General features: G+C 65.0%; 51 protein-coding genes and 1 pseudogene (1 of these 52 cut by a window edge). 10 read left to right on the top strand and 42 right to left on the bottom strand.

What is annotated here, in order from left to right:
* From MKK51_RS17570 to MKK51_RS17435, 28 genes are all read right to left on the bottom strand, one after another.
* A protein-coding gene (locus MKK51_RS17570) for a replication initiator protein A (RefSeq protein WP_243979106.1) crosses the window boundary here: on the bottom strand, positions 1–784 show its 5' portion. 104 nt of this gene lie to the left of the window's left edge; the window shows 784 of its 888 coding nt (coding positions 1–784); the start codon lies at positions 782–784; the stop codon falls past the left edge of the window.
* An 11-nt stretch (positions 785–795) separates the two neighbouring features.
* Positions 796–1,077 carry a helix-turn-helix transcriptional regulator gene (locus tag MKK51_RS17565; RefSeq protein ID WP_243979105.1) on the bottom strand — a complete coding sequence of 94 codons (282 nt, stop codon included), beginning with the start codon at positions 1,075–1,077 and terminating at the stop codon, positions 796–798.
* Positions 1,078–1,202: 125 nt separating this feature from the next.
* Positions 1,203–1,589, bottom strand: a complete 387-nt coding sequence (locus tag MKK51_RS17560; protein ID WP_243979104.1) for a DUF2285 domain-containing protein — start codon at positions 1,587–1,589, stop codon at positions 1,203–1,205.
* A 64-nt stretch (positions 1,590–1,653) separates the two neighbouring features.
* Positions 1,654–1,968: a transcriptional regulator domain-containing protein gene (locus MKK51_RS17555; RefSeq protein ID WP_243979103.1), complete on the bottom strand. Its 315-nt coding sequence runs from the start codon at positions 1,966–1,968 to the stop codon at positions 1,654–1,656.
* A gap of 119 nt (positions 1,969–2,087) precedes the next feature.
* Positions 2,088–2,366, bottom strand: a complete 279-nt coding sequence (locus MKK51_RS17550; protein ID WP_243979102.1) for a DNA -binding domain-containing protein — start codon at positions 2,364–2,366, stop codon at positions 2,088–2,090.
* A gap of 105 nt (positions 2,367–2,471) precedes the next feature.
* Positions 2,472–2,714 carry a helix-turn-helix transcriptional regulator gene (locus tag MKK51_RS17545; RefSeq protein ID WP_151040953.1) on the bottom strand — a complete coding sequence of 81 codons (243 nt, stop codon included), beginning with the start codon at positions 2,712–2,714 and terminating at the stop codon, positions 2,472–2,474.
* Between the two features lie 184 nt (positions 2,715–2,898).
* Positions 2,899–3,222, bottom strand: a complete 324-nt coding sequence (locus tag MKK51_RS17540) for a DUF736 domain-containing protein (RefSeq protein WP_091740156.1) — start codon at positions 3,220–3,222, stop codon at positions 2,899–2,901.
* A gap of 565 nt (positions 3,223–3,787) precedes the next feature.
* Positions 3,788–4,231: a hypothetical protein gene (locus tag MKK51_RS17535; protein ID WP_243979101.1), complete on the bottom strand. Its 444-nt coding sequence runs from the start codon at positions 4,229–4,231 to the stop codon at positions 3,788–3,790.
* 140 nt (positions 4,232–4,371) lie between these two features.
* A complete protein-coding gene (locus MKK51_RS17530; RefSeq protein ID WP_243979100.1) occupies positions 4,372–4,539 on the bottom strand; it encodes a hypothetical protein in 168 nt (55 codons plus the stop codon).
* A 224-nt stretch (positions 4,540–4,763) separates the two neighbouring features.
* A complete protein-coding gene (locus tag MKK51_RS17525; RefSeq protein WP_243979099.1) occupies positions 4,764–5,342 on the bottom strand; it encodes a hypothetical protein in 579 nt (192 codons plus the stop codon).
* An 86-nt stretch (positions 5,343–5,428) separates the two neighbouring features.
* Positions 5,429–6,352, bottom strand: a complete 924-nt coding sequence (locus MKK51_RS17520) for a DUF2493 domain-containing protein (RefSeq protein ID WP_243979098.1) — start codon at positions 6,350–6,352, stop codon at positions 5,429–5,431.
* Between the two features lie 314 nt (positions 6,353–6,666).
* Positions 6,667–7,704: a toprim domain-containing protein gene (locus MKK51_RS17515; RefSeq protein ID WP_243979097.1), complete on the bottom strand. Its 1,038-nt coding sequence runs from the start codon at positions 7,702–7,704 to the stop codon at positions 6,667–6,669.
* Complete coding sequence (locus MKK51_RS17510; protein WP_243979096.1) at positions 7,704–12,029, bottom strand: strawberry notch family protein; 4,326 nt, start codon at positions 12,027–12,029, stop codon at positions 7,704–7,706. Before MKK51_RS17510 ends, MKK51_RS17515 begins: the two co-directional genes overlap by 1 nt.
* Before the next feature lie 178 nt (positions 12,030–12,207).
* Positions 12,208–12,765: a hypothetical protein gene (locus MKK51_RS17505; protein WP_243979095.1), complete on the bottom strand. Its 558-nt coding sequence runs from the start codon at positions 12,763–12,765 to the stop codon at positions 12,208–12,210.
* Between the two features lie 138 nt (positions 12,766–12,903).
* On the bottom strand, positions 12,904–15,033 hold the full coding sequence (locus MKK51_RS17500) for a ParB/RepB/Spo0J family partition protein (protein ID WP_243979094.1): 2,130 nt from the start codon (positions 15,031–15,033) through the stop codon (positions 12,904–12,906).
* Positions 15,034–15,549: 516 nt separating this feature from the next.
* On the bottom strand, positions 15,550–16,236 hold the full coding sequence (locus tag MKK51_RS17495; protein WP_243979093.1) for a hypothetical protein: 687 nt from the start codon (positions 16,234–16,236) through the stop codon (positions 15,550–15,552).
* Positions 16,237–16,343: 107 nt separating this feature from the next.
* Positions 16,344–17,300 (bottom strand): ArdC family protein, encoded by a 957-nt coding sequence (locus MKK51_RS17490; RefSeq protein ID WP_243979092.1) that lies wholly within the window; start codon positions 17,298–17,300, stop codon positions 16,344–16,346.
* Between the two features lie 269 nt (positions 17,301–17,569).
* A complete protein-coding gene (locus MKK51_RS17485) occupies positions 17,570–18,073 on the bottom strand; it encodes a GIY-YIG nuclease family protein (protein ID WP_243979091.1) in 504 nt (167 codons plus the stop codon).
* Positions 18,074–18,091: 18 nt separating this feature from the next.
* The gene (locus tag MKK51_RS17480; protein ID WP_243979090.1) at positions 18,092–20,485 is read right to left on the bottom strand and encodes a phage exclusion protein Lit family protein; all 2,394 of its coding nucleotides are present in this window, start codon (positions 20,483–20,485) and stop codon (positions 18,092–18,094) included.
* A gap of 51 nt (positions 20,486–20,536) precedes the next feature.
* Entirely contained in the window at positions 20,537–21,460 is a 924-nt protein-coding gene (locus MKK51_RS17475; protein ID WP_243979089.1) for a hypothetical protein, read from the bottom strand.
* Complete coding sequence (locus MKK51_RS17470) at positions 21,457–21,609, bottom strand: hypothetical protein (RefSeq protein ID WP_243979088.1); 153 nt, start codon at positions 21,607–21,609, stop codon at positions 21,457–21,459. Before MKK51_RS17470 ends, MKK51_RS17475 begins: the two co-directional genes overlap by 4 nt.
* Positions 21,610–21,614: 5 nt before the next feature.
* Positions 21,615–23,744 carry a helix-turn-helix domain-containing protein gene (locus MKK51_RS17465; RefSeq protein WP_243979087.1) on the bottom strand — a complete coding sequence of 710 codons (2,130 nt, stop codon included), beginning with the start codon at positions 23,742–23,744 and terminating at the stop codon, positions 21,615–21,617.
* Positions 23,745–24,088: 344 nt separating this feature from the next.
* Positions 24,089–25,519 (bottom strand): argonaute/piwi family protein, encoded by a 1,431-nt coding sequence (locus MKK51_RS17460; RefSeq protein ID WP_243979086.1) that lies wholly within the window; start codon positions 25,517–25,519, stop codon positions 24,089–24,091.
* Positions 25,516–27,354 (bottom strand): SIR2 family protein, encoded by a 1,839-nt coding sequence (locus tag MKK51_RS17455; protein WP_243979085.1) that lies wholly within the window; start codon positions 27,352–27,354, stop codon positions 25,516–25,518. The genes MKK51_RS17460 and MKK51_RS17455 overlap by 4 nt, the downstream gene beginning before the upstream one ends.
* Positions 27,351–28,187 carry a hypothetical protein gene (locus MKK51_RS17450; RefSeq protein ID WP_243979084.1) on the bottom strand — a complete coding sequence of 279 codons (837 nt, stop codon included), beginning with the start codon at positions 28,185–28,187 and terminating at the stop codon, positions 27,351–27,353. The genes MKK51_RS17455 and MKK51_RS17450 overlap by 4 nt, the downstream gene beginning before the upstream one ends.
* Positions 28,188–28,199: 12 nt before the next feature.
* Complete coding sequence (locus MKK51_RS17445; RefSeq protein ID WP_243979083.1) at positions 28,200–29,471, bottom strand: DUF4417 domain-containing protein; 1,272 nt, start codon at positions 29,469–29,471, stop codon at positions 28,200–28,202.
* Positions 29,468–29,818 (bottom strand): hypothetical protein, encoded by a 351-nt coding sequence (locus MKK51_RS17440; RefSeq protein WP_243979082.1) that lies wholly within the window; start codon positions 29,816–29,818, stop codon positions 29,468–29,470. The genes MKK51_RS17445 and MKK51_RS17440 overlap by 4 nt, the downstream gene beginning before the upstream one ends.
* Complete coding sequence (locus tag MKK51_RS17435) at positions 29,818–30,342, bottom strand: hypothetical protein (protein ID WP_243979081.1); 525 nt, start codon at positions 30,340–30,342, stop codon at positions 29,818–29,820. The genes MKK51_RS17440 and MKK51_RS17435 overlap by 1 nt, the downstream gene beginning before the upstream one ends.
* A 271-nt stretch (positions 30,343–30,613) precedes the next feature.
* Between MKK51_RS17435 and MKK51_RS17430 the strand changes: the two genes are divergently transcribed.
* From MKK51_RS17430 to MKK51_RS17405, 6 genes are all read left to right on the top strand, one after another.
* On the top strand, positions 30,614–31,207 hold the full coding sequence (locus MKK51_RS17430; RefSeq protein WP_243979080.1) for a DUF6088 family protein: 594 nt from the start codon (positions 30,614–30,616) through the stop codon (positions 31,205–31,207).
* A complete protein-coding gene (locus MKK51_RS17425; protein ID WP_243979079.1) occupies positions 31,200–32,216 on the top strand; it encodes a nucleotidyl transferase AbiEii/AbiGii toxin family protein in 1,017 nt (338 codons plus the stop codon). The genes MKK51_RS17430 and MKK51_RS17425 overlap by 8 nt, the downstream gene beginning before the upstream one ends.
* A gap of 105 nt (positions 32,217–32,321) precedes the next feature.
* Entirely contained in the window at positions 32,322–34,694 is a 2,373-nt protein-coding gene (locus MKK51_RS17420) for an ABC-three component system protein (RefSeq protein ID WP_243979078.1), read from the top strand.
* Positions 34,691–35,338: an ABC-three component system middle component 1 gene (locus MKK51_RS17415; RefSeq protein WP_243979077.1), complete on the top strand. Its 648-nt coding sequence runs from the start codon at positions 34,691–34,693 to the stop codon at positions 35,336–35,338. The genes MKK51_RS17420 and MKK51_RS17415 overlap by 4 nt, the downstream gene beginning before the upstream one ends.
* The gene (locus MKK51_RS17410; protein WP_243979076.1) at positions 35,335–38,457 is read left to right on the top strand and encodes an AAA family ATPase; all 3,123 of its coding nucleotides are present in this window, start codon (positions 35,335–35,337) and stop codon (positions 38,455–38,457) included. Before MKK51_RS17415 ends, MKK51_RS17410 begins: the two co-directional genes overlap by 4 nt.
* 442 nt (positions 38,458–38,899) lie before the next feature.
* Positions 38,900–39,868, top strand: coding sequence for an OmpA family protein (locus tag MKK51_RS17405; protein ID WP_243979075.1), 969 nt, complete (start codon positions 38,900–38,902; stop codon positions 39,866–39,868).
* A gap of 40 nt (positions 39,869–39,908) precedes the next feature.
* Here MKK51_RS17405 and MKK51_RS17400 read toward each other — a convergent pair whose 3' ends face one another.
* The gene (locus MKK51_RS17400; RefSeq protein WP_243979074.1) at positions 39,909–40,220 is read right to left on the bottom strand and encodes a cupin domain-containing protein; all 312 of its coding nucleotides are present in this window, start codon (positions 40,218–40,220) and stop codon (positions 39,909–39,911) included.
* 163 nt (positions 40,221–40,383) lie between these two features.
* The gene (locus MKK51_RS17395; protein ID WP_243979073.1) at positions 40,384–41,553 is read right to left on the bottom strand and encodes a hypothetical protein; all 1,170 of its coding nucleotides are present in this window, start codon (positions 41,551–41,553) and stop codon (positions 40,384–40,386) included.
* A gap of 108 nt (positions 41,554–41,661) precedes the next feature.
* Here MKK51_RS17395 and MKK51_RS17390 point away from each other — a divergent pair, with 108 nt between their 5' ends.
* From MKK51_RS17390 to der, 3 genes are all read left to right on the top strand, one after another.
* Positions 41,662–42,267 carry an NnrU family protein gene (locus tag MKK51_RS17390; protein WP_243979072.1) on the top strand — a complete coding sequence of 202 codons (606 nt, stop codon included), beginning with the start codon at positions 41,662–41,664 and terminating at the stop codon, positions 42,265–42,267.
* Positions 42,268–42,418: 151 nt separating this feature from the next.
* Positions 42,419–43,132 (top strand): tetratricopeptide repeat protein, encoded by a 714-nt coding sequence (locus tag MKK51_RS17385; RefSeq protein WP_243979071.1) that lies wholly within the window; start codon positions 42,419–42,421, stop codon positions 43,130–43,132.
* 64 nt (positions 43,133–43,196) lie between these two features.
* Positions 43,197–44,555, top strand: a complete 1,359-nt coding sequence (gene der / locus MKK51_RS17380; RefSeq protein ID WP_243979070.1) for a ribosome biogenesis GTPase Der — start codon at positions 43,197–43,199, stop codon at positions 44,553–44,555.
* 3 nt (positions 44,556–44,558) lie between these two features.
* Here der and MKK51_RS17375 read toward each other — a convergent pair whose 3' ends face one another.
* The 12 genes from MKK51_RS17375 to rpsF all read right to left on the bottom strand — a co-directional run bounded on the left by MKK51_RS17375 (position 44,559) and on the right by rpsF (position 56,772).
* Positions 44,559–45,683: a carboxylate-amine ligase gene (locus MKK51_RS17375; protein WP_243979069.1), complete on the bottom strand. Its 1,125-nt coding sequence runs from the start codon at positions 45,681–45,683 to the stop codon at positions 44,559–44,561.
* A 54-nt stretch (positions 45,684–45,737) separates the two neighbouring features.
* A complete protein-coding gene (locus MKK51_RS17370; RefSeq protein WP_243979068.1) occupies positions 45,738–46,145 on the bottom strand; it encodes a dihydrofolate reductase in 408 nt (135 codons plus the stop codon).
* Positions 46,146–46,329: 184 nt separating this feature from the next.
* Positions 46,330–47,070 carry an SDR family NAD(P)-dependent oxidoreductase gene (locus tag MKK51_RS17365; RefSeq protein WP_243979067.1) on the bottom strand — a complete coding sequence of 247 codons (741 nt, stop codon included), beginning with the start codon at positions 47,068–47,070 and terminating at the stop codon, positions 46,330–46,332.
* A gap of 7 nt (positions 47,071–47,077) precedes the next feature.
* A complete protein-coding gene (gene purF, locus MKK51_RS17360) occupies positions 47,078–48,568 on the bottom strand; it encodes an amidophosphoribosyltransferase (RefSeq protein ID WP_243979066.1) in 1,491 nt (496 codons plus the stop codon).
* Between the two features lie 180 nt (positions 48,569–48,748).
* Positions 48,749–49,345, bottom strand: coding sequence for a CvpA family protein (locus MKK51_RS17355; RefSeq protein ID WP_243979065.1), 597 nt, complete (start codon positions 49,343–49,345; stop codon positions 48,749–48,751).
* Between the two features lie 128 nt (positions 49,346–49,473).
* Positions 49,474–50,910, bottom strand: a complete 1,437-nt coding sequence (radA, locus tag MKK51_RS17350; protein WP_243979064.1) for a DNA repair protein RadA — start codon at positions 50,908–50,910, stop codon at positions 49,474–49,476.
* A 132-nt stretch (positions 50,911–51,042) separates the two neighbouring features.
* A complete protein-coding gene (gene alr / locus MKK51_RS17345) occupies positions 51,043–52,146 on the bottom strand; it encodes an alanine racemase (protein WP_243979063.1) in 1,104 nt (367 codons plus the stop codon).
* Between the two features lie 209 nt (positions 52,147–52,355).
* On the bottom strand, positions 52,356–53,843 hold the full coding sequence (locus MKK51_RS17340; protein ID WP_027172146.1) for a replicative DNA helicase: 1,488 nt from the start codon (positions 53,841–53,843) through the stop codon (positions 52,356–52,358).
* Between the two features lie 283 nt (positions 53,844–54,126).
* Positions 54,127–54,690 carry a 50S ribosomal protein L9 gene (gene rplI, locus MKK51_RS17335; RefSeq protein WP_018045051.1) on the bottom strand — a complete coding sequence of 188 codons (564 nt, stop codon included), beginning with the start codon at positions 54,688–54,690 and terminating at the stop codon, positions 54,127–54,129.
* Between the two features lie 70 nt (positions 54,691–54,760).
* Positions 54,761–55,789, bottom strand: a complete 1,029-nt coding sequence (locus MKK51_RS17330) for a DUF2232 domain-containing protein (protein ID WP_243979062.1) — start codon at positions 55,787–55,789, stop codon at positions 54,761–54,763.
* A gap of 227 nt (positions 55,790–56,016) precedes the next feature.
* Entirely contained in the window at positions 56,017–56,298 is a 282-nt protein-coding gene (gene rpsR / locus MKK51_RS17325) for a 30S ribosomal protein S18 (protein ID WP_243979061.1), read from the bottom strand.
* A gap of 3 nt (positions 56,299–56,301) precedes the next feature.
* The gene (rpsF, locus tag MKK51_RS17320) at positions 56,302–56,772 is read right to left on the bottom strand and encodes a 30S ribosomal protein S6 (RefSeq protein WP_243979060.1); all 471 of its coding nucleotides are present in this window, start codon (positions 56,770–56,772) and stop codon (positions 56,302–56,304) included.
* 353 nt (positions 56,773–57,125) lie between these two features.
* On the opposite strand from rpsF, the pseudogene MKK51_RS17315 reads away from it, so the two are divergent.
* Positions 57,126–57,490: pseudogene (locus MKK51_RS17315) on the top strand (PQQ-dependent dehydrogenase, methanol/ethanol family); the annotation flags it as partial.

The following is a 57,490-nucleotide window of genomic DNA, read 5'->3' as shown; positions in this document are numbered from 1 at the left end:
GGCACTGCTCGATGGTCAGGCGGTAGCCGGGCAACGGCTGGCGACGGACAATGTCGCGCAGGTCGTAGGCGAAATGCTTGAGCGGTGAGAGGCTGCCGGACTTGGCGTGGAGATGCGGGAAGTCGAAGCTCCAGCCGAACTCCTGTTTGCCGCCATGCTTGCGCACGAGGCGGTAGAGCCAGCGCTCCAACCCGCCCGTTAGGCCGAAATAGTTGCGGTCGATCGTCAGCACGAGCGCATCGTCGAGGACCGCGCCGTAGAACCAGTCAGGGACGATCAGCTCGAGGCCGAGCGGGCGGCCGCGATGGTCGGCGCGCTCCTTCCATTCGTTGATCCAGGAGAAGCGGTGCATCCGCCGGTCGGTCGGCTGGCGGATCGAGGTCGCGATGGTGGTCGACTGCAAGCGGTCCAGGGCTGCCTTCAGGCGGTCGTAGTCGCGCAGCGACACGCCGCGGCCGATGAAGTTGAGGATTTCGTAGGGGGTCGTCGCCATCAGTCGCGATGGACGCAGGCCGAGGTCGCGAGCTTCGACGATTTGCGAAGCAGCCCAGATCAGGACGTCGGCGTCCCAGATCGTGGCCATGCCATGTTCGGGCACGGCTTCGACACGGATCTTCACCGAGCCCGCCTTGAAGTCGATCGGCGCCAGGCGCTTCGACTTGGCCAGCGAGAAGAACGGATAGGCCATGAGGTCCTGGGCATCGCGCGGCGCGAGATCGCCGGGCAGCGCCCGGAACAGATCGAGCTGCGCGCGCTCCTCGCGATGGTGGGGTTGGAACGACATGGCCGGTCGTCTCAGCGCGGCTGGCGGCCGGCGAAGCGACGATCCGAAGGCTCCTGCCTCTTGGCGGGAAGTACCGTGCCGCGCGGATCGGAGGTCGAGCTGACGAGGCCGCGATCGGCCCAGGTCTGGAGATCGTCGATGGCATAGACGACTCGGCCGCCAAGCTTCCGATAGGCCGGGCCGGTGCCGTAGGTGCGGTGCTTCTCAAGCGTGCGCTCGGACAGTCCGAGGAAGCGGGCGGCTTCCTGCGTGCGTAGGTAGCGTGGCGGGATGCCGGCGGTAGTTTCGGCCATTGTCGAGCCTCCGTGGTCTCGTTGGGGGCCGCTGCCGTCAGGCGGCGGTTCGAGAGCACGGTGGCGCGAAGACGGCGGCCCGGACGATGTCGAAGTAAGCTGCTAAGATCGACACCCTAGCGGTGTCAGCGATCCCGGCGTGGGCGTCGAAGCAATGTGCGATAGCCGCCGCGAACGAGCTTCATGCCGTCGCGAGCGAGACGGATGGTGATTTCCCGGATCGGGTCGCCGACCCAGGATGCTGCGTCGATTTTGTGTTGGGGGAAGAGGTGCTCGGCAACGACGCGGTAGATGGCGCCGGCGTGTCGTGCGTCGATGGCGCGCAGCATCTGCCGCGCCCGCTGGTGTCGTTGCGGCGTCATGCGCGGATCGGCGGGCGCTGACCGACCTGTTGAAGCCGCCCAGAACCGTCCCAGCGCGGTCAGGCGGTCCGGTGTGAGTTCGTCGAGAGGGATGACAGCGGCGAGCGCCTTGTCCTCGATCGGACCTGCAAGCGTGATATCGAAGCGCACGCCCTTCATATCCAGCCGAAGCTGTGCGGCCGCTCGCTGAAGGACAGCGTGAATCCGAAGATCGTCAACGGTGAGATGCGATCCTTCGGACGGAGCCGGGCCGGTTTGGAGGATGATCGCCGCCGGATCGGTTTGCGGTGTCCAGAAGATCGGCTGGGCGAGAGCCGTGATGCGTGGGTCGGCTGCGAAAAGACAACCCCCATTGCTGGGCGAACGACGTCGCCGTTTTATCACTCAATCGCCCGGAGGACAGTAGTTCCTGAAAGGCGATCTTGTAATCCGGGTTGCGCCGCAGGAATTCCCAGGCGAGATCGCTTGTCGTGAGTTGATCGATATAGTCATAGGCGGCCTCGGACCGCCAACTTTCTTCCTCGGACATCCTCTGCTGCCTCCGCGCAATTGTTACGCAACGCGAGTTATGCGGTCGACACGATTCCAAGTTGAGTCGGTGCGGGGAAGAACGAAGTGGGCTCAACGTGATGCAGGTTCTGCATCACCTCAGTGCAGACGAGGGCCGAGAAGCTCGCCGTAGCCGCTTGTCGTCATCCATTTTGCGCGGGCGAGATGGGCGGTGTGGATGCGCGCGGCCCGCTCTGGTTCGGCTTCGGGACAGATTCCGAACAGCGCTTCCACGACTGCTTTCCAGTCCGCACCTTCGGCGTCTGCATCGAGAAGGCGCAGGTATAGCTTCAGATGAGCACGGTCATAGGCCGTGAGTGCTGCGCCGCCAGGCGGCTGGTCCAGAAAGTCTTCTATGGTCACTGCATCCCCCGACAACAGATGTATCCATTTTGAAGGGGATTGTTAACGATGTTTTGAATGCATTGCATCCCGGCGGCGCCGTCGCGTAAAGACCGGGTGGTGTGGGCATGCGCCCCTATGTCACGCTTCTCTCTTTGCATCGACCAGCATCAACCCCACGCCTTGGTCGGAGTTGAGGAAGACAATCCCGCCACGTTCGAAGGCGCGCCGAACCTCATCCCGCGTCGACTCGTACACCTCGAGGCCGCTTGCGGATTCGAGGCGCTTGAGCGCGGTCAGTGATACTCGGGCCTTGTCAGCGAGCGTCTCCTGCGTCCAACCCAGCAACGCGCGTGCGGCCCGCGATTGTCGGGCGGTGATCATGCATGATCACCTCCCACTCAGACCTACGCGCACGCCAGAACTACGACTATTATAGTCGTCCATGTGTCGCCTGACTACCCAAAAGCTGCTGCTGGGGTACCGTCGGGGCATCTGCGGCGTGAACTGATCCGGTTATCTCCGTGGCGAAGGCCCCGGCCTGTTCGGCCGGGGCCTTGCGCGGGCCTCAGTCGCCGCGCCGCCCGTTGGGCCGGGACCAGATCAGCGAGAAGCTCTCGTCCTCGTCGTCGAAGAGGTTGGCGTAGATGGGGGCGTTGAAGCTCGGATCGTCCAGCTTGAGGCCCAGATAGTCGCGGCCTTCGTTGGAGCGCTTGGACCAGGCGGCGCCGATCTCGGCGCGGCCAACCAGAACCCTGTGGCTGGGAGCGTTCTCGCCGGTGGCGCGCTGGTCGGGGACGATGCGCACGCCCTTGGCCTGGACGCTGAGGGTAACGATTTCGCCGGTGAACTCGTTCGAGCCGGTCTTCTTGAAGGTGCCGATGGTCGCCATTGTAAGTCTCCGTTTTCCGTTCCCGAGCCCGCACCATTGCGGCCTCGATGCCGATCGGCAGGCCGGAGGCGATCGACGGCGCACCCCGAAGGGGCCTGACAGCTAAGGAGGGCTTTCTTGTCTCGCGAGGAATGGCGGCGCAGCCGGCAGGGGAAGAAAATTTGACACGGCTGTTGCGTCATAGGCGATCGAGGCGAAGCCGGCCTTCGGCCAGATCAGGCCATTGAAGAGGCCGTTTGGAGCGGTTGAGGCACGGTCAGAGAACGGAGAAAATGGTGGCCGACCCGCACCGGCAGCCGGCGTCGTGGTAACACTCACAGGCTTCGTCTCCTCCCGGACGGGCATCGGCGCTGCATCCTGACCCGCCACCGTCAAACGGGAGATTGCCGCCCCGGATATTCGGTGTGCCGCCGAGACGTGGTCCTGCCAGGGTAACTGCTCCGACGAGGGCCGCTTCCCGGGGCCAGCGTCTTATCCGGGCTCCACCTTCCGATCCCAACAGCCTCAGACGAGGTGCGGTTGCCGCCTATCGCTGGTCTTGCCCTCGCAACGGCGACAATAACGATCAGGCTCGCGCGAGGTCCCGCCCGGACGGGCCCGGGGCCGCCGCCATTCCTGCGACCCGTATGAAGGCGGTGATGCCGACCGCGATCGCGCCAATGACGGAGAAGGTGATCTGCCATCCCTCGGAAGGCATGAGGTGCTTCACAATGCCATGCGTGGCGTGGAATCCAGCAATCGCCGACGGCGCGACAAAGGCGATGGCCACGATGAGCTTCAGCCACATCGGGCGGACGAAGGTGATAAGCAGGTGACCGGCCGCCAGCGTGAGGGCGGCGGCGACGGCTCCGACCAGGACGGCCCCGAGGATGCCGGCGCCGGTGTCGTGCGCCCAGGCGCCCGCGGTCACGCCGACGAACGCCGGCAGCGCGAAGACGGCCAGAGTGAACAGCAGCCAGCAAAGCAGGCCGATGGCTGCGAAGGATGCGAGTATTGCGAGGATGATCATGGTGGTGGCCTCCGCGAGAAATAGTCTGACGGTCGCGCCTCCACCACCACCATGGCGCGCTCAAACTATAGCTGAAAACCGGCTGCGCCGGGAGCGGAAATCGCGTGCGACTTCCGCGCGGCGGCGCCGGTTCGCCCCGGTTATGGGACGAAGGGATCGATCTCATGGACGATCGCGGCCATGTCGCCGTCGTATTCGCTGGCGGGCGTCACCGAGAGAGTGCCGTCGCCGGCCTGGAAGATGATGATGGCGGCCATCAGGGTGGTGGCGAGGCTGAAGGCGAAGGCGTGCGCGTCGTTGAGGGACATCGATCCGGCTCCTGTTTGAGCGGAGGACCATCCCCCGCTGACAGGCGCCCGAAGTGTCGGACTGAACGCTGCAATCACCGCGCAGGCGCAGCCGAAGCGGCGGCATGCTCGCATAGCCGACCCTTTACGGGTTGATGGCGTCAGGCGAACAGTCTGACCAAGGATCAGCGCAGATAAGCGGGGGTGGTTTTCGCGTCAGGAGCCGCGGTGATACCGGGAAAACGTCAGTCGAGTTCAATGGTCTTGCCACGGTCCTTTTCGAGCCGGTTCAAGTATTTGTTCAGGCTGATCGTGACGAAGTGCTCGGTGTGAGCGACAGCTTCCAGGAAGTCGGCGATCTCGTTGACGGGGACCGCCATCGTCCACAGGTGCCGGATGACGAGACGTTCGGGCTCGTCTTTCACTGCGAGGGTGAGGCGAACGATGTCCGACGCGTCCGTGTGCGCGGCGATCGAGTTACGCAGGCCAATGAGACGTTCATGGACCTGTTTTCCGTCGTCTGATCCTTCGTAGACCTTCTTTGCATCGAGCATCGGAATTCCCGATCCCGACGATGCATAGCAGCGACAGTAGGCCATGATCCCGGCGACGAAGAACGCCTGCTGGCGCAGCGAGTTTTCCAGCTCGCCGAGTTCGACCGGGTGGTCACGCACCCACTCGAAGTTGGTGCGCGCGTTGACGAGGTGCATCAGCATATGCGTCCACGACGAAAGACGCTCAAATCCGGGCGGATCGAGCGTGAAGCCCTCGGCGACGACAGGTGCCATATGGATTTTGTAGTCGTCATCCGTGATTGTGCTCATCGCATCCCGCGCTCCGTTCAGTGACTTAAGTAGAAACATTGCGCGCTGCGATCCAGCGATTCAGTCGTCTTGCCGGCAGGCGGCGCTCAAGCGCCGCCGAACTTCCAGACCGGGATGCCGAGCTTCTTCGCCTTGTCGGCGAGGTTGTCGTTGATGCCGGTGCCGGGGAAGTGCATCACGCCCTTGGGCAGGATTTCCAGCATCTCGTCGTTACGTTTGAAGGGCGCTGCGCGGCCGTGCTTCGTCCAGTCGGGAGCGAAACCGATCTGCGGCACGTTCCGGTTCGTCGCCCAAAGGGATGCGATCTTCTCGGCGCCCTTCGGCGACTTGCCGTGCATCAGCACCATGTCCGGGTGCTTTTCATGCACCTGGTCGAGCTTGGCCCAGATCAGGCGGTGATCGTTGAAGTCGAGCCCGCCGGTGACGAGGATTTTCGGACCAGGGGGAAGAAGGATCGTCTGCTCGGCGCGCCGCTTCGCTGCCAGGAAGTCGCGGCTGTCAATCATCGCCGAGGTGAGATTGCGGTGGTTGACCCTTGACCCGCTGCGCGGAAGCCAGGTCTTGCCGACGTGGCGTTCGTAGTGTTCGGCCGCCTGGTCGCGCATCAGTTCGAAGGCGTTCTGGCGTTCGATTAGAGTCTGACCCTCGGCGATGTGGCGCTCGAGTTCGACCCCCTTCACTTCGCTGCCGTCCTGTTCACGCTGTCCGCGGCGTTGCGCCTGCTCGTTGTCGTCGAGTTCGCGCGCGATCCGGTCGGTGGCGCGGTGAAAGACGTTGACCGTCGACCAGAGGAGATCATCGAGGTCGGGTTCGAGGCGAGTGTCTTCCAGCGTCCCGATCAGGGCGTCGAAGATGTCCGAGATAGCGCCCGCGACCGCATTGCCATCGGGCAAGAGCCGCTGGTCGGGTTCATCCTCGAAGGGACGATAGCCGTGGAGCTGAAGCTCATAGAGGACATGGTCGGTCGGTGATGAGGCGTGATGCGGTTCGAAGTCGTCGTGCTCGCTCATGGGATGCTCCGTCGGTTGGACCGCGACCGTCGCGGCCTTCATGGCGACGAAAGCCGGCGGGCGGGCCGGCCCGGCACCCGGAGCGCAGCGCAGGGCCGGAGCGTTAGCAGAGGATGGCGAAGGCCGGCGATTTTGCCTCGCGATGGAAAGGCGCGGCACGCGCCGCCGGAAAATCGTCGGCCGCAGCCATTGTCGGGCGGGACCGTTTGCTGGCCGATCGCCCTCTCGAAGGCCGAGGCGCGGTCCCCCTCCGATGGTTGGTGCATCCGCGCGAGCATGACGATGCACCGCCATTGCCGCTCTCGCGTGCCGGGTTATGCCGCCAGCGCCATGAACCTTGCGACGTCCTGAGGTGCGATCTGCATCCGCGATTTCTGCCGGAAATGCTCGATGCCCAAGGCGCAGAGATCCTCGTTGAAGTCGCCGAGCGCCGGCGAGATGACGATCGCATCGATCCCGACGGCGTTGGCCCGTTCGATCAGACTGTCACGCGCACCATCACCGGCCGGATCATTGTCGCGCACGATATAGAGCCGTCGCAGCGTATCGGGGAACAGGATGGCAGCGAGATGGGCCGCTGAGAGCGCCGCCAGCATCGGCATGTCGGGAAGCACCTGTCGGAGCGACAGCACGGTCTCGATGCCTTCGCCGGCCGCCATGACCTCGCCACCGAGGCCGAAGCGCACCGCGTTGCCGAGCAGATCACCCATCGCTCGCCTCGGCGTGTCGATCGGCGCCTTGTTCCGCGATCGGGGATCGAGCCAGGTCCGATGCGCACCTGTGATTTTGCCGTCGAGATCGGTGACGGCGGCGATCATCGCGGGCCAGGTCTCGGTCGGCGCGTGTTCGTCGGGCCGATAGTAGCAGCGTGGATGGAAGCGAAGGCTTCCGGTTCCGCGTAAATCTGTAATCCCGCGTTCCCGTAAATACGCTTGCACGATTGTGCCCGAAATCGGCTGCGACATGCCGATGAGACGCCGTGCTGCTTCCGGCGAGCCGCTCGGTGCAGGACGTAGTGGCTCCTGGCATCGTGGCTCGGGCTCGGGTGGCGGCATGCTGAGGAAGGTGCGCGCCTCGTCGGCCACGTCCTTGAAGTCGATCAGGCCGCAGCTTTCACGGATGACATCGAGGAGATCGCCATGTTCGCCGGTGGCGGCGTCGGTCCATTTGCCCGCGACACCTTTCGGCGAATCCTTGAGCCGGACATACATCGAGCGGCCGGGCGTGTTGCGAACATCGCCGACGAGCCAGTAACGGCCCTCGCGATGCCCGCTCGACAGGTAGTGGCGGCATACCACCTCGGCCAGCCGGCCGAGACTGTGCGCGAGATCGGAAGCGTCGTGCCGGGCCATCACGCAGCCTCCCGCTCGGAGATGCGCGCAACGGGAAAGGTGTCGAGCAGCTTGGCGAGGGTGGCGGGACCGGAAGCTTCGACGGGCACGAAGAAGCGCAGCTTCCACGAGATGATCTCGCTGAACAGGCCATAGGCGCGCAGTCGATCGCGCATCGCATCGGTGAAGCCTGACAGCTCGATACGGTTGATCCCCATCACCCGGGCGCGGCGCAACTGCATGCCCCCAGTGAGATCGAGGACGGTCGTGCCGTCGATCAGCGCTGTGAAGGCGGCATCTGGCGTGAGCGTGCTGGCGCCCATGGTGCCGGCGTTCGCGGCCCAGGCGGGCGAGACGCGGCAACCGATGATGCGCTCGCCGGCATCGGTCTGAAGCCGATAGACCCGCGTCGACTCGTTCGGCAGCCGCTTCCAGATCGGCAGGAGCAGGCCGGCGACGATGTGGATCGTACTGTCGGAGAACTCCGGCACCTCGTTCAGCTCTGCCCACCACGCAGAGGCGAAGGCGGCGCGATCGGCTTCCTCCCAATGGCTCTCGTCCATCATCCGCAGGGGCGCATATTGCTGCTCCATCGGCCGGATCAGGCAGACGCGCCGCTCGATCTCGCCATCGTCGAGCATCATCGACGGTGAGGGAACCTGCACCGCGGCGCGGCCGGAGCGACCGTTGACCAGCAGCCGAGCCCGAGGATCGGAAAGCTGGCCGAGCACATCGGCCAAAGCCGTCGGCCGATTGCGCTCCCGACGGGTGATGGTCAGCAGCCGCGTTTCAGCGCCAGTGCCCGGATGCGTGTGGATCACCTGGCTGTCGGTGACGATGAAGCTCTCGGCCTGCAGCGTCTCCAACCCGACATCATAGATGCCGCTCCGGATCGCGCCCTCGATCTTGGCGGTGAGGAGCTGCTCGAACGCCGTGAAGAGCACGCCCTGCAGATCGATGGTCAGCGCCAGGAGCCTGTTGAGGAAGGTGGTGATCGGCGGCAGATCATCCTTGATGCCGTTGTCGTCCATCAGCTTCAGGCCGGTGGCCGACTCGAAGCGGTCGAGCGAGCAGCTCTCAACCTTACCGCGCACCAGCAGGAGATAGAGCTGCCGGAGCGCATCGCGCGCGTAGTGCGATTCCAGATTGTCCTCGGGCCGAAACAGGCCCTGGCCGCCGGTCTGGCGCTGGCCGCGCGTGATGGCGCCCAGCGTGTCGAGCCGGCGCGCGATCGTCGAGAGGAAGCGCTTCTCAGCCTTCACGTCGGTCGCGATCGGCCGGAACAGCGGCGGCTGCGCCTGGTTCGTCCGATTGGTGCGGCCGAGCCCCTGGATTGCGGCGTCGGCCTTCCAGCCCGGCTCAAGCAGATAGTGGACGCGCAGGCGCTGGTTCCGCGCCGCGAGATCGGCGTGGTAGCTGCGACCGGTGCCGCCGGCGTCTGAGAACACGAGCACGCGCTTCTGATCGTCCATGAACGCGGCGGCTTCTGCGAGATTGGCGGAGGCGGCGCGGTTCTCCACGGCAAGCCGCTCGCCCTTGCGCACCACGCGGCGCGAGCGGCCCGTCACCTCGGCCACCATGTCGGTGCCGAAGCGCTGGACGATCTGGTCGAGCGCGCCGGGCACGGGCGTCAGCGAGGCGAGGCGTTCGATCAGCTCGTCTCGCCGCGCGGCAGCTTCGCGGCTTTCGACGGGCTGACCGTCCCGGTAGACCGGACGCGACGACAGGTTGCCCTCGCTGTCGGTGAATGGCTCGTAGAGCTGCACCGGGAAGGAATGGGCGAGGTAATCCAGGACATATTCCCTGGGCGTGATGTCCACCCGGACGTCGTTCCATTCCTCGGTCGGGATCTCGGCGAGACGCCGTTCCATCAGCGCTTCGCCGGTCGACACGATCTGGATCACGGCGGAATGGCCATCGGCCAGGTCCCGCTCGATCGACCGGACCAGTGTCGGGGTCTTCATGCTGGTCAGCAGATGGCCGAAGAACCGCTGCTTGGCGGATTCGAAGGCCGAGCGTGCGGCCGACTTCGCCTGCCGGTTCAGCGTGCCGCTGTCGCCGGTGATGTTGGCGGCCTGCATCGCCGCGCCGAGATGATTGTGGATGATGGTGAATGCGCCGGCATAGGCATCGTAGATGCGGGTCTGCTCGGGCGTGAGCTGGTGCTCGAGCAACTGATATTCGACGCCATCGTAGGACAGCGATCGTGATGTGTAGAGGCCGAGCGAGCGCAGATCGCGCGCCAGCACTTCCATGGCCGCGACGCCGCCATTCTCAACCGCCTCGACGAATTCCGCTCGGTTGGCGAAGGGGAAGTCCTCGCCGCCCCACAGGCCGAGCCGCTGGGCGTAGACGAGATTGTGGACGGTGGTCGCGCCGGTTGCGGAGACGTATACGACGCGCGCGTTCGGCAGGGCGTGCTGGAGGCGCAAGCCCGCACGGCCCTGCTGCGAGGGGGCGACATCGCCCCGTTCTCCCTTGCCGCCACCGGCGTTCTGCATGGCGTGGCTTTCGTCGAAAATGATCACTCCGTCGAAATCGGAGCCCAACCATTCGACGATCTGCTTGACGCGCGAAAGCTTCTCGCCGCGGTCGTCGGACCGTAGCGTGGCGTAGGTGGTGAAAAGGATGCCTTCCGCGAGACGGATCGCGGTGCCCTGCGGGAAACGCGACAGCGGTGTGACCAGAAGCCGCTCCATGCCGAGCGCGGACCAGTCGCGCTGGGCGTCCTCGAGCAGCTTGTCCGATTTGGAGATCCAGACCGCCTTACGCCGGCCCTGGAGCCAGTTGTCGAGGATGATCCCTGCCGACTGGCGGCCCTTGCCGGCGCCGGTGCCGTCGCCGAGCATGAAACCTTTGCGGAAGCGGACGGCGTTTTGCGCGTCGTCGGGCGCGGCCGAGACGAGATCGCAGGTCTGGTCCACGGTCCAGGCGCCGGCGAGATAGTCGCCATGCGCCTCGCCGGCATAGATCACTGTCTCGAGCTGGGCGTCGGACAGCACGCCGTCGCTGACGATATGGGCGAGAAGCACTGGCCGATAGCTCGGCTTCGGCGGCGCGACCGACGCCATCGCGGCCGATTGCACGAGTTTGGTGGGATGCGATTGTGCGAGGGGAATGCGGATCGACTGGAGCGCATAGGTCTCGTAGATCGAGTCCGACAGGCGACCACCCTCCGGCGGAGTCCAGTCGATCGTCTCATAGTCGAGAGGCATGCCTTCGGGCTGAGCCATGCGGCGCGCAGGCGCCGCGGACGCGGCCCGGGCGGGATAGCTGCGCACGGTGCGCGGCGCGACCGCCGTGTTCGCGATCGTCGTCGGCAGCGATACCGGCAACCGGGCCGGAACCTGCTGGTCGATCCATGCGAGCAGGGTCGCGACGTCGGGCGCGAGGCCGGCAGAATCCGGAAAGCGGGTGACGTCCTCGGCCGGCGCCTTGTCGATGACGGTCAGGCGCGTCTCGATGGTCGCGCCATGCTTGGCATAGGCCGAGCCCGCGACGGCGGCCGTGAACACGACGCGCCCGCGCTCCTGCAGGCGGATGAAGGCGTCGCGCCAGGCAGGCAGCTCGGGCGAGAAGTTCGCCCCCGTGATGGTGACCAGGCGGCCGCCATCGGCGAGACGCGCCAGGGCCGAGGCGATATGGCGATAGGCGGCGTCGGCAACTCGTCCGGTGACGTTCGCCATCACCGAGAATGGCGGGTTCATGATGATGACGCTGGGAACGACCGTCCGATCGAGGTGATCGTCGATCTGGGCGGCGTCGAAGTGAGTGACGGGGCTTGCCGGAAAGAGTGAGGTGAGGAGATCGGCACGCGTGTCGGCAAGCTCGTTGAGGATGAGCGCGGAACCGGCGATCTCGGCGAGGATCGCAAGCAGGCCGGTCCCGGCCGAAGGTTCCAGCACGCGGTCGGTCGAAGTCAGCGAAGCTGCGGTCAGGGCGGCGAGACCGAGCGGGACCGGCGTCGAGAATTGCTGGAAGGCCTGAGCTTCTTCTGAGCGACGCGTGTGCGTCGGCAGAAGGGTGACGATCTTGATCAGCGCGGAAAGGCGTGAAGCCGGGGAAGCGACTTTGCGGAAAAGCGCCTTTCCGTATTTGCGCAGGAAGAGGACCGTCGCGACCTCGCAAGCGTCATAGGCCGTCTTCCAGTCCCAAGCGCCGGCCGCGTCGGACGCGCCGAAGGCCGCCTCCATGGCGGCGCGCAGGGTGGCAGCGTCAACCGGACGGCCTTGTTCGAGATGGGGGACGAGGTGCTCGGCGGCGAGCAGGGCAGCGGCCGATACCGCTTCGGGCGCGAGCCGAAGCGGGGCCGCGGGCTCGACGGCAGGGATCAGGGAGTGGAGCATGGCGGAAACCTCGGAGAGAAGGACACGGTCGAGCTGGTCCGGCGCTCTCTCTCGACCGGACGGGCTCAAACCCGTCCCGGCCGTCCTCTTGCTCTCGAACTCCCCGAGTTGGGCACCGTCCGCCGCGGGCAAAAAAAAAGCCCGGCTTTCGCCGGGCCTCCTTTGGGATCTGCCGCGGTCAGTGAGGCCGCTTCATTTCTTGCGCCATGGCCTCGACGACCAGCTCGAACCGCTCGGGATCGCGAACCGCGTCCTTGAGGCGGTCGGTCCACTCGGGATGAGCCTGAGTCCAGTCCATCATCATACGCGGATCGACGCCCCGATATTTGATGAGAAAGTTGCTGATCTTCGCCGGGATGAAGCTCGCGACCGATGCGGCATTGGTCGGCTTTGCGCGCGCCAAGATGATGAAGGCACGCGAGAAGCTCTGGAGATCGTCTTCGTCGGCGAGCTTCGTCATCAGATCGAGGACCGCTCCGGAAGAATGCGTGTAGGCGGCCGAGCCGTGCTCGGCGATCGCCTGGGCGATGCGGATCTGGGTTTCTGGTGTCACTGTTTTTACCTCGTTGTGGAGGCCTTCGAGCGCTTCGGCTTTCTTTCGACGCTCATCGGCCAGGTTGCGGATATCCTCGGCGTCCTTTTCGGTTGGGACCCAGACCTTCACCTCCTGCCATCCAGCAGCGACGCGGATTTCGCGTTGCTTCTGGACGCGGGAGAGCGGCTTCTTGTCGGTCATGGGAGATCCTCGCAATCTGGAACATCATGCGGTGGTACGATGCATGGTGGTACAGAATAAGGTGGTACGGTAAGTTGGGTTTGTCAAGGACCCGATGCGAGAAGAGTGGAGGGGGCGGCCGAAACCGCCCCGCGAACGTCACTCTGCGGCGACCAAGGTGACCGGGTCCTCTTCTGCATCGGCGGCCTCCGCGTCCTCCTGGTCGGAGGAGAGGAATTGCGGCAGCTCGATTGCCGCGTCGACCTCGCCCATGGAGAGGTGAACAGCGCTCGGCTCGTCGGCGACCAGGCGCATGGGCTCCGGCAGCCAGCCGGTGTCGGCCAAAAGGCGCTCGGCCTCCTTGGCCATGTCGCCTTTCTTCAGGTGGTCGATGAGTTGGGCGGCCTGCTCGCCGGCGCCTTCGCGAACTGCCTGAAGGATGCGGGGCTTGGTGACGCGGCCCAGATAGTTGCCGACGGTCGGACGCCAACCGACGTCCACCATATCGAGGCCAGTGGCGCGGGCCAGTCGGTCGGCCTGGCCGAGCCGCATGTCGAGGTCGTGCTGCGAGACGCCGCTCCCGCCATAGGGGTTCGGCTTCTCGTAGAGCGCGTTGACGCCGTAGCTCACGCAATGCGCTAGGAGCGCCATGCGGCTCGTGTCGTCGAGGGCCGTCAGCCAGTCCCACAGCGCGTCATCTTCGGCGGGAATGTCGCCTGCCCAGCCCTCGTGGCGCTCATGCACCGCGCGGGCCGATGGGCTGTCCTTCAACGCGTCGTCCTGCACCGGGAAGAAGACGTGACTGACAGAAGCCTCCATGGCGCCCTTGTACATGCGGTGCTGGAAGGTGTCGGAAACCAGCTTGTGCAGGAGCGCGGTCATCGCGACATTCGGATTGTCGGCCAGCGCATTGCGTAGCGCCAGGGTGCGATGGGCCGTCAGTTCGGTGACGAGGCGATCCGGCAGCGGCTTGATCGCATCGTCCTCGTCGTCCTCCGACTCGGCAGGTTGGCCGCCGATCGTGATCACGGCCCGCTGCGCGACGGGCTCGGCCGGAGCGCCATGGACTTCCACGTCATCGTCGCCCTCGGAGACGGTCGGCGCCTCGTCCTCGGGTCGGACGTAGCCGCGATCGATCTCGAGCTGGCCGTCATGCGCGATGCTGATGAAGACGCCCGCGCGGGCGATGTCGTTGGTCTCGTAGCGGACCGGCCGCGCGTTGAGGGCGGCAAGTGCCGTCTCGATCTCGCCGAGCCGCTGATCGACTTCGTCCGGCAGCTCGTCGGCGCCCTCATATTCGGACTCGAGCTTCTGCTGCTCGCCGATGAGCGCGTCGATCGTTGACTGTTCTTCGGCGGTCAGGTCGAGCGGCTCGCCCTGAAGTTCGCGCAGGCCGCGGGGCGCGTCATAGGGGAAGCTGACCGCGACCTCGATCCACTTCCAGCCTTCGGCGGCGACCTCCTCGGCCATGGCCTTCAGCTTCTCGGCGACCAAGCGGTCAAGGAGCGCCGGGTCCTGCAGCCAGCCGCCATCGTCGGACTGGAAGAGGTCGCGCATGGTAACGCCGCCGGCCGCTTGATAGTCCTCGATGCCGACGAAGACGGCACGCTTGTCCGAGGCGCGCACCGTGGTCTCGGTAAGCATGCGGCGGATCTGGTACGGCTCCTTCGACCAAGCGTCCTTGATCGCCTCCCAGACCTGTTCTTGGCGGGTGTGGTCGTTAGACACGGTGAATGCCATGAGCTGCTCCAGCGTCATGCCGTCCTCGGCATAGATTTCGAGCAGTGCGGGCGACGCCGATGCCAGCCGGAGACGCTGCTTCACGACCTGTGCCGGTACGAAGAAGGCCGAGGCGATCTCTTCCTCGCTCATGCCCCTGTCGCGCATGTCCTGGAAGGCACGGAACTGGTCGAGGGGATGCAGCGGCGCGCGCTCGATATTCTCGGCCAGCGACACCTCTTCGGGGAGGATCGCGCCGTCAGGGTCGCGGACAACGCAGGGCACGGGTGCGACCTTGGCGAGGCGCTTCTGCTTTACCAGCATCTCCAGCGCGCGGAAGCGTCGGCCGCCGGCGGGCACCTCGAACATGCCGGTCTCAACGCCCTCGGCGTCGACCACCGGGAAGACGCTGAGGCTCTGGATCAGGCCGCGTCGGGCGATCGAGGCCGCAAGGTCATCGATCGAGACGCCGGCCTTCACGCGCCGGACGTTGGACTGGCTGAGCACCAGCTTGTTGAAGGGGATGTCGCGCGAGGACGACAGGGTGATCTTCTGAACGGCAGTAGCCATCGGGATGTACTCCGCGACGGGCGGCCGAGAGCCTCTCTCTCGACCTCCAACCCGTCACGAAATCCCGTCCGCTCTCTTCCTCTACTTCCGACGACGCCCACCACTGACGCCGACACGAATCGAAAGCCTCTGCCGCGCGTCACGGAGGTAATCTCGATAGGTCACGGTCTGCGAGACCGATTGACGATATCCGTTGCTCAGTGCGATCGCGATGAGGCCGCGCGGGGGCTTTAACGTCCCACTGGCCTCGGCTTGCGCAAAGAGGCGCTTCGCAAGCGCAATTTCTGCATCGGAATAGGGGGCTGACTTACGTGGCATAATTTTCTCCAAAGGTTAAAAATGGCCCTCGGAGAAAACTGCCGCACACGACGCGCCCCTCCGCGGGGCTGCGCCGGTTAACCTCCACGTTTGGAGGACGGGGCCCCGATCGGAATCGGGGCTGACGGCGAAGCGCCATCATGCGAAGCAGGGTGAAAGATAAGGTTCGACAATGCGCCGATCAAGACCCGGGCCGTTTCAGGCCGCCCCGCGATCGGGACGGGCCACGAGCGTCTCGCCGGCTAAGGAACCGAGCATCCAGCCGGCGTGGTCGGTTACGGTGGGGCCGTCGTCGGTGCTATTGCTGTTCTTGCATTCATCGCGATTGCCCAGCTGGCGCACCTGCTTGACCGATCTCATCACGCTCTCAGCCGTGCTGAGACCTAGCCCCATATCCAAGCAGAGCTTAAAAAACTCCTCCGGCGCATCGGCGATATCCAAGCGGTATCTCCGCGTCAGCTCACGCGCCGCTTTGCCGATCGGAACGATGTCGCTCGAAGAAACCCATTCCGGGTTGCCCACCTTCGCCTCGAACTCTGCGACAACGGGCTCCGGCAGTTCGGTCCCGAACAGAAAATAACGCAGATGCTCAAGGAAATGAGGATGCGTATAGATATCGGATCCGGTGCATCCATTCCGCTCAAACAGGCCCTTGCGTGAGCCCTTGACGCGGCCGGTCCGATAGTTGGGATCGTTCCAATAGTTGAGGCGCACCTCCGGCACGGCCTTCCGCGCACTCAGCAACTTGAGAAGTGCCAGGATCGGCTCTTGGTTACTCAGATATGCTGCACGACCATCGTCATGATTGGGATGATGAGAGCGGAGGTCGATCTTCGATAAAAGCTCGGCCTCCTCTTTCGTAAGTTTGATATGGTACTTCTCCATTGGCGCACCGTCTCAGTTTCGATACCTAATTACCCCAGGAATCACGGGAAGTTGCGAGCAAAAATAGACGTGCCCGAGGCAACACACCGATATCCACCGAAGCTTCCTCACGCCGCCTCGCGTTCATCGTCTAGCTCCGGCGTTCGTGACGCGAGATCGGGGGCGAAGCCGAGCAGCCAGTCGGCCGCCTTGCTCGCCTGCGAGGCTGCACGGACGATGGCGCGGTTATCTTCCCGTAGCACTTCAAGCCACGAACCGATGTAGTCGGCATGGCGCACGGTCGGCACGATGCCGAGCCAGGCACAGCAGAAGGCGGCGTTCATCTCGGCCACCAACTCCTCGAACGCGTACTTCTTGGAACCGAAGGTGCCGGCCATATCCCGGCCGAGACGCGACGGATGGCCCGTGGCGTGGCCGAGCTCGTGGAGCGCGGTGCGGTGCCAGTTGATCGGTTCAAAATAGGCCTGGGGCGGCGGGACCTGTACGTAGTCGAGCGCCGAGACGTAGAAGGCGCGGTTGCCACCGATGCGGAAGTCGATGCCGGTCGCGCGGATGAGCGCCTCGATCTGGGGTTCGATCAGGCCTGGCGGCGGCGGTGGCGCGACGATGGCGAGATTGTCCGGCAGGTTCTCGCCTTGCGCGGCGTTGAACACCGTGAAGCGCTTGAGGAACGGGATCGCCTGAGCTTCCTCGCCGGTCTCGCGGGCGCGCCGCTTTTCGTCGTCGGGTACGAAGCGGTCGGCATAGACAACGGTCGTGCCGCGCTCACCCTTGCGGACATTGCCGCCGAGCGCCAGCGCCTGGCGGAAGGTGAGCCAGCTCTGGCCGGGAAAGCCGTGTTCGACCACGGCGCCCCAAAGGATCAGAACATTGATCCCGGAATAATGCCGGCCGGTGGCGGCGTTCCTTGGCATCGCCAGCGGCGCCTTCGCCGCCGCCGTTCCCCAGGGCTGGACCCAGGGCACTCGACCGGCTTCCAGCTCGGCGATGATCTTGTCGGTGATTTCGTCATAGAGGGTCGCCCGGTTTTGGCCGGCGCGAGCGGATACGGTCTTTTTTGACATCGCGGATCTCCGCGACGGGCGCCGGGAGCCTCTCTCCCAGCCCTAAACCCGTCACGGCAAGGCCGGTCCGTACTTTCACTCTGAAGGGGGCGCTGCGGGGTCTCCCCGCAGAAGGGGTCGACCGAGACGAGGCTCGGGCGCAGGGGAAGGCTTTCCCCTCAAAGGCGTAAAGCCGGAATTACGTCTGTCAGGTCGGCGTATTCCCGCTTTCCGGACAGGTCAGCAAACTTGAACCGCCGGCTCAGCCCATCGCAAGACAGGTGTGAGCCTCAATTCTCCGGCGGCTCGTCATGCGGATCGTGCTCAGAAAAGTTGGTCAGCGTGTCGCATCGGATGCAATAGTACATCTGCGAGGCTTCCTGAAAATGCATGCCGCACAGGCATCCGCAGAACGGGCAGCACTCGTCGATCTCTAGATTGGCCCACTCCCACACACCGAGATATTCGGGAATGGCGTCGCGATCATATCCGACGATCTGGAACGCGTGGGCGTTCTTGGCGACAAACCCATCGCGGCCGGCGCGCTTGAGAATGGCCAGAATGTCACCCGCCTCGATGTTGAACCATTCTCCACGCACATGGGTCGATCCAAAATGCTGGTGCAGCTCTCGTTCAAGCTGGAAGGCGTCGGTCGCTTCTATCCACCCGAGCAGCCGCAGCTCCAAGGGATTCCCCGTCTGGAGGTTGCGCTTGCGCCCTTCGATATTCTTCGCCACGCCGATCTTGATCGGGGAGCATCCGTTTTCATCTTCGCCAATGAAATAGACCGGCACCGCGCTCTCCTCGCATCGTCAACGGAGCCGGTCGAGTAGGGCCTCGACCATTACCTGGTTTGAGTGTGCGACGATGTCGAGCGGCCGGTTCTCCTGCCGCATGAGCGCGATCAGTAGACAGGCCGTGAAGGGCCAGAAGGACGAGCCGGCGGGCAGATTGTAGCCGCCGATCATCGCCGTCAGCCGCTCGGCGATCGGCGGATATTGCCGATTGCCCCAATGCGCGTGGGTGGGCGTCATCGCATGAATGATCACGGCGGCGAGCGCTATTGCCATCGCACGCTTCTGCTGGACTTGGGCGTAGTTGTGACCGTGTTCCTTTGCGTAAGCAGCAAGGCCGCTGGTCATGAACTCGCGGGCCCAGGTGTCGCAGGCGATTTCCTCTTCTGGCAGCGTCGAGGGCGCGCTGTTGTCGGCGCAGTACATGACGTGTCGAAACTCGTGCAGCAGCGCGAAGGCAAGGGCCAGCGCGACCAGGTCGAAGACGGCTTTGTGCTGATTGTCTCCAAGGCCTTCACGATCGGCGGTCGGCTCAGGAACGTCTGATGGCCAGGAAACGTCCGGGGTTTGCTCGGCGGCAATAAGCGACTGGGCGCTGGCGATGCGCTGTTTGTAGTCGAACTCGTATTGCCCCCGTTCGGCGTCGATGTTGAGCGCCTGATCAAGCGGTATGCCGGTCATCGTCGCGAGCACCAGGGCGGGCGAATAGACCTCGATTGCGCGCCAGGCGCTGAAGCCGAGCAGCCAAAAGAAGTCGATCGTCTTGGTGTCGAACTTGATGCGGCTGGCGTCCGCATTCATCGTCACGCCCTTGGTGCTGGGCGTGACTTCGACGGCATGGCCGTATTGGCTCCATAGACTGCTGATCTCATCGGCGCGCTCGGGGACAGCGCCGCGCAAGAGGTGGAGGACGATCGTCCGGTCGGATGGTTCGGTCGCCATACTTGGCGGTTCTCCTCTGATTAGCGACGGTGGCGAGGCTTGGCTGACGGACGGATCATAGCCGCTCGCCTTCACTTCGGACGCCGCTCGTCTTCTCGGCTCGTCGGCCATGCGCAAATGCGTGATCGATGAAATGACCGAATTCGCCCACATGGTTCTGCACTCGACGTCGCCGCCGCGCTCGAACCAGTGCGTTGCGCCAGGTATGAGATCGAAGGGAATGGGACGCGTCGCCTGCGGGTTGTGAAAGACCTCCATTTCCTGGCACCAGGCTTCGCCCCAAGGCCAGAGTGCCTGGTATTCGGCGCTGTCGACTGGAAGGTCGAAATCAATGGGCTCCAGCGCGCCCGGCGTTCGGTCGAAGAGAATGCCGCGGCGGGTCATCGTGAGGCCCGGCGGCCGCCATCCGGCGAGAAAGCCCATGCGGTTGAATTTGGCGAGCGTCGCCGCGTTGCTGAAGATGACGGCCGAGAGGTGGGCGAAATCGGGATCGCGGAACAGCCCGGCCGGAATGCCGTGCTTGCCCGTAAGATTGTTGATCGGCGTGCCGATCGCACGTCGCTCGGCGCCTTCGCCTTCGACGTCTGCCCGCAGGCCGTAGAGATAGGTCGGCAAAGCCTCGCGGCTCCAAACCATTGAGCCGGATTCATGGAAGTCGGCGATTGCCAGAGCGAAGGGCATCCCCTTCACATGACCCAGCTCATGATAGTTGCGCTGAAGCTTGCCGCGTAGCGTCTTGGCGAAGCGCTCGGCTGGCGCGCCGGTCAGGCGTTCGTTACGGTCGACCGGAGCATGCACCCAGTCACCGATCCCGCCGGAGCGGGGCGTCTCGGAGTTCGCAGTCACTGCCTCGATCCAGCAGGCTGCGCCATCGTTCTCTATCAGGAAGTCCGGAGAGACGTGCTCCTGCCGGACGATCAGGCCTTGCTCGCGGAAGCAGGCAAGAAGGTAGAGTTCGAAGAGGCGGGACGCGAAATTGTTGGTCTGCAGATCGGTGACGAAGTTGGCGTCCGGACTGGGAAGCGCGAGGTAGCATTCGCCGACCGCCATCAGCGCCGGGTAATGACTGATCGTGCTCGTCAGCAGGTCGAACTCCGGCGACGTCCCTCGCGATCCGGTCTTCAGCAGAAGCGGCCGCCGCCGCGTGCCCGGCGGCAATGGCTCGGGCTGCTCGCCGGCGCGCATGCTGAGGCTGAGGTGATCCAGCGCGGCTTCGGGAGTCGAAAAGGGGCCGCCTTCATCGACGCGCACCCAGCGATGATCAACCCGTCTGCGCAAGGCTAGAGTAGTGAAGGTCCCGCCCTCAGGATCGAGGAGAATGCAGCCGCTCGCGCTGCCGCGCCCGGCCTGATAGCTCCCGAAGATCTGCGCGGCATCGAAATTGGGCCCACGTTCGAGCGACAGCGCATAGAGCTCGAAATGCCGCTGGCTGATCGGCGTGATCAGTCGCTGTTCATCGCCCACGGCCATGGTCTACCTCAAGGGTCGGCAAGCGCCCGCCGCTGCGACTCGGGTGCATCGTCATGACGCCTCCGCCGCGGCCTGGGCTAGGATGTCGTTGGCCTCCCACTCGTCGCCGCGTGCCGTAATGACGAACTCGCGATCCCAGACACCCCAGTTTGTCGCCAGCGGAACCTGGGCCAAGGGATTATGGACATAGGTCAGCGGGCGGGTCCGGCGCGACAGGTTGCCGAGGCCAACGCGCGACCAGATCACACCGGAGATGTCGGCAAAACGCTCGTCGAGAAACGCCGTGCGCGGGATCGGATTGCGTTCGCGGTTGATGAAGGGGGCTGGGTGAAATCCTTCTTCAACGACGTTGCCGGTCTCGCGATCGATGGTGATGTAGGCGTCTCCGATGGGAAATAACGTGGTCATGATCAGCGGCAACGGCTGCTCGGCGACATAGACGCCGAAGCGGCTCGCACTGATCGCGATGATCCTCGTATCCTCCGGGCCGATCACACCCTGTTCGAGGTAGCGCGCGATCCTCTGCGCCTTGGTCCAGAACGCCCCGGACGTGCGCAACTGCGCCTGACGGATCGGTGCGGCGAAGAGACCGCCGCCCTGGTTGAGGGGAGCTGGACGCACGATCTGGTCAGGACCTGGGGCGCCTTCATCTGGGGTGATGGCCTCGATCCAGATGCGGTGGCCATCTTGCAGGACGCAGAGATCCGGCTGACCGCCTTCGCGCTGGCGCTCGACGACGGGAAGCAGGGTGCGACCCGCCTCGAGCAGCGTGCAGCCCAGATACATCTCCCAGAAGCGGCCATCGACATCGCGTGCGAAGCCCTGCCGAAAGTCGGGATCGGCATAGGGTTCATAACGCTCCCACATCTCTTGCAGCATGGCGTGAAGCTGCTGCTCGATCGGAAGCTCGGCGGCTTTCAGGTTTTCAAACCCGCGATCGAGATTGGCGCCGTCGACGTCGAATAGATCGCTCATTGTCTGCTCGTCTCATGCGCGGCCTTACCGCCATCGAGGTTGACGGATTTGAGCGTGCGGTCGTCGCCTTTTTTCGGGCATATCTTGGAAAGGTAATGAATCGTCTCGACTTTTAACAAAGCCGGCTCGATCTCCGAAAGATAGGCCATTGCCGTTAGCCCTCCGGCAGCAAGGCCCGGACGCCGGTGACGGCCTCGCGCCACTTCTGCGCCACCAGCTCCATCACGCGCGCCTCGGCCTCGCCATTGCGTTCTTCCTCGAACCAATGCTGGTTCTTCTCATTGACCCGGTCCTTGTAGCCGCGACCGGCGATAGCGCTGCAGGCGCGCCAGAATTCAAGATCCTCACGTAGATCATCGGCATAGATGCTTTCGCCGACCAGCTGCGCATTGCGGATGATCTCATCGAAGCCGGCTTCGAGCGCGCGCACGGCTTGGCGGGCAAGGTCGTGCGCGTCGGCGAGATCGTCGTCGCGTAAAACGCTTGTGGCGATCGTCTTGAAGCCCTCGATCTTATTCTCGACCACGTGCGTTGCGATACGGCGTGCGCCGTGGCTGAGCTGGTGCGCATAATCGAGGTTCGGCCACCCGCCGCGGCGGCTGATAGTGGCGTAGATCGTTTTCCAATGGGCGGCCCGCGTCGTCGACAAGAGGCTATCGTGCACGCGACGCGACGCCGCGCGCGGCAGCTCGGCATTATCTTTGAGCCAGATCGTGAGGCGCTTGGCTGCCGTCCGCAGCGTTTCTTCCGCTTGCGCCTTCTCGTAGTTGGCGAGCAGGTCCCTGGCGCCGGCGATGATCTCGCGCAACGCCGCACGATGGCTATTCCGGAGGGCTTCGATGCGTTCCGCGATGAAGGCGCGAAGCGTTGCCGGCTCATCGGTTGCCGAATTAAAAAACGCGATGGCCAAATGATCGAGGTTGAGCGCATGAAGCTTGAGCCGCACCTCGTCTGCTTTCAGCTCGTAGCCTTCCTCCTCGGTCTGTGCGAGTTCCCCTTCAAACTTGACCGCAAGCGCTTCGCCCGTTCGCGGTAGCGCCAGGACCGCCGCCTGCGTTGCTAGGGTGCGAACGCCCGCTTCCTTGGCGCGCGTCAGGAGCTGGCGCACTTCGGTCGATGGTGCCTGTGCAAAGAGTGTGCAGAGCATCACGAGCGTATGCGGATCATCAAAGTGTTGCTCAAGGTCGGCGCGGGCGGCGAGATCGTCGATGCCACGGGAGTCGATGAGCGTGACGGTCACCGTGTCGTCGCCGAGGATGGCGTTCGGCACCACGACTTCGATACGCTTGGGCACCGTAAATTCGGAATGACGGCCGTTATTGATCTTCTCGAAGTTCTCCTGCAGCCAAACCAGCGGCGGCTTGCCGGTGTTGGCGTCGTGCCACAGGTCGCGGCGGTCCCGTTTATGCAGCTCCATGCGGGCGAGTATCTCGACGGACAACGCCTTGGCGTCCGGATGGTTCGCGGCGAGAACGCGCGCATCGTCGCTCGCAGGGATGACAGTGCCGTCGGGTTTTCGCTCTGAGCGGCGGCGGCGGAGGCCCGTCATGCTGCGCAAGGCGCGGTCGATCTCGCGCGAGATTCCAGGAGAGCCGGAACCGGCCTCCTCTTCGTCGTCGTCGCCGGGTTTGGCGGGATTCAGCAGCGAGTTGGCAAAGTCTGTGACGTGATGACGGATTTCATCTTCGGTGCAGGGCTCGATGATCAAGCCATATCCCGGTCCCTTCCGGACATGCACGTCGCAAATCGTGATGCCGCCAGAGCCTGTCTCTAAAACGGCGCTGGGCATGCCCTTCGCGCTCGGAAGTTCCAGTTGCTCGATGCGGCAGATGCCGGTGGATTTGCCGACACCGATCGTTCCCATGAAGGCCACGCTATAGCGCTTGTTGAGAACATGTTGCGCCGCAAGGCGAAGCTCTTCCTCGTAGCGCACGAGACGTCGCTCGAAGAGCTGCTTCACATCGGGCTGCTCTGCGAGCGTGTGGATTTCTTCAGCAACTTCTTCGGCCTCCCATAGGAGATCGGCATCAGGGTCACCGAGAGCGGGTTCGGGCAGCCGATGCCACTGCCGTCCGAGGATTTCTTTGAGCCGCGCCGCTTCCGGCGTGCCGATACCCTTCAGAATAATGTCCAGCTCATCGTCGGTAAGCGGGCGGTCACCTGCCTCCACGCGCGAGAGCACGGCCGCGCTCCACTGAAGCTTCTTGGCGAGTTCATTTTGCTTGAGCTGATTCTGCTCGCGCAGCATGGCGAGGTGTTTTCCAATGGCAACATCACGACTCATCGCTGGCCTCCTTTTATCGGCGAAACGTATCTCACAATATTTCGTGAGAATCAAGAAACGTTTCATAAACGTTTCAAGACGGGAGCCATTCGCTACCATGATATTGAAATTAATGTATAATTCTTGCCAATCGGAGCAGATAGCACGCTTTTAATGGCCATGAGCGATGTGACCGATGAGGTGAAAGTCCATGTTGCCGGCCGGCTCCGCGGTCGCAGCTGTGCCGAATGAGCAGCTATTCGACCTGCGCAGGGATCCTGCACGGGCGAGCAATGAGGGCGGTTTCACTACGAGAGTGGGGATGGCGCTGTTCGTGGTCCTCGGGACGCTGCCCTAAAGTGCGGCTACATGAAGAGGCGCACCGGGTAGGATTGTGGCTGAAGTTTTGGCATCCGCTTTACGATGGTGGCGAGCGTGCTGGCGAAATTCAGCGTCACAGGTAGCCGGTCATAAGGGCCGTCGTTGTTCCAGTCCATTTTTGTCAGCGCGAGCGTTTCGCGGCAGAGATCGTCGATGCTGCCGAGGCCTGCGTGACGGACCAATAACAAGGGTTCGGGCGTGCCCTTGCCCTCTTTGAAATAATCCTTGCCGTTGGCGACAGCGGGCAGATTGCCCTGCGTCCATAGCAATGCTTCATTGGCGCCGAGCTGAAATGTCGTGCCACGGCGACACGGGTATCCGTGAGGCTGCTGCGGAGCGGCGATAAATACGCCGCGCCAACCACAGCTTTGCTGCACATGCACAAGCTCGATCGAGTTGGCGTTCGGCAGCGCGTCGAAGACTCCCTCGATTTCGTCCGCGCGAAATTCGGTGTTCTTATGTACGACCACGCGTCTCGGCGGATCGCCGGAATGCTTGCGTTGGTAGATGGCAAGGCTGCGCGCCATCACCTTCAGCATCTGATCGCGGCGAAGATACGGGTTCTTTCCGAACATATGCACGCCGTCGGCCTCATAGGCCACGAATTCGAGGCCTGATCCTTCGGCATCGAAAACCTGGCTGCAACAAATCGCGAAGCGCTGGGCGGCATTGTCGCCGGCGCGCAGCGCATAGTCGATGCCAATAAAGGCCGTACCGGGTTCGACGTCGGCGAGTACCCAGGGCGTTCCGCCGGCTTTTGTGTACAGCGCGATCCCAAGCCGCCAAGCGACGCTGCACCGGCACCGATAATTCAATGCGCTATCTTCGCGCAGAAACTGGACGCAGATTCCTTCGGACGCGGCATAGGCTTTCACGTAATCATGGAGGTCGAAGTCCTCGCCGGCCGGACCGCGAAACGCCGGCGACCAGCTTTCCTTGAGTAGGATGATGACCACGTCGAAGCTGTCGCGTGCGTTCCGAAGCGCGAAGAGCGCGCGGGTCAGCGCGTCGGCCAAAACGACGTGCGGCGCCGCCGCCGTTTCGATCTGGCGATCCAAGTCTTGAGAGAGAACAATCCGGCTCGCGGAACCTCCTCGGGACAGGCGAACGCCGAACACCTTCTCGAAGCCCGGGAAGGGCGGAAGATATTGCTTCCGCTCACGCGGCTGATGCGGCTGGTCCAGCTCGCGCATCTGGCGGACGAAGGCATCCTCGAGGTCCGCCGGAACGATGATGCCGATCCGGATCGGGTTTGCGACGGGGGAGAGCTTGCCCTGGCTATAGGGCCCAAACCGGATCAGCCCCTCCATGGGGTGAATGTCGACATCATGGGCGTTGTCCGACCCGAAGCGAAGTTGGGGCTCGGGCAGCACGATGTGTCCCGGAAGGCGAAACGGTTGCGCAGCGGCGTTCATGTCTTGGCGATCCCGCTAAAGGCGGACGTCCGAAGAATTTCAAATTCGGCGTCGATGCCGTCTGCAATATTGAAGGTTTTGAGACGCACTCTTGGTTCGCGCCCGACAATGAGGCTAATCCATCCGTCGAGCATGGCGTTGGCAAGGCGATTGTGTCTGCGCGCGCGGCGCTCGCGAACGAATTCGCGCGTTAATTCGACGACGTCGTCGGGGGTTTCGTCATCGAGCGCGACGCTCAACGTGGGCTCGACGAGAAGCCACAGCTGGTCGAGGCGATAATCCACCCGGAGGCCGCAGGCTTCGCTCCAAGCTATAGTGGTGTGCGGCACCAGACCGCTCACGCGGTCGACTGGTTTTGCCTTGTCATTGTTGAAAACTGACGCTGGAACAGCCCCAGCAAGGGGCACCAGGCGGACGCGGCCGCGCCGGCGTTCGTGAGCAAAGCCAGGGCGCGTTGCGATGGCGCGGAAGAGCGCGTCGCGAACCAGAGCGCGTTCGCCGCCCTCCTTGACGAGCCGCCGCGAGGACAGCGGATGTTGGTCGAACGCCTTGATCTCATAAGGTTCGAAAACCTTACGGACATCGGTGTCACGACCGAAGGCGAGGACGCCGTCTCGAATGCGATGTGCGATGATGTCGACTCCGGCCTTGGCGATCGCTTCCTCGATCTCCTTGTCACCGCCGATCTTGCAGTCGACGATTCTGCAGAGAGCCGGCCGTGACGTGACGGCTAGGGCGTTCATTCGGATGGCCGGCACCGCGCCGCCGACTGGTCGAGGCTTTGTGGTCGAGAGGCGCGGTCGGGCGGCGCCGCCAATTCCAGCCAGCTTGTCGGCGGTCTGTGGCAAGAAGCGCAGAAGATCCGAGAAGAGCTCGTCGAAGGATTCGGCCTCGACCATGTGCGCGTCGATGCCCAGCGCGCGCGCGCGCCCGATCAGCTCCGGTACGGCGGGGTAGGGAGTATCTTGGCTGCGTTTGAACCAAAATAGCCCACCCGGAAAGCCGCGACCTTCGTCGAGCGCTTCCGTGAATGCCTCCATGGTCGACGCGTCGCGCCCGCTGTAGCCGATGACGGCCAGGCCAGCCCTTCGGCAGGCGTCGACTAGATTGCGCCGCATTTCTGCGTCCTGCGCGCGGAGTTCCGCGTCGGTGTTTTTCAGCGCATCCGAATGATAGTCGCCGTGTAGCTTGCCGTAGACCGGCCAGCGGTTCTCATCGACGGCACGACGGATTTTCTCCGGTTCCTTGAGGTCGGCGATGACCAAGCGCCCCGTGCCGGCGAAGCGCTCGGCGGACGCGTCCTCGATAGTACGGTCAAAATTGGTGGTCCAGACGATCCGGCAGAGATCTTCGGCCATAAGCAGCGCGAGCGCGTGATGGCCGAACGACGGCTTACCCCGCGCTATAAGTTCGTCAAGATATGCGCGCCGATCGCGCGGTGCGTGGTAAGTCGCTTCAAAATAGGCCGAGTACTCCGTCTCCGAGCCGGCAGGTGGAAATCCGCCAGACCCGTCGAAATGGGCTTGGAGCTTCCGTTGCACGGCTGGCTCGCCGATATCGGTGATGGCCGACGGGGATAGTTTCTTCTGCGACCGGTAAAGCCGCTGTTTAAAATCCCAGATCATATCGCCGGCGGTCTTGATGCCGGCCGAGCGCGATGCACCCGCGCCCAAAAACCACATGATCTGGGCGCCACGAAGCTGAAATAGGCGCAGGAACGCTGGTGCGTCGAGTGATTGGATCGCCGGCATGTCGGTGGTGGTGCCGGGTGCGGGCTCCGCCGCGGCAGGGGGAAGCGTAGGGGCATCACTGGGAAGATCGAGACTGATGATCATCTCCTCTCGATCACGACGGCCGAAATGCCGCTTCTTGCGAGACGTATTTGGGCAAAACCGCAACCAAGGGCTGAGTTGTTGTACACCGCTGTGTTAGAAGAGGCGGTAGCAAAGCTCGGTCCGTGCGCCGGTTGGCGGGGTGGGGGAAAGGTTTGAATAGAGGCGCGCCAATACAGATCGCCGCAGATTTCGAGGCAGTCGACGATCTGCTTTGGCAAGCCGTCGCTGGGCGGCTGCCAAAACTCGGCCCCGTGACGCTCGGCCGATCGGGCAGGATCGGGCCGCTTGTCGAGCTGGCTACAGCGGCAGCCGCGCTGCCCGACGCCTATCGCGCCATAGTGGTTGAGGCGCCCGTGTTTCTCCAGATTGTGCGCGCGCTGGGTGACGGCGTGATAAGTGGCGCGGGAGCCCGTGATCGCGCGGGCGTGTTTCCATTGTCGCGTTTTGATACCGACGACCTCGGATCCGGGGGATTGGTTTGGGATCAGTGGGCCAAGCATGCCGAGAATGCGGCTGTCGCAGCGGGTCTCCCCCGGGGAATGGCTGCAGGGCTGATGGGTGCGCTCGGCGAATTGCAGGACAATGTCTTCGAGCACAGCGGACGGCCGGAGAGCGGCCTCGTCGCCTATGCCGCGAGCGATGGGGCCTTCGAGTTTGTTGTTGCCGACGCGGGTCGTGGCGTGCTTGCCAGCCTGCGCGAGAATCCCGACTTCGCTGGCCTCGCTGATTCCGGGGCGGCGCTGCGGGTCGCCGCTTCCGACGGTGCATCGCGACACGCGCGGAGCACCGGCCACGGTTATGGTATCGGACAGTTGTTTCGCGCGCTCGCCCATGATGCCGCCGAGCTAAGGTTTCGCAGCGGTGATCACGCCCTGCGGCTCCGGGGCAACGCCCCGAGTCTCACCGGGCAGGTGGAGCTGGCGCAGAAGGCCTGGCTGGATGGGCTCACCATCTCGGTGCGCTGCGCGCCGCAAGCGCCGGGTCGGCGGCCTTAGCCGTAGGGCGGGCTTTGACGAGGCCTCGTAGGAGGCGCGAACCAGCGCGATATTGTGGGCCAGGAGCTCGTCGATCGGCGCGCCTCGCGGCGTTGGATATTTCGCCCACTTGATGCGGCCGGACTCGGTCAGATAGGCGCGCCGTCGCCGGATGGTCCGCGAAAAGGCTTCAGTGTCGATCAAGGTAACTTGGGCGAAGTGGCGTCGCAGCTCGGCGAGCTTACGGCTGCCACCCCGGATGACAAGCGCGAGCGGGCGTCCGACACGATCTGCAAGCGCGCAAAGCTCGGCAACGTGCCAGTCGATACGTTCTCCGCGGCCGCATCCGGTAGCGAATTCGAAGGCGAGGATCTCGATCTCGGGGCGGTCGGCGATGAGTTCGGCCCACCGGGAGTAGTCCTGCTGGGTGCGGCCGTTGACATGCAAGGCAGCCGGCAGGCCCGCGGCCGCCATCTCGGTCCAGGCCAACAGGATGCGCTTCATCGAATGAAGGTTGTCGGTGCGTGGCACGTCGGTCAGCACGCTGTAGTTCGGTGTCGTGATCAGCGTGACGCCGAGCGCCTTCAAAGCAGCGAGGATCACGGCGCGCTCCTTCAACTCCCACCAGCGCTCGATTGGGCCGTCCTTGTCGACTCCCGTGACGACGATCCGCGCGCCTTTTGGGATGAGGAATCGAGCCGCAAGCTCGGGGCGCGAAGTGACGTGCGGCTTGCCGTTCGCGAGGTTGACAAGCTCGTAAAGCGAGATCGCGACTACCGGCTCATCGAGCGTGGCAGCGCGGCCGTAGCGATGATCGACGAAGGGCGCGATGGTGGGCAGGTCCGGCACGCCGTTCGCCGCAACCCGCGGCGCGTTCTCGAAGCCGAGCCCGCGAACCTCGCGCATACGAGCGACGAAGTGGCTCGGCTTGAACCGGCAGACCATGTCGCACTTGCTTTTGTCCTTGCAAGTGCAGAGGTCACCGCAGTCGAAGATGCCGGTGTCGGTGTGGACCCCGCCGCAGCGGTCGCGTTCGAGGCAGGTCGGACACCCCAACGAACGCGCATGGCGCGTCGCATCGTCCCACAGCTTGTTAGGTCGGGAAAAATGGCGCGAAGGTTCGTGGGGCGGCCGTCGGTTCATTTGACGCTGATCTCCGCGGTGTCACCGAACAGGCCGACGCGCTGAAGTACGCCCTCGGCATAGCCGCCGCCGTCGCGGACGGCAGTGGTCAACTCCGGCGAAGGATTGGTGATGCGGCCGATGGCACGCAGCCCATCGCTGACGGCGAGGCCGTCACTGCCGCTCTGAACGATCAGCGTGTCGCCCGTCTTGACGCGACAGCCAGCTCTCAACTCTGCGGTGACGGTGCGCGCAGCCTCCGACATATTGAGGTCGAGCAGGCTTGGCGCCTTCAGGCGGTCGAGGCCGCCGTCCCAGCGTTTGCGCCAAGGCTTGCCAGTCTGCGAGCGGATGTAATCAAGGCCCATCAGGCGATCCCCAGAAGCGGACTGAACGACTTGGACTTGCCCTGCTTGCGTTCGACCAGCAGGCCCTTGGTCGCCAGCGCCGATAGCCGGTTGTTCCAGGCGGTCGGCCCGATCCTCTGGTCGGCGAACCGGGCAGCGAGCTCGGGGGCAGTGATCGCACCGAGTTCGATCACCGCGTCGAAGGTCGATCGTTGAGCAGGATCGAGATCGCCGATCAGTCGAGCCCCGACGACTTGGTCCTTTGCATCGAGGTCGCAGCTCCAAATGACGTCGCCGCGCGCCCGGACGAAGAAATCCAGCTCTTCGGCGACGGCAGGGACTATATTTGCGACGACGGGATAGACGTTGGGCAACGACTGTCGGGCGTAATCGCGGAAGCCGATAACCGCCTCGCGCAGGAATGAGGCGGTGGCCACCTCGATGCCGTCGAAGTCGAGGAAAGCGGGCGCAGGCGCTTCCGTGGAGGGCGTCGCCGCGATCAGTGCACTCAACACCTTGCGTCCGGGGATGGCGCCCGAAAGCACGGTTTGGACGCCGCTATAATGGATCAGTCGATGCCGCAATTCACTATCCTCACTTCATTAACGTGAAGGTGGTGAATGAATCGCGCGCCGTCAAGGGTATCCGGGACTACGACCGTGTTTTCCCCAGCTTGATCGGCGGAAGGACGTGTCCGCATGGCGTTTCTGGGAAACCACCCCGTCCTTTGGCGGGAAGGCGATTAGGCACTGCCCTGGGATCGAGATCTTGAAAACTGTCAGAAAACAGCATATGTTTCTGACAGGAGATTTAGCCATGCAACGGTTGACCGAACAGATTCTTGTGCATGCCGAGGGGTTGTCCGAAGGCACACCCGTGGCAGCTAAGAGCTTGCTCCACCTTGGTAATCGCGCCGCAGTGGATCAGGCTTTGTCGCGTCTGACCGAGCGAGGCCAACTGATCCGGGCCGGTCGCGGCGTCTATCTGAGTCCCGTCAAGAGCAGGTTCGGCACCAGGTCGCCATCTGTTGAGCAAGCGGTCGAGGCGCTCGCCAACCAGCGTGGTGAAGTCATCGTCCCAAGCGGAGCGGCGGCCGCCAACACCCTCGGCCTGACGACGCAGGTGCCTGTCCGATCAGTATATCTGACCTCCGGCCGCAGCCGAATGATGAATCTCGGCAAGCAAGTCGTCGAACTTCGTCATGCTCCGCGCTGGCAACTCACCATGGCTCATAAGCCGGCCGGCGAGGCTGTGCGGGCGCTGGCCTGGCTTGGGCCGGAGAAGGCGGAAGCCGCCTTGAAAACGCTGAAGCGGAAGCTCTCACCGGCCACCTTCAGCGATCTGGTGGCGGCAGCGCCGCAGCTTCCGACCTGGCTCGCGCGCAGCGTGGGAAAGGCGGCGCATGGCTGACGCCTTTCTTCACCTTCCGGTCGATGATCGCCGCGAGGCGCTAAACGTCGCGGCCGACCAGTCGGGACGACCGCCGCACCTCCTTGAGAAGGATGTGTGGGTGGTGTGGGCGCTCGCGGCGCTCTACGGATCAGCGCTCGGCGAAAATCTGGTGTTCAAGGGCGGCACATCACTGTCAAAAGCCTATGGGGTCATCCGGCGTTTTTCCGAGGACGTCGACCTGACCTACGATATCCGGGCGATCGCGCCCGACCTAGTAGGGGCCAACGGTGAGGCGTTGCCGAAAACGCGGAGCGAGGAGAAGCGCTGGTCGAGCGAGGTGCGCAAGCGCTTGCCGGAGTGGGTGGCGGGGAACGCCCAACCGGTGATCGCGGGCGTGCTGGCAGCGGAGGCGTTGGCTGCTGCCATCCGCATCGAGGACGAGAAGCTGTTCATCGACTATGAACCGATCGCGGCGGGCTCCGGCTACGTGGCGCCGAGCGTGATGCTCGAGTTCGGCGCGCGATCGACGGGCGAGCCGGCAAGTCTGCGGGACATCGCCTGCGACGCATCCGGTCTGATCGAAGGCGTGGCGTTTCCGACGGCACGGCCCCGCGTCATGCACGCCGAGCGAACCTTCTGGGAAAAGGCGACGGCGATCCACGTCTTCTGCCTGCAGGAGCGGCTCCGCGGCGATCGCTTCGCACGACACTGGCATGATGTCGTGCGGCTGGATGAGGCCGGCCTTGCGGAAGCGGCTTTCGCGGATCGCGATCTGGCGGCCGCAGTCGCGCGCCACAAGGGCATGTTCTTCGCCGAGAAGGCGGCCGATCGCAGTCCGATCGACTACGTGGCCGCCGTGAATGGCGGTTTGCAGCTTGTGCCCGGAGGCGATGCCTCCAAGGCGCTGCAAGAAGACTACGGCCGCATGGTCGAGGACGGGCTTCTGCTGGAAGACGCTGAACCGTTCTCAGCACTCATGGAGCGTTGCGGGGATATCGCAGCGCGAGCAAACGATGCAGCGAAATAGAGCGATTGGGGGGATGTAGATGAGCAACAATTTCAAACACGAAAGTTGGTTCCGGCCCGAGCTGGCGGGACGGCCAGCGCGCAAGTATCAGGTTGCTGGTCTGGTATGACAGGTCCGCTTCCCTTTGATGACTGGATTCGGGCTGCAGGAGATCCTGCTGACAGTGGTCTTCATTTCGTCGGCGCATTCGACAGGCGGATCACATTTTATTCCCAACAGGTGCGTGCGCTGAGACTTGTTCATGCGCTGAGCCGTCCCGGCAATCTGAAGCCCAACGACAACATTGCTGTGGTCGGTGCTGGTGCTGCGGGCGTTACGGCGGCGCTAGGGCTGGCACTGCTCGGTAACGACGTGATGCTGTATGATCCAGCCGCGTCGATCTTACAGCTACAGAGCGCGTCGCCTCGGCTGCTGCATCCTCATATCTATGAGTGGCCCGGGCTCGGGTCGCTCGACGACCGTGCGGGTCTGCCGATATTGGATTGGTCCGCGAGCAATGGCGGCGCGGTTTGCGCGCGGCTTCAGGCCGATTTCGATGCTGCGGAGGCGCGCCTGCAAAACCTTGAGTTCAAGTCCGCGCACCGTTTGACATCCTTGGGCAAGGTGGGTGCACGGTGGCGGCTTGGACTCACGTTCAACGGCGCGGTCAACTATCGCCAATTTGACCATGTCGTACTCGCGATCGGTTTCGGCGATGAGATCTCTTGCGGGGCAGCCGTACCAGTCCACTATTGGAAACAGAATTCGACTGGGTCAGCGGCAGCCGAACCGCACAGCCCTGCGACTTACATCGTCAGTGGCAATGGCGATGGTGGTCTCACCGACTTGTTGAATCTGCTGGTTCAGGATTTTGACCATGTCGGATTTACGCGGCGGTTCTTGAACTACTTTTCTGATGATGCGCTTCGCGCGACGACAGAGGCGGCATGTGCCGGGGTCGCTGTCGGAGCCGATCTCGAACCAGCGTTCACGGCGCAGCTCCTTCCGCTATTCGGCGAGTGGGGCATACTCGATAGGCTCAGCCAAATTTTGCGATCTGATCGCCAGGTGACAATAAACAGCTCGGGTCCGCTGTTTGCGGCGTCAAAGGCTTCTCAGCTCAACCAGGTGATGGTGTTTGCGGTTCTCGAGGCCGCGAAGCAGGTGGGTCGTCCGGTGCAGCGAAGTTCTGGACAAGTCACGGATGTCGTTGCGAGCACCGGAGGCTTTCAGGTCAGCGGTCTCAATGTCAGTGGCGTCCCACTGACCGAAACGCATGAGCATGTGATCCTGCGTCACGGTCCTGACCGGGCGGTGCGCTACGCCGCCGCTGGCGCGCACTTCGCGGCTTACAAGGCGCATGTTACGGCGCTGCTGGCGGCGCAACCTCACCTCAACCTGCCGCCGGTTCTCGACAGCGAAACTTACGATTTCTTTGAGGCGCTGCGGATCGAGAAGCTCGAAGACCATGCATCGCAGCAAGCCTCGCAAGCCAATCTCGCTGCCGCGCGGGCGACGATCGTGATAGGTAGTGATCCGGCTGCTCACGTCCCGACCGAGCGCGGAAGTCGGCGTCTTCTAGAAATCGCCGAACAATGCGAACGACTGACCGGCAACGTTGTTCTTCACCTCGCCGTGACGCCGGATAAGATGGCGGGCTGTGCTGACATCGTTCGGCTGGCGCGAGCAAGCGGTGGCCGCATTGTGCTCGTGGCAGGGCCGGATGGGCTGACGGAGTGGCGGAAGCTCGTTCCGACGATCGATCCCGTGCCGTCCGCGGTGTCACATTATCCTGTAATGGCGCTTGATGTTACGGCGCTGGATGAGGCCATCGATGCCTGCCTGCTTCGCCTGTTGGACCAGCGCGTCCGATCTGTTTTGATCAGTCGTCAATGCGAGACGCTGGGTCCACTCCATGCGTCGATTGCGGATGCGATCGGACCGACTTGGACAGCTTGGCATGGCTCTTTGCTTGCCGATAAAGCGCTTCTCGCCGCTTTTCTTCGTTGGCTTGCGGATGTCGAACAGGATGAGCGTTCGCCTTGGAGCGGCGATCATGCTACGATTCGCTATCTCGCGACAGCGCTCGTGATGATGCTCGCGACCCATCACGGAGAGCCGCTCGAGCCGGCCTTTGCTGACCGGGGCAATCTCAAATTCAGCCATAATGCGGTGGCGTTGGGCTCGGGTTGCCAGATGGTCGGGCAGCAGCCTATCGCGATTTGGGACCAGCCCGATCAGTGGGGTGTCGATGCACTGATCCTGTCGGGCTCGGCCGAAGTTGAAGTTCTGGATCCACCCGGCCGTGTTCTCGATGGTGGCAAGCCCGCCTTGGGAATGGCGGCGGCGAGGCGGGTACGCCCCGTGGTGATCCGTAACGACAAGCAATGGCGTGCACGCCTGACGGACGATGTTGCGGTCTGGCGGGCTGCCGTGGAAGTCGAATTTGCGGCGTTGCGCGCGAGGCAAGACAAGGAATTGGAGGAGCTTGCCAAATGACTCCTGACGTTCTTCGCGACAAGCTGATCGCGTCAGCCCAACAAATCGGATGGTCTGCGACGATCGAGCCAGATTTCGTTTCGCCCAAATTCAGAGGGCGACAGGATGCATCTGCCGCGTCGCTTCCTGAGAACACGATTGGGCTGCGTCTCGGCGCGTATCCTGCGTTGGTCGGACCAATTGCGCTAAAGACCAGCGAGGACATGCAGGTATCGCTAAAGGCACTGCATAACCAGATGGTGATCGCGCGATCCTACATGCGCGCTGAGGAGGTAATCAACGCACACATCATGTTGTGCGTGACGACGACGGGATCGCAAGCTGACTGGCGCGGCATCATCGACCTGGCCGAAAGGGACGAGACGGTGTGCCGGAAAGTGATCTGGATGCCAGACGCCGACGCTTTGGATACATCGTACGAGCATTTCCTCGCACGAACATTCCTGGCCCAACCCTGGCGTTCGCTTGACGCGGTACTTAACGCGCCACTCGACCATAACCAAGGATTGGCCGAGCGGATCCTCGTAAGGCATGGTCTGTCCGAACCAGCGGCCGAGCGGTGGGTCAAACTCGCCGACACCTATAAGGATGACCCTGACGGATTGATCCCGCAGTTGGTTGCCGCCCGGGAGCAAGCCGAATGACACCACTCTATCTGAAGCAAGTCGCACTTCGGCAGTTCCGCAGCTTTGCCACGCTCGATGTGGAGCTCCCGCCTGAGCCAGGAGTGCTTATCGTTCATGGCAGCAACGGCCTGGGCAAATCCTCTCTGTTCGATGCGCTGGAATGGGCGCTCTCCGACCGCATCGACCATTTCCGTGACGCGAACGGCGTGAATAAACCAGGCACTTACCTGTGCCGGTGGCGGGAGGGAGAGCCAGGGCCGACCAGTACGACGATGGTCTTTTCGGACGAAAGCACCATCGAACGAAGCTTGCTGTCCGCGAAATCGACAACGTCACAGCTTAGCGGCAACGTTCCCGATATCACTGCCTTTCTGCGCGCTCCTGCATGGCAGCAGCGCATCTCGGAGCTGCAGCGCTATCTCCTGCTGACCCATTTTCTCGGGCAATCGACGCTTTCCAGGTTGACCTATCGCAAGTCGAGCGAGCGGTTCGATATTCTGAAGGAAGCCGCGCAGAGCACAGCGATCGAGGCAATTGCCAATGCTCTGCACGGTCAAGGGAACACAACGGTTGTCCGCGCCTACGCTCGGCAAATAGAAGCGCTCGAGCGAGACGCGAAGAGCTTGGGCGATCTTATGGAGCAGGAGTCCGCTCTATGGGTTGAGGCACGGGTTTCCGGCGCTCTGGACGACGCTGCTGCGCAAGCGGAGGCTCGCCGGATTGGGGCGCAGCTCATACAAGCCGAATTCGAGGGTCAGGGGTTTGGCGCATCGCCTGGCGATCTCGACGAGCCGTCGATTGAGGGGTTGCAGGCCACGATAGATCGAAACGAGCGCGATTGTTTTTCGGCCGAGGCCCAGACGGAGGAGGCGAGGCGCCTTCACAGTGAGCTGCAGCGGGTCCTGACTGATCTTGCCGAAGTCGCAGCATCACGCGCAACTACTCAAAAGCGTATTGATGTGCTTGGAGATCAACTTGTGCAGGCGCAAAAGCTGCAAAGTGATCGCAGAACCGACGTTACGACCCATCAGCAGCGCGTTGCTGGCACATCGACGGTCTTATCCCGACTTCGAGCACTGCGGGACGCGCGCACCCTTGTCGCCCGGCTGGATACCGAGCACCGCGAAGCAGGGGTTGCGGAGGCGGCCGCTGATCAGGCCAAGAAAGTAGCGGAGAGCGGCGTCACGATTGCCGAGCGAAGGCGACAGATCTCACAACGGATAAACGACGAGATCGACCAATGCGGCGAGGAAATGGATCGCTTACGCGACATTGCGGCGACGGTCGATCAAGCAACTGCTTGTGAAGCTCGCATTGGAGAAAAGTCATTCGCGCTTGCTGGACTTGAAGCCGGCAATCCGGACATCGATGCAGCCGTGGAACGTAGCAAAGAAATGGTGGCGACCGCGACCGATACGGTCGACGCACAAACCGCACTCGTCGAAAGTCTTCGCGACACGGTCGACACGATGTCGAACGCAATCGCGTCAATCGCCACGCATCTGCCTTCCGACGCCTGCGACTGCCCGCTTTGTGCAACTCATTTTGACAGCGCTGCGGAATTGAGGACTCGGGTCTCGACTGCTGCAGAGCGCCTCGCACCGGCCCTTTTCGCGCAAGAGGAAAAGCTCAAGAGCCTGTCAGCCGCCCTCGGCGCTCGCAATTCCGAGCTCCAACAATTGCAGGTGTCGCAAGCGGCAATCTTATCGGCGCGTGCAGACTTGAACGTCGAGCGAGAGCAGCGTGTTCGGCTGGTCTCCCGACTCGACGGCGGTGCGACCGAAACGCCGATCGATCTGGCCGCGACACGAGCGCGCGTGGCTGAAACGATCGCGGCGATAGGTGCGAGACGCAAGCGGAAGCAGCGTTGGCAAACACACCCCGCCCTCGACGGTCAGACATCGAGCGCCGACTACTCTCGCGCCATTCGCGAACGGGATGCAGCCCAACGAAGGCTCGATGCCGCCACCCGCGCGGCAACAGATCTTGCAGCTTCGCTCGAACGGGCGAGGTTAGATGAGGCCAGCGCGAATTCTGCAACGGGGACGCTGAGTGATATTGATCCCAATGACCTCTCGCGAATGATTCAGGAGGCGGAGGCAGAATTGCTCGGACATGAGGAGGCGTTTGCTGCCGCAACGAGGGCACTTACTGACGCCGACACCGCTGAAGGCGCCTTGGAAGCGGAGCGCGCCGGCTTGAGAGCGCGGCTGGCCGAAATCGATTCTCGTAAGCACGACCTTGATGAGACGCAGCGCAGGGTCGGCGACGACTGGCTTGGTCTCAAACGGTTTGGCCCAGCCCCAGATCTTGCAGCGATTCAAATTATCGAAGGTCGCATCGCTGCTTCGAGACTCGTTGCGAAAGAGGCGGCGGCAAGGCTTGCGCGTCTCCGTGAAGGGCGCCTGGCTTGGTCGCGACAGGTCAGTCACAGAACGGTGCTCGACCAAATTCGAGATCAGGTTGATGGGCCACCGAATGCGACCCGCGACGAGGTACTGGCGCGCGCCGCGGCGCTTCGCGCCAAGGATGAGGCCGACGCTGAAGCCGTTCGTGAGGTCAAAGAGATTGCCAAGGCTGCGAGCGCCGATATTAGCGCCGAACTTGAAGACTTCAATTCCGAATACATCAAGCCTTTGGGCTTCCTGATGTCACGGATCAATCAGGCAATTCTCTGCGACCCGCGCGTGGGCATCGATCTCCATGTCAAAAGGAAGAGGATTGAGCAGAGTGCCGTAAAGGGTGGTGAGGTTCCGAAGGCCGTTGGAGAAATCGATCCGGTGCTAGTTCATAGTGAAGGTCAAATGGCTGCATTGGCGGTTAGCATGCTATGCGCCGCTAGCCTGACCTTCCCCTGGTCACGGTGGAAGGCACTCATTCTTGACGATCCTTTGCAGCACAATGACTCAATCCATGCTGCGGCATTTGCGGATCTGATGGGTAATCTCGTTAGCGGTGAAGGATACCAAGTTCTCTTAACCACCCATGACGTCGCTCAAGCCGAGTTTCTGCAGCGAAAGTTCCGTTCACGCCGGATTCCCTGTGTGACCCTGAGCCTGCTCGGTCTCGGGAAAGATGGCGTGGAATGGTCTGTGCAGTCTTCGGCCTCGGTGGGAGCTCGCTCGGCGTCGGCATGATGTAAGCTTGTTGGCCGGCGACAGCGATAGATGACGGAATGTGAGTTTCCACATTTCGAGGAAAAAAGGCAGCGTTTTCAAAAGCGTCAATTTTTGGCGGTACCTCTGACGGTATGGTTTCGCGCAGAAAATTTTTTCCTTCGCTAATTCAGTAACTTGGGTAGCTAGGAGATAATCGAGTGGGAGTGATTTCAGGCGACGCCAACGGTGTTCAGGACGGTGGTTCCGAGAGATAGCGCGTCACCGGCCAATCGTGCGTCCTTCTCCACGGGGACGCGACAGATCGCGTTCCGCATTGACCCGTGCTCCATCGGACATCCGTCCGACTCGACGGCCAAGGGCGGCGCGGCGTTTCTTGCCAGCCGCTGATGGCCCTGCGCGGCCGTGAGTCCATCGGCGCGGGCCCGGCCTGTCGGTGCCCGCGGTCGTGCTGGAGTGGTCGATGAACGCGTTGAAACCGGTCTGCCTCCTGGTGGCGCTTGCATTCGCCCCATGCGGAAGCGTGGCAGAGCCTGGCGCGGCTCAGGCGTCTCCCGAGGGCAGGACCATACCGGGCGGCGTCCCGCTCGACGACATCCCCGTCTCGACCGTGCCCCTCGGCGGCTTTCCCTATTTCGCGCTGCCGGCGGGCTACCAGCCGATGAACCCGCCCGAGACGCGGGAGTTCGGGCATTTCCCGTTCTGGACGGGCACCGCGCTCCACGACGTCGAGGGCAAGGTCATCCTGTCCCTCATCAGTGCCAAGGACGGCAAGACCTACTCGTCCTATGAGCTGAAGAAGAACATCGAGGCCGTACTGACCCAGGCCGGGGCTCGGAAGCTCACCGACGGCAGGATCCCCGATACGGTGACCGATACCCTGCCCGAGGATGTGAAGATCGGCATGTATGACGGCCTCGGCAACGTCTACGCCGAGCCGACGCAGACATGGGTGATCCGCCGCCCGGACCGGCAGATCTGGGTGCATTTTGTGCCCGGCAGCAGCAGCGCGAGCTGGACCATCCTGGAGACGAAGCCGTTCGCCCAGACCGCCGCACTGCTGCCCGCCGATCGGCTGAAACAGGACATCGACAAGACCGGGCGGGCGGTGATCCATGTCAATTTCGCCACCGACAAGACTGAGATCCTGTCGGAATCCGCCGCTCAGATCGACGCGGTGACCAGTCTGCTGAAGACGAATCCCGGCCTCAAGCTGGCGATCAACGGCTATACCGACGAGACCGGCTCCGCCGCGCACAACCAGTCTCTCTCCGACGGCCGTGCCAGGGCGGTCATGACCACGCTCATCGCGTCCGGCATCGCGAAGGACCGGCTCAGAGCCAAGGGCTTCGGGGCCGCCAGCCCGGTCGCCTCCAATGGCAACGAGGAGGGCAGGGCGAAGAACCGGCGCGTGGAACTGGTGAAGTTCTGAGGCGGGACGGCAGGATCGACCCGGGTGCCCATGCCCGCCCTCAGGCCGGCAGGTTCGTCTCCACCAGCACCGTTGCAGTGGTGAACTCCGCCTCGTGCCAGACATGGGCCGGGAAGTGGAACAGGCTGCCGGGGCCGAATTCCCGGCTTCCCTGCTCGGTCACGAGGGTGCCGCTCCCCGAGATCACCTGCACGAGTTGTTCGTGATCGTGGCTGTGCCGGGCCGCCCGGGTTCCGGCCGGGATGGCGATCCGCACCCATTCGGCACCCGCACCCCGGACGCGGCGCTTCGCGACGCCGTTTTCCGCGACGTCCTCGGGCAGATCGGTCCAGGCGAAACAATGGACGGTCATGGCGATCCGATACGGTGGATTGAGGAAGGCGCGTGAGCGCGCCCTTGCACCGCCGCGACCGGTGCCGGCAAGACCGATCGACGTGGCGGACGCCCCGATCCGGCTGCGATCCGGTGTCGCATTCCGCTCCTTCGCCTCTCGCCGAATCCGTTGGAAGCGTCGCCTACGGCCAGACCTTGATCGCCAGAGGTCTGCGGACGAGGTCGCGGTCCGAAGTCACGGTGCAGCCCTCCCGGCGCAGGGTCACGTAGGTGAGGAAGGCGGTGTCGCCCGCATCGTCGAAGTTGCGGCCGGTGGCCTGCGGATCGAGGATCGACGGATAGGCGATGAGGTCGCCCTTGGCCGTGCAGGGATCGTCGTAGAGCGTGGCGCCGGCGAGCAGCAGGCGCGGCTGGTCCCAAGTGACGAGATCCCGCGAGGTCGTCCAGTAGAAACCGGATTGTGGGACGGTGCCGCCGGCGCTGGCCATGTACACGGCGATCCAGGCTCCCGTGCCGCGATGGCGTATGACGGCGCCGACGGGCAGGCCGAACGGCTCCAGCGGCTTGCACGGCTCGGAGAGCAGGGTCGGCCTGCCGTAGGGATCGGGGAAGGCGGCGGTGAAGCCGAGGCCTGTCCAGGCGCGCCAGCGCGTAGGATCGGAGGGCGTGTCGGTGCGGAACAGGCAGGCGCCGGCGGACTGGTCGCTGCCCCCCGCGGTCCAGCCGGTGGTGGCGATCAAGACGTAGCGCCAGCGCCCGTCGCCGACGATGTTCGACGGGTTGAAGAAGCCCCGCTGCCGGCCCTGGCCGACCTCCTGGCGGAACGGCGCCCCGGCCACCACCACGGGGGGCTTGGCGCGGGAAAAGCTGCGCCCGCCATCGCCGGAGGAGGCGGCGGTGATCGTGTTGTACCAGCACTCGATATAGACCTTCGAGCGGCAGCGCCCCTCGTGCTCGTTGGCCTGATATTCGTGATGGAGGAGGGCCGAGATCGCCTTGCCGTCCTCCGTCCATGTGGCGGTGATCCAGGACCGGTCGTCATAGGCCGCCGGATCGGCTTTCTCGCCGGATTCGAGGACCACGGCGCAGTCGAGCTTCAGCAGGTCGAGGGCCGGCCCGCGCATGGCCCGGTTGCGATAGTGCATCCCGAACAGGGCGACGCTGCCGGACGCGTCGCGGAAGGCGCGCGCGGAGGCGTCCGGCACGTCCGCCCCGTCGCAGGCATCGCGGCCGGCCTTGAAGATCGTCGTCGGCGCCCCGACGAGGGTCAGCGCCGAAAGCGGCGGTTCGGACCGTGCCGCGGCCCCGTGCGCGAGCAGGACGAGCAGGAGGAGGGCGAGGAGCCGCGTCATCGGGTGAGCCTGGACATCGGCCCGAGTTTGGGTTTTGAACCATTACAGTCTGCTTCACCCGGCCTGGCGCGGATCATGTGATCCACAGGCGCGATTCGAAGGCGTTCCATGCTCATCCTCATCCTCGGCCTCGTGCTGTTCCTCGGCACGCATGCCTTCTCCATGTTGAGGGCGAAGCGCGCGGGCGTCATCAATGACATCGGGGAGAGCCGGTTCAAGCTCGGCTATACCCTCCTGTCCGTCCTCGGCATCGTGCTCATCGCCTACGGGTTCGGCCAGTACCGCGCGAACGGTTATATCGACGTGTGGAACCCGCCGGTCTGGACGCGCCATCTGGCGCTGCTCCTGACGCTCTTCGCCTTCATCGCCCTGGCCTCCGCCTACCTGCCCGGCCATATCCGGGCGCGGGCCAAGCACCCGATGCTGCTGGCGGTGAAGATCTGGGCGACGGCCCATCTCCTCGCCAATGGCGACCTCGGCTCGATCCTGCTGTTCGGCAGCTTCCTCGCCTGGGCCGTCATCGCCCGGATCAGCGCCAAGCGCCGCGCCCTCTCGGCCGGCGCGGTGGCCGCCCAGCACGGTGCCGTCGCGGCCCCGGCCGGCTGGCGCAACGACGCCATCGCGGTGGCGGTCGGCTTCGTCGTCTGGTTCGTCTTCGCCAAATACCTGCATCAATGGGTGATCGGCGTCGCGGCCTGGCCCGTCTCGGCCTGACGGCATCCGCGCACGGCCGGTCGCCTGCCGGCCGCATGGCCAGTCGCCAAGTCGGCCGCATGGCCAGTCGCCAAGCCGGGCTGGCTGTGCTAGGCGCCGGGCTTGGTTTTCCTCAAGGCCGCCGATCGTATCGCGGTCGGCGTGAGACGACATGGCCGAGAACAACGAGTTTATCCGCGAGGTCAACGAAGACTATCGCCGCGATCAGGTCGCGCAGATCTGGAGGCGCTACAGCGGTCTCATCGTCGCCGTGGCGATTCTCCTCGTGGCCGGCGTCGGCGGCTATCGCTACTGGCAGCACGATCAGCGGGTCCGCGCGGAAGCCGCGTCCGAGAAGTTCGAGGCCGCCAACCGCCTCGCCAAGGACGGCAAGGGCGCCGAGGCCGACAAGGCCTTCGAGGCGCTGGAGGCCGACGCTCCCGGCGGCTACCGGATGCTGGCCCGCTTCCGCTCCGCCACCGAGACCGCCAAGCGCGACGCGTCCGCCGGCGCGGCCGAATACGATGCGCTGGCCGCCGACACCAAGCTCGGCGACGGCCTGCGCGACCTCGCCCGTCTGCGCGCGGCGCTGATCCGCCTCGATCAGCCGAACTCCGATCCCGCGCTCGCCAGCCTCCAGGGGCTCGCCGCCCCGGCCGGCGCGTTCCGCCACACCGCCCGCGAAATGCTCGGCCTCGTGGCGTTGAAGCGCGGCGAGTACGATGCCGCCGGACGCTGGTTCGACCAGATCATCTCCGATCCTCAGACGCCGGCGAATCTCCGCCAGCGCATCGAGGTCTATGCCGCCCTCGTGGCCGGCGGCCCGGTCACCGTGACCGCGGCGCCTGCTCCCGAGCCGGCCGCACCCCCGCCCGTGACGCGCTGAGCCGGTTCCGGCACGCCGCCTGCACGACGAATTTTCTCCGTACGACGACTGAATCGAGACCACCATGGACATGCCGACCGTCGCTATCGTCGGACGGCCGAATGTCGGCAAGTCGACCCTCTTCAACCGCCTGGTGGGCAAGAAGCTCGCCCTCGTGGACGATCGCCCCGGCGTGACCCGCGACCGGCGCGAGGGCGACGTCAACTTCGGCGGATTGGTGTTTCGCGTCATCGACACTGCGGGCCTCGAACAGGCCGACGCGGATTCGCTGCTCGGGCGCATGCGCGCGCAGACCGAGGCCGCGATCCTGGAGGCCGACGTCGTGCTGTTCGTCATCGACGCCCGCGCCGGCATCCTCCCCGCCGACCAGCCCTTCGCCGAACTCGTGCGCCGCGCGGGCTGCCCGGTGGTGCTCGTCGCCAACAAGGCCGAGGGCGGCACCGGCCTGTCCGGCGCCTACGAGGCGTTTTCGCTCGGGCTCGGCGACCCGATCCCGTTCTCGGCCGAACACGGCGAGGGCATCGGCGAGTTGCACGACGCCCTCACCGAGGCCCTGCCCAAGCTCGACGACGAGGACGAGGAATACGACGACGACCCGTCGAACCGTTCGCTCAAGGTCGCCATCGTCGGCCGCCCCAATGCGGGCAAGTCGACCCTGATCAACCGAATGCTCGGCGAGGAGCGCCTGCTCGTCGGCCCCGAGGCGGGCATCACCCGCGATTCGATCTCCCTCGACTGGGAGTGGCGCGGCCGCCGGATCAAGCTCCACGACACCGCCGGCATGCGCCGCAAGGCGCGCATCGACGACAAGCTCGAAAAGCTCGCGGTGTCGGACGGCCTGCGCGCCGTACGCTTCGCCGAGGTGGTGGTGGTGCTCCTCGACGCGACGATCCCGTTCGAAAAGCAGGATCTGACCATCGTCGATCTCATCGAGAGCGAGGGCCGCGCCCTGGTCATCGGCCTCAACAAGTGGGACCTCGTGGCCGACCAGCCCGGCCTGCTGAAGAAGCTGCGGGAGGATTGCACCCGCCTTCTGCCGCAGGTGCGCGGCGTCTCCGTGGTGCCGCTCTCGGGCCTTGCCGGCGACGGCATCGACGCGCTGATGAAGGCCGTCACCGAGACCTTCGAGGTCTGGAACAAGCGCATCTCCACCTCGAAGATCAACGACTGGCTCAACGAGGCGACCCAGCGCAACCCGCCGCCGGCGGTGGCGAGCCGTCGTATCAAGATCCGCTACGCCACCCAGGTGAAGAGCCGCCCGCCGCACTTCGCCCTGTTCGGCAACCAGCTCGACGGCCTGCCGAAATCCTACACCCGCTACCTCGTGAACAACCTGCGCGAGGCCTTCGACCTCCCTGGCGTGCCGATCCGGCTGTCCCTGCGGACCTCGAAGAACCCGTTCGACAAGGAGAACAAAGGCTGAGCTTCACGACCCGCAGGTCGTCCGGCTCAGCCAATCCACCACGTCGTCCAACCCCTGGCGGTTGGTGCGGCCCTTGTCGCGCGCGGCCTCGAAGACGGCGATCTGCCGGTCGGCGCTGGTTCCCTCGCGGACGATGGTCCGTGCCCTTTCCACTTCCTCGCCGCATCCGAGCGCGTCGGCATCGGCGTCGATGAGGGCCAAGACCTTGTCGAGGGCGTCGGCGAAGGGGAGGGCGTCTTCGCTGGCCTCGTCGATGATCTCGGCCTCCGTGCCGCTGCGCTGGGTCCGCCAGAGGTTTTCTTCCGCCAGGGCGCGCGAGACGCCGTCGAGATCGGCGTTGAGGTCCGGCCTTCGGACGGCGCAGCGCACGAGGCAGCGGAACAGCGCCGCCACGGTGAGTGCATCCTCGAGCCGCGTACAGGAATCCGCCACGCGCAGTTCGAGGGTCGGAAACTTGATCGATGGACGCAGCGACCACCACAGGAAGCTCGCATCCTGGATCGAGCCGGCTCGGGTCATGATCCGGACGTAGCGCTCGTAGGCGTCGGGGCCGGAAAAGAGCTGCGGCAAGCCGGTGCGCGGCAGCTCGCCGAAGGCACTGAGGCGGTAGGCGGTGAGCCCCGTCGGCTTGCCCTGCCAGAAGGGCGACGAGGCGGACAGCGCGAAGAGCAGGGGCTGGAACGGCAGCAGCCGGTTCATCAGGTCGATGCGGGCTGCCGGATCGGGCACCTCCACGTGGACATGCATGCCGCAGATCAGGCTGCGGCGGCCGGCCAAGCCGACATCCTTGAGGATGCCGCGATAGCGCTCGCCCTTCGTCGGCAATTGCCGAGCCCAATCGGCCACCGGATGGGTGCCGGCCGCGAAGACCAGAAGCTCGTGGTCTCTGGCAAGCCGGCCGAGGGCTCCGCGCTGTCCGGCGAGGATCTCGTGGGCCTCGCCGAAATCCGCGGAGGGCGGGGTGCAGACCTCCACCTGGCACTGCAGCATCTCGCGCCCGATCTCGGGCAGGCGCTCGCTCGCTTCGGTATGGAACGGCTTCACCGACCGCCGCGGCGTCCCTCGCGTCTCGGCATCGGCCAGGAAATACTCTTCCTCGATGCCGAAACGGTAGCTATGCGCGGTCATGGAGGTTTCCTGCGGTGGATCAGCATCAACTCGCAGGAAGCGTCGTCGTTTCCGTCAGGCCCGCAACGCCCCACCCACCAGCCAGGCCGGATCGAACCAGCGGTCGGCCTCGCCGTCATAGGGCAGGCGGGTGATGTCCCAGTTCTGGATGTACTTGGCGTAGACGTTCCAGACGGTGATGCCGCCGCCGACGAAGATGCGCCGGCCCGGATAGCGCTTGAGCACCTCTTCCGGGTCCTCGTGGCTGCGGATCACGTCGATGGTGCGGTCCTTGAAGGCGAAGTCCGGCACCGAGGCCACGGTCTTCGGCCCGGCGATCAGCACGTGGCCCATGGTCAGCGCGAAGAAGCGCGTCACGTCCTCGACGAAGAGCGGATCGGTATTCCCTTCCCACGGCAGCTGGCCGTTGAGGCCGAGTTGCCCACGCTGGCCGATGGCGCAGATGCAGCGGACGTCGATCATGAAGGAAACCTTGTCTGGGGCTTGGAGAAAACCCCACCCCGGACCTCATCCTGAGGTGCCGCGAAGCGGCCGCGAAGAAGGACTCCAGGGAACTCCGTGAAGTCCGGAGCACTCCTCCAAGGCCTGCGCGTCGCTTCGGCACCTCAGGATGAGGTCGCGGATAGGGATGGACGGGACGAGAAAGCTACGCCGCCATCTGCGGAGTCAGCACGCGGTCGCTGGGGAAATCGTAGATCTTGCCCGATTGATCCCAATCCGGGCTCGCGAGGCGCACGAAATGCGGGGCGAGGTCGCCCGGAGTCTTCAGGGTCGTTTCGTCTTCGCCCGGCATCGCCGCCTTGCGCATGGAGGTGCGCAGGGGGCCGGGGTTGAGCAGCATGGCCTTGATGGCCGTCGTCTCGGTCTCCGCCGCATAGGTGCGCACGAGGGCGTCGAGGGCGGCCTTCGAGACCGAGTACGGTCCCCAATAGGCCCTGCATTTCTGCGCGGCGCCGGAGGTGACGAAGACGGCGCGGCCCGCATCCGACTTCCGCAGCAGCGGGTCGACGGAGCGGAGCAGGCGCCAGTTGGCGGTGACGTTGATGTCCATCACCTGCGCCCAGGTCTTGGGCGTCACGTGCCCGAGGGGCGTGAGGTTGCCGAGGATGCCGGCATTGCCCACCACCACGTCGAGCTTCGCCCAGCGTTCGTGGATGCTCAGGCCCAGCCGGTCGATGGCGTCGAAATCGGTGAGGTCGAGGGGGACGAGGGTCGCGCTCGATCCCGCCTGCCGGATCGCGTCGTCGAGCTCTTCCAGGGCCCCCTGCGTTCGGGCGACGGCGACGATGTGAGCCCCCGCCTCCGCGAGGGCCAGGGCCGCCGCCCGGCCGATGCCGCGCGAACAGCCGGTGACGAGGGCGATGCGGCCGGCGAGGGGCTTCGTCATGGTCGCCTCAATCCGCTTCGGCGAGCATGGCGAGGCGCTTCGGCCCGGCGATGGCGAGGTCGGTCAGGCCGGTCGGGTAGTCGCCGGTGAAGCAATGGTCGGTATATTGCGGGCAGGATTCATTGCGGCCCTCCTCGCCCATGGCCTTGTAGAGGCCCTCGATGGAGAGGAAGGCAAGGGAATCCGCGCCGATGTAGCGGCGCATGCCTTCGAGGTCGTGGGTGGCGGCGAGCAGCTTCTCGCGCTCGGGCGTGTCGATCCCGTAGAAATCCGGGTAGGTGATCGGCGGCGAGGCGATGCGGAAGTGCACCTCCTTGGCGCCGGCCTCCCGCATCATCCGCACGATCTTCACCGAGGTGGTGCCGCGCACGAGGCTGTCGTCCACGAGGACGATGCGCTTGCCCTCCACCACGGCGCGGTTGGCCGAATGCTTCATCCGCACGCCGAGTTCGCGCACCGACTGGGTCGGCTGGATGAAGGTGCGCCCGACATAATGGTTGCGGATGATGCCCATCTCGAAGGGCAGGCCGGTCTCCTGCGCGAAGCCGAGGGCCGCCGGCACGCCCGAATCCGGCACGGGGATCACCACGTCGGCGGCGGTGGCGGATTCGCGGGCGAGTTCGTGGCCGATATTCTTGCGGACCGAATAGACGCTCTTGCCGTTCACCACCGAATCCGGCCGGGCGAAGTAGATGTATTCGAAGATGCAGGGTCGCATGGGCTGCGCCGGTGCGAACCTGATCGACTCGATACCCTCCTCGGAAATGACGACGATCTCGCCGTTCTCCACGTCGCGGATGAACTTCGCGCCGATGATGTCCAGCGCACAGGTCTCGGAGGCAAGGATGTAGCGCCCGTCGAGTTCGCCGATGACCAGGGGGCGGATGCCCAGGGGGTCGCGGGCGCCGATGAGCTTCTTGTTGGTGAGCGCCACGATGGCATAGGCGCCCTGGACCTGCCGCAGGGCTTCGGTGAAGCGCTCGACGATGAGCGGTGCCCGGCTGCGGGCGGCGAGGTGCAGGATCACCTCCGTGTCGGAGGTCGACTGCGTGATCGCGCCGTCGCGGACGAGATCGCGGCGGATGGAGAGGGCATTGGTGAGGTTGCCGTTATGGGCCACCGCGAGACCGCCGCTGGCGAGTTCGGCGAAGAGCGGCTGGACGTTGCGGAGGATGGTGCCTCCGGTCGTCGAGTAGCGCACGTGGCCGATGGCGGCCGAGCCTTCGAGATGCTCGATGGTGGAGCGGTCGGAGAACGAATCGCCGACGAGGCCGGGACGGCGCTCGGAATGGAAGATGTGCCCGTCGAACGAGACGATGCCCGCCGCCTCCTGGCCCCGGTGCTGGAGGGCGTGGAGCCCGAGGGCCACGATGGCCGAGGCGTCCGGATGACCGAAGATGCCGAAGACGCCGCACTCCTCGCGCAGGGTGTCCCCGTCCCGGTCCAGCCCATCCACCACGTCGACCGAATGGCGGGCGCTCGCGCTGCGTGCTGACATCTGGTTCTGCGATCCTAAGGTTGCCCGCCGTTGCCGGTTTCGGCAGCGTCCACGGACCGGCTTGCATCGTGCGACCGTTTTATGACGACGGCTGCATCCTGCGAGAAGCCGTCATTTAGTCGGCCTTGGTCCCGCAACCAAGCGGCATGCCACGCAGATCAGACGCGCTGCGTGAGAAGGTCAGCGCCGTGCCGGGGCCTCGGTCCGGCGTTGGGCGGGTGCCGTATCGCCGTCGGCCGCCGGCTCGACGGGCTCGGCCGCCTCGCCCTTGGACTTCTTGAACTGCTTGATGAATCCCTCCGGATTCTCCGGCAACTGTGCCACCAGGGCGTCCCCCGATTTCTCCAGCATCGGCCGGCTGCGGGCCTGGGCCGCCCAATCGGGCATCTTGCCCTGGACCAGCCAGGCCAGGAACACCCAGCCGATCACGCAGATGAGGAAGCCGCGCCCCGCGCCGAAGACGAAGCCGAGGGACCGGTCGATCGCGCCGATGCGCGAATCGAGGATCATGTCGGAGACCTTCACCGTGATGATCGAGACGATGATGAGCGTCGCGAGGAAGATCGTCGCGATGGAGGCGACCAGCGCCACGGTGGCATTGGAGACGTGCTGGGCCACGGTGGGCAGCAGCAGGGGATAGAGCTTCCAGGCGACCGCCGCGGCGGCGACCCAGGCGACGATGGCCAGCACCTCGCGGGTCGCCCCGCGGACGGCCGCCAGGAGGGCCGAAATGACGACGATGCCGAGAACGGCCAGATCGAGAACGGAAAACGGCATTGAAGGCTATGGTCGCACGGGGCAGAGGGGCTGACGATCGCCGACTCGTGCGGCTCCCCCTCGCCGCCGCGCCTGTATATCGTGCGGAAACTCGGCCGTCACCCTCCGGGGCGGACAAGCGTCGGGCCTCACTCGTCGTCCTCGTATTCGTAGCGCGCCGGGTTGCGCTCGGGCCGGCCGCGTTTGGGCGCGCCGCTGGCGATCCCGGCCACCAGATCGGCGATGTGGCGCAGGGCCTCCGTGGGCAGGGAACCGTCGCCGGTCTCGTTGCGGCCTTGCGGCGTGACGGCCTTGGCGAAGCCGAGCTTCAACGCTTCCTTCAGCCGCGACGGCGCCTGCGCCACCGGGCGGATCGCGCCGGACAGGCCGATCTCGCCGAAATAGACGGTCTCCCCCGGCAGGGCCGCGCCCGACAGCGACGAGACCAGGGCGGCCGCCACCGCGAGGTCCGCCGCCGGTTCGGTGATGCGCAGGCCCCCGGCGACGTTGAGGTAGACGTCATGGGTGCCGAGCCGGATGCCGCCATGGGCCTCCAGAACCGCGAGCACCATGGACAGGCGGTTAGGGTCCCAGCCGACCACGGCGCGGCGCGGCGTGCCGAGGGAGGAGGGCGCCACCAGGGCCTGGATCTCCACGAGCAGGGGCCGCGTGCCCTCCATGCCGGCGAACACGGCCGTGCCCGGCGCCGCATGGTCCCGCCCTGCGAGGAACAGAGCGGAGGGGTTCGGCACCTCCGCGAGCCCGCGATCGGTCATCTCGAACACCCCGATCTCGTCGGTGGGGCCGAAGCGGTTCTTCACCGCGCGCAGGATGCGGAAATGGTGGCCCTGGTCGCCCTCGAACGAGGCGACGGCATCGACCATGTGCTCCACCACGCGGGGACCGGCGATCTGGCCGTCCTTCGTCACGTGGCCGACGAGGATCACCGCCGTGCCGGTGGTCTTGGCGAAGCGGATCAGCGATTGGGCCGAGGACCGGACCTGGGTCACCGTGCCGGGGGCGGATTCCACCGTCTCCGTCCACATGGTCTGGATCGAATCGATGATGGCGAGCGCCGGCGGCCGGCCCTGGCTAAGGGTCTCGACGATGTCCTCGACATTGGTCTCGGCGGCGAGATCCACCGCTGCGCTCGACAGGCCGAGGCGCTCCGCCCGCAGGCGCACCTGCGCCACCGCCTCCTCGCCGGAGATGTAGACCACGCGCTCGCCGGTGTGCGCCATGGCGGCAGTGGCCTGCATCAGAAGGGTCGACTTGCCGATTCCGGGATCGCCGCCGAGCAGGATCACCGAGCCGCGCACGAACCCGCCGCCGGTCACCCGGTCGAGCTCGCCGATGCCGGAGGGAATGCGCGGGGCCTCGCGAGCCTCGCCGGTGAGCCCTTCGAGGGGGAAGATGCGCCCATGCGACCGGCTCGGCCGGGTCTTGACCGGACCGGCCTGAGGGCCGCTGGCGCCCGTCTCCTCGACGATCGTGTTCCAGCCGTTGCAGGCCTCGCAGCGCCCGCGCCAGCGATTGTAGACGGCGCCGCAGGATTGGCAGACGAAGGTCTGGTGGATCTTGGCCATGATCGCCTTTTGCGTGGATCGCCGCTCGAAGAGGCCGAGCGCCGTTATCCGCCGATCCCGGCCACCACCCCCATCCTGGGGTGCCGGAGCGGAGCGCGGGCGCCTCAGGACGAGGTGGAGGGTCGGATCACTCTAGGCTCCTACATAGCGGCGAACATAACGGGAACCAAGACCGGTCAGAATTTCGTAGCCGATCGTGCCGGCGGCGTGTCCCACGCTGTCCACGTCGAGGGACTCGCCGATCAGGATGGCCGGTTCGCCACGACTCGCGGCGGATGCGTCGGTGACGTCGAGGATGATGAGGTCCATGGAGATCAGGCCGACGATGGGGCAGGGCACGCCGCCGACGAGGGCATGGCCGCGCCCGCTCGCCGAGCGTGGGTAGCCGTCGGCGTAACCGACCGACAGGGTGGCGAGCCGTCGCGGGCCCGGGGCGGTCCAGCGGGAATTGTAGCCCGCGCCGTCCCCAGCCGTGACGTCGCGGACCTGTGCGATCGACGCTTCGAGGCGGACGACCGGCCGCATCGGGTTCGGTCGCCACGGGGTCGGGTTGCCGCCGAAGATGGCGTAGCCCGGACGGAGCAGGTCGTTGGCGATGCCCTCGCCGAGATAGCAGCCGGAGGAGTTGGCGAGGGAACCCGGAATGCCGGGATAGGCCCGCAGGACGTCTGCGAACGCCTCGCACTGGTGTCGGTTGATCGCCTCGTCCGGCCGTTCGGCGCTGACGAGATGGCTCATCAGCAGGTCGATCCCGGCGGCCGAGATGATCGGGTCGCCGGCGAGCGCCAGGGCGTCGGCCACGGTCAGGCCGAGGCGGTTCATGCCCGTATCGACGTGAAGGGCGGCCGGGAGTGGCCGCCCCGTCTCCGCCGCCAGCGCCGCCCATTCGTCGAGTTCTTCGCGCGATCCGAGGACCGGGCGCAGGGCGTGCGCCACGAGAGCCGGACCGCTGCCGGGAGCGAGGCCGTTGAGGACGTAGATCACCGCCTCCGGCAGGACGGACCGGGCGATCGCGCCTTCGCTCGCATGGGCGACGAAGAACGTCCGGCAGCCGGCCCGCCACAGGACCGGCGCGACCGTCACCAGGCCGCAGCCATAGGCGTCGGCCTTGATTACGGCGGCGCAGGGGATGTGTGGCGCCCGCGCGCCCAGGCGTCGCCAGTTCTCGGCGATGGCCGAGAGATCGATGGTGAGGCGCGCGCCGTGGATGGCGGCTTCCGGGGTGCTGATCGCCATGGCGGGATCTCGTTCGAGTGCGGTGATCGGGCACTCTCTGCTGCCTGCAGAACTCATGTGAGGACCACGAGTCTACCGCCTCGCACCTGGTGGACCATAGAGACGGCGAGCTTTGTCGCAGGTCTCCCTCCGCCTCGTGGGGAGAGGTTCGGAGTGGGGGCCGACCCTCACTCGGCCGAGGGCGGCGTCCGAGGCGGGGGTGGGACAGGTCACATGCGCGCGGGCATGCGGTCCTCGCTCGCCAGGTCCGAGAAGCGCGTGATGTTGGCGTCGAATTGCAGTTCCACCGTGCCGGTGGGGCCGTGGCGCTGCTTGCCGAGGATCACCTCGGCCTTGCCGTGGACGCGGTTCATCTCGGCTTCCCAGGCGAAGAACTCCTCGGTGCCTTCGCGCGGCTTCTTGTTGTTGACGTAGTATTCCTCGCGGAACACGAACATCACCACGTCGGCGTCTTGCTCGATGGAGCCCGATTCGCGCAGGTCCGAGAGCTGCGGGCGCTTGTCGTCGCGGTTCTCCACCTGACGCGAGAGCTGCGACAGGCCGATGATCGGCACCGCCAGCTCCTTGGCCAGCGCCTTCATGCCGGTGGTGATCTCGGTCATCTCCTGCACGCGGTTGTCGCTGCGCTTGCCCGAGCCCGAGAGCAGCTGCAGGTAGTCGATGATGAGGAGGTCGAGGCCCTTCTGGCGCTTCAGGCGCCGGGCGCGGGCGGCGAGCTGCGCGATGGAGATGCCGCCGGTCTGGTCGATGTAGAACGGGATCGTCTGCATGTCGCGGGCGGCGTCGGTGATCTTGTAGAAATCCTCCGGCCGGATGTCGCCGCGGCGGATCTTGTAGGAGGGCACGCCGGATTGCTCGGCGATGATGCGGGTGGCCAGCTGCTCGGCCGACATTTCGAGGGAGAAGAACCCGACGATGCCGCCGTTCTTGGTCTCGATCCGCCCGTCGGGCTGCTTCTCGCCCCGGTAGGCCTTGGCCACGTTGAAGGCGATGTTGGTGACCAGCGAGGTCTTGCCCATGGCCGGGCGGCCGGCGAGGATGATCAAGTCGGAGGATTGCAGACCGCCCATCTTGGCGTCGAGATCCGACAGGCCGGTGGCGATGCCCGAGAGCTTGCCGTCGCGCTGATAGGCCTTGGCCGCCATGTCCACGGCGGCGGTGAGGGCGTCGGAGAATTTCTGGAAGCCGCCATCGTACTTGCCCGATTCGGCGAGCTCGTAGAGCCGGCGCTCGGTGCCCTCGATCTGGTCGCGGGGGGAGGATTCCACCGGCGCCTCGTAGGCGCCGTTGACGAGATCCTCACCGATGGTGATCAGCCGGCGGCGGATGGCGAGGTCGTAGATGGTGCGGCCGTAATCGCCCGCGTTGATGACGGTGGTGGCCTCGGCCGCGAGGCGGGCGAGGTACTGCATCACCGTCTGGCCGCCGAGATCGGCGTCGCCCAGATAGGTCTTGAGCGTGATCGGGGTCGCGAGCTTGCCGACCTTGATCAGCGAGGCGGCGACCTCGAAGATCTTGCGGTGGACATCCTCCATGAAATGCTCGGGCAGGAGGAAGTCCGAGATCCGGTAATAGGCGTCGTTGTTGACGAGGATCGCGCCGAGCAGCGCCTGCTCCGCATCGATGTTGTGGGGCGCGACGCGGAACTCCTGCGTGACGCTCTGGAGGTTTGCCGTCAGGGCGTTGGGCAGGGCCATGGGCTGACTCGAGGCTCCGACTTCTTCGACACCGCGCGGCGATTCCCTCGCCGCACCATTCCGCTAGCGCACGACCATGGCCCAGGCATGGTTAGCCGAACCTTAGCCGATTCTCGCGACCCGCCTTCCGCGCCACCCTCGCACCGGAGGTGACCCGGTGTGGACGACCACGAAAAACGCCTGCCACCCCTTTCGGGATGACAGGCGCCATGCTGGAACAAATCGGGAACCAGTCAACCCCTTCGGGCGATGATCCCCGTTCTCCACCGGTTATGGACGAGGCTTACTCGCGGTCGTCGCCGGCCTCGGCGAGAGCGGCGCCGACTTCGAGGCCGAGGTCGTCGAGGTTGAAGGCCTCACGCTCGGTGGTCGATTCGCCGCGGGCCTGACGCTCGGCCTCTTCCGGCGAACGGGCGACGTTGACGGTGACGGTCACCTCGACCTCGGGGTGCAGCACCACCGGCACGGTATGCAGGCCGAGGGTCTTGATCGGCTGGTTGAGGGCGAACTGGTCGCGGCCGACGGTGAAGCCCTCGGCGGTGACGACCTCGGCGAGATCGCGGGTGGAGACCGAACCGTAGAGCACGCCGGTCTCGCCCGACTGGCGGATCAGCACGAAGCTCTTGCCCTCGAGGGTCTCGGCGACGGACTGCGCCTCGCTCTTCTTCTCGAGGTTGCGGGCCTCGAGCTGGGCGCGCTGGGTCTCGAAGTGCTTCTTGTTGCCGGCGGTGGCGCGCAGGGCCTTGCCGCGGGCGAGGAGGAAGTTGCGGGCGTAGCCCGGCTTCACGTTCACGGTCTCGCCCATCTGGCCGAGCTTGGCGACGCGCTCGAGGAGGATGACTTCCATGATTCTGGTCCTTGTCTGAGTGGGGTTGGGTGGGGAGAGAGTCCCGGCCGCGCGATGCGGGAGACGGGGCTCAGGTTCGTCCGGCGTCCTCCTTGGGACGGCGCCGGTTGAAGGCGGTGTCGGCGAGGCCGAACAGGGTCAGGGCGAACAGCGCGATGCCCTGGGTGAAGAACAGGATCAGGTAGAGCCCGAACAGGAGGGCCATGCGTCCGGGACGCCCGCGGCTGCGATCGTGGAAGGCGGCGAGACCCTGCATGGCGAAGGCGGCAGTGAGCGCACCGATGAGGGCGATGCCGAGGACGCCCGGATAGCCGGGCACCAGGGCCAGCACGACGGCCGCTCCCAGGATGCCGAGGACGGAGCGCGGCATCGCCGTGGAGGGGATGTCGGGCCAGGGCCGGGGCAGGCGGCCGGAGATGCGCACGATCCGGGCCGCGGCCCAGAGATAGAAGGTGAGGAGCACGGCGAGGCCCTGCGTCGCCAGTCCGGGGGCGATCGTCGCCAGGGCGTCGGCCACCGCGTTCTGCTGGTCGGTGCCCGACTCGGCGGAGGGCGCCGCGTTGGCATCGGGCTCGGCCGGGGTCGCGGGTGACTTTTCAGCAGGTGTCTTTTCGGCGGGCGCCGCGGCGGGGGGCGTCGCCCGGGCCTTGCCCTGCATCGTCACCAGCGTGCGGGTCATCCCGCGCAACTGGGTCTGGAAGGTGTCGAAGCTCGGCGAGGCGATGACCGCGATGGCGACGAAGGCGATCCCGGCCGTGCACGCGGTCCAGGCCAGCAGCCGCCCGGTCGGGTACCATTCCATGGTGCCGTCGGCGTTGGGGCGCCCGAGCAGCGCGAGATAGGCGAGCCACCAGGCCGGCAGCGCCAGATAGGCGAGGAAGCCGAGGCCGAGGAAGGGCTGCAGGAAGGCGAGGGCGACGGCGCCCGTGATCGCGGCGACGAGGGCGGCCTTGTGGCTCCAGCCGAGGCCCACGATCAGGATCGGGAGCGGGGCGAGCAGGTAGAGCACGATGGACAGCAGCGTGCCCTTCAGCAGGACGCCGAAGAGGAGTGCGGAGACGAGGCCCGCGCCGATGCCGATGCCGAGAAACTGTTTCATCGATCCCGCTGTCCCGCTGTCCCCGAAAGGGGCAGGGTTAGAGGCGTTTCATATCGCCCCAACGACGCCCGGCAGCGCCAATGCCGCCGGCGTGTAGACGTCCCTCCCCGTGTGGGGAGGGATCGAGTGTGTGGGTGGCGCCGCCGGCCTCCTCAGGCCGGGAGACCACCCCCATTCCAGCTCCACCCCGCAAGGGGGAGGAGGGGACCTCGTGGAGAGGTCGAGGCTTACTTGATCACGTAGGGGAGGAAGCCGAGGAAGCGGGCGCGCTTGATCGCCTGGGCGAGTTCACGCTGCTTCTTGGCCGACACCGCCGTGATGCGCGACGGCACGATCTTGCCGCGCTCGGACACGTAGCGCGACAGGAGCTTGACGTCCTTGTAGTCGATCTTGGGAGCGTTCGCGCCCGAGAAGGGGCAGGTCTTGCGACGACGGAAGAAGGGGCGACGTCCGCCGCCCGCACCACCACCAGCGGCAGGAGCCGCATCAGGTCCAGCACCGAAACCCATGGCTTAGTTCTCCCCGCCGAAGCTGCGCTCGGGACGGTCGCCGCGATCGCCGCGGTCACCACGATCCCGGTCGCCACCGAATCCACCACCACCACCGAAGCCTTCGTCGTCACGACGACGGCCGCGCTCGCGATCCTTGCGGTCGTCGCGGTCACGCTTCTGCATCATCGCCGACGGCTCGGATTCGAGCTCTTCGACGCGGACGGTCATGAAGCGCAGGACGTCCTCGGAGATCTGCATCTGGCGCTCCATTTCGGCCAGAGCCGCCGGAGGGGCGTCGACGTTGAGGAGCGTGAAATGCGCCTTGCGGTTCTTCTTGATGCGGTAGGCGAGGGACTTCACGCCCCACATCTCGATCTTCTCGACCTTGCCGCCATTGGCTTCGATGACGCCCTTGTAGGTCTCGACCATGGTCTCGACCTGCTGGGCCGTCACGTCCTGGCGCGCCAGGAAGACGTGTTCATAAAGAGGCATAACGGGCCCTTCATAGCAAAAGGGGCCCGACGGCACGGATGTGCGGGTGTCGATCGTCGGGCCGGTTCAACGCGTTTCACCCGGCGCCAAGCCCTTCGAGCCGTTTGAAGGCCCGAGCGGTTGATCGAAGGCGGAGACACGGGACGATGGAGCGAACTCCGCATGCCGGACAAGCCGGCACCGTCCGTTCAGCCCCCAGCCGGAGCGAACACGAGGTGCGGCGCATAGAGGAGTTCGGGCGGGATGGCAAGGACGATCGCCGCGATCCCAGCGACACGGAGGCCCGCGAATCGATCCGCCTCCGATGGTAGAGGAGCGGATCGGAACGCGCGCACCACGTTGGAGGATCGCCGATGTCAGGCAGAAACCGAGCCGCCGCCCTCCTGTTCTGTCTCTACGCGTCCGGCCCGGTTCTCGCCGACGAGCCGGTGCTCCAGACGGTCGATTACGCCAACACGCGCTATTCGAAGCTCGACCAGATCAACGCCGGCAACGTGAAGCAGCTGCAGGTGGCCTGGACGTTCTCGACCGGCGTCCTGCGCGGCCACGAGGGTTCGCCCCTCGTCGTCGGCACCATGATGTACGTCCACACCCCCTTCCCGAACATCGTCTACGCCCTCGACCTCGACAAGGACGGCGTGATCGTCTGGAAGTACGAGCCCAAGCAGGACCCGAGCGTCATCCCGGTGATGTGCTGTGACACGGTCAACCGTGGTCT

The sequence above is a fragment of the Methylobacterium sp. E-045 genome (genome assembly GCF_022829685.1).
Taxonomy (GTDB): Bacteria; Pseudomonadota; Alphaproteobacteria; order Rhizobiales; family Beijerinckiaceae; genus Methylobacterium.
This window is presented reverse-complemented; position numbering and strand designations above follow the sequence as displayed.

Coding starts and splice junctions, on each gene's coding strand:
- MKK51_RS17410 (WP_243979076.1), top strand. CDS start 35,335: ATGACACCACTCTATCTGAAGCAAGTCGCACTTCGGCAGTTCCGCAGC.
- MKK51_RS17460 (WP_243979086.1), bottom strand. CDS start 25,519: ATGAACGCCGCTGCGCAACCGTTTCGCCTTCCGGGACACATCGTGCTG.
- rpsF (WP_243979060.1), bottom strand. CDS start 56,772: ATGCCTCTTTATGAACACGTCTTCCTGGCGCGCCAGGACGTGACGGCC.
- radA (WP_243979064.1), bottom strand. CDS start 50,910: ATGGCCAAGATCCACCAGACCTTCGTCTGCCAATCCTGCGGCGCCGTC.
- MKK51_RS17535 (WP_243979101.1), bottom strand. CDS start 4,231: ATGATCATCCTCGCAATACTCGCATCCTTCGCAGCCATCGGCCTGCTT.
- MKK51_RS17490 (WP_243979092.1), bottom strand. CDS start 17,300: ATGTCAAAAAAGACCGTATCCGCTCGCGCCGGCCAAAACCGGGCGACC.
- MKK51_RS17430 (WP_243979080.1), top strand. CDS start 30,614: ATGCAACGGTTGACCGAACAGATTCTTGTGCATGCCGAGGGGTTGTCC.
- MKK51_RS17455 (WP_243979085.1), bottom strand. CDS start 27,354: ATGATCATCAGTCTCGATCTTCCCAGTGATGCCCCTACGCTTCCCCCT.
- MKK51_RS17450 (WP_243979084.1), bottom strand. CDS start 28,187: ATGGGCGAGCGCGCGAAACAACTGTCCGATACCATAACCGTGGCCGGT.
- MKK51_RS17370 (WP_243979068.1), bottom strand. CDS start 46,145: ATGATCGACGTCCGCTGCATCTGCGCCATCGGCCAGCGTGGGCAACTC.
- MKK51_RS17545 (WP_151040953.1), bottom strand. CDS start 2,714: ATGATCACCGCCCGACAATCGCGGGCCGCACGCGCGTTGCTGGGTTGG.
- MKK51_RS17440 (WP_243979082.1), bottom strand. CDS start 29,818: ATGGGCCTTGATTACATCCGCTCGCAGACTGGCAAGCCTTGGCGCAAA.
- MKK51_RS17520 (WP_243979098.1), bottom strand. CDS start 6,352: ATGAGCGAGCACGACGACTTCGAACCGCATCACGCCTCATCACCGACC.
- MKK51_RS17390 (WP_243979072.1), top strand. CDS start 41,662: ATGCTCATCCTCATCCTCGGCCTCGTGCTGTTCCTCGGCACGCATGCC.
- purF (WP_243979066.1), bottom strand. CDS start 48,568: ATGTCAGCACGCAGCGCGAGCGCCCGCCATTCGGTCGACGTGGTGGAT.
- MKK51_RS17555 (WP_243979103.1), bottom strand. CDS start 1,968: ATGTCCGAGGAAGAAAGTTGGCGGTCCGAGGCCGCCTATGACTATATC.
- MKK51_RS17330 (WP_243979062.1), bottom strand. CDS start 55,789: ATGAAACAGTTTCTCGGCATCGGCATCGGCGCGGGCCTCGTCTCCGCA.
- MKK51_RS17385 (WP_243979071.1), top strand. CDS start 42,419: ATGGCCGAGAACAACGAGTTTATCCGCGAGGTCAACGAAGACTATCGC.
- MKK51_RS17510 (WP_243979096.1), bottom strand. CDS start 12,029: ATGCTCCACTCCCTGATCCCTGCCGTCGAGCCCGCGGCCCCGCTTCGG.
- MKK51_RS17530 (WP_243979100.1), bottom strand. CDS start 4,539: ATGTCCCTCAACGACGCGCACGCCTTCGCCTTCAGCCTCGCCACCACC.
- MKK51_RS17565 (WP_243979105.1), bottom strand. CDS start 1,077: ATGGCCGAAACTACCGCCGGCATCCCGCCACGCTACCTACGCACGCAG.
- rplI (WP_018045051.1), bottom strand. CDS start 54,690: ATGGAAGTCATCCTCCTCGAGCGCGTCGCCAAGCTCGGCCAGATGGGC.
- MKK51_RS17470 (WP_243979088.1), bottom strand. CDS start 21,609: ATGGCCTATCTTTCGGAGATCGAGCCGGCTTTGTTAAAAGTCGAGACG.
- MKK51_RS17465 (WP_243979087.1), bottom strand. CDS start 23,744: ATGAGTCGTGATGTTGCCATTGGAAAACACCTCGCCATGCTGCGCGAG.
- MKK51_RS17475 (WP_243979089.1), bottom strand. CDS start 21,460: ATGAGCGATCTATTCGACGTCGACGGCGCCAATCTCGATCGCGGGTTT.
- MKK51_RS17375 (WP_243979069.1), bottom strand. CDS start 45,683: ATGACCGCGCATAGCTACCGTTTCGGCATCGAGGAAGAGTATTTCCTG.
- MKK51_RS17400 (WP_243979074.1), bottom strand. CDS start 40,220: ATGACCGTCCATTGTTTCGCCTGGACCGATCTGCCCGAGGACGTCGCG.
- MKK51_RS17480 (WP_243979090.1), bottom strand. CDS start 20,485: ATGGCCGTGGGCGATGAACAGCGACTGATCACGCCGATCAGCCAGCGG.
- MKK51_RS17340 (WP_027172146.1), bottom strand. CDS start 53,843: ATGGCCCTGCCCAACGCCCTGACGGCAAACCTCCAGAGCGTCACGCAG.
- MKK51_RS17515 (WP_243979097.1), bottom strand. CDS start 7,704: ATGGCCCGGCACGACGCTTCCGATCTCGCGCACAGTCTCGGCCGGCTG.
- MKK51_RS17415 (WP_243979077.1), top strand. CDS start 34,691: ATGACTCCTGACGTTCTTCGCGACAAGCTGATCGCGTCAGCCCAACAA.
- MKK51_RS17505 (WP_243979095.1), bottom strand. CDS start 12,765: ATGACCGACAAGAAGCCGCTCTCCCGCGTCCAGAAGCAACGCGAAATC.
- MKK51_RS17500 (WP_243979094.1), bottom strand. CDS start 15,033: ATGGCTACTGCCGTTCAGAAGATCACCCTGTCGTCCTCGCGCGACATC.
- alr (WP_243979063.1), bottom strand. CDS start 52,146: ATGGCGATCAGCACCCCGGAAGCCGCCATCCACGGCGCGCGCCTCACC.
- MKK51_RS17405 (WP_243979075.1), top strand. CDS start 38,900: ATGAACGCGTTGAAACCGGTCTGCCTCCTGGTGGCGCTTGCATTCGCC.
- MKK51_RS17355 (WP_243979065.1), bottom strand. CDS start 49,345: ATGCCGTTTTCCGTTCTCGATCTGGCCGTTCTCGGCATCGTCGTCATT.
- MKK51_RS17445 (WP_243979083.1), bottom strand. CDS start 29,471: ATGAACCGACGGCCGCCCCACGAACCTTCGCGCCATTTTTCCCGACCT.
- MKK51_RS17425 (WP_243979079.1), top strand. CDS start 31,200: ATGGCTGACGCCTTTCTTCACCTTCCGGTCGATGATCGCCGCGAGGCG.
- rpsR (WP_243979061.1), bottom strand. CDS start 56,298: ATGGGTTTCGGTGCTGGACCTGATGCGGCTCCTGCCGCTGGTGGTGGT.
- MKK51_RS17420 (WP_243979078.1), top strand. CDS start 32,322: ATGACAGGTCCGCTTCCCTTTGATGACTGGATTCGGGCTGCAGGAGAT.
- MKK51_RS17365 (WP_243979067.1), bottom strand. CDS start 47,070: ATGACGAAGCCCCTCGCCGGCCGCATCGCCCTCGTCACCGGCTGTTCG.
- MKK51_RS17495 (WP_243979093.1), bottom strand. CDS start 16,236: ATGGAGAAGTACCATATCAAACTTACGAAAGAGGAGGCCGAGCTTTTA.
- MKK51_RS17525 (WP_243979099.1), bottom strand. CDS start 5,342: ATGAGCACAATCACGGATGACGACTACAAAATCCATATGGCACCTGTC.
- MKK51_RS17395 (WP_243979073.1), bottom strand. CDS start 41,553: ATGACGCGGCTCCTCGCCCTCCTCCTGCTCGTCCTGCTCGCGCACGGG.
- der (WP_243979070.1), top strand. CDS start 43,197: ATGGACATGCCGACCGTCGCTATCGTCGGACGGCCGAATGTCGGCAAG.
- MKK51_RS17540 (WP_091740156.1), bottom strand. CDS start 3,222: ATGGCGACCATCGGCACCTTCAAGAAGACCGGCTCGAACGAGTTCACC.